This window comes from Microbacterium hanjuni (assembly GCF_043556395.1).
Lineage (GTDB): Bacteria > Actinomycetota > Actinomycetes > Actinomycetales > Microbacteriaceae > Microbacterium.
Genome location: NZ_JBIGIK010000001.1, coordinates 112,312 through 164,217 on the forward strand (window position 1 = coordinate 112,312; position 51,906 = coordinate 164,217).

General features: G+C 69.3%; 65 protein-coding genes and 1 pseudogene (2 of these 66 cut by a window edge). 25 read left to right on the top strand and 41 right to left on the bottom strand.

The window, feature by feature from the left end:
* Both ACFXP5_RS00560 and ACFXP5_RS00565 read right to left on the bottom strand, forming a co-directional pair.
* Positions 1 to 427 carry the start of an FUSC family protein gene (locus ACFXP5_RS00560; protein WP_394543067.1) on the bottom strand. The gene continues 641 nt to the left of window position 1, outside the view, so only the first 427 of its 1,068 coding nucleotides appear in the window; its start codon is at positions 425 to 427; the stop codon falls past the left edge of the window.
* Between the two features lie 49 nt (positions 428 to 476).
* Positions 477 to 692 (bottom strand): hypervirulence associated TUDOR domain-containing protein, encoded by a 216-nt coding sequence (locus ACFXP5_RS00565; RefSeq protein ID WP_394526094.1) that lies wholly within the window; start codon positions 690 to 692, stop codon positions 477 to 479.
* A gap of 198 nt (positions 693 to 890) precedes the next feature.
* Between ACFXP5_RS00565 and ACFXP5_RS00570 the strand changes: the two genes are divergently transcribed.
* From ACFXP5_RS00570 to ACFXP5_RS00580, 3 genes are read left to right on the top strand one after another with little or no spacing between them, the layout of a single operon-like run.
* Positions 891 to 1,229: a TraR/DksA family transcriptional regulator gene (locus ACFXP5_RS00570; protein WP_394526096.1), complete on the top strand. Its 339-nt coding sequence runs from the start codon at positions 891 to 893 to the stop codon at positions 1,227 to 1,229.
* Positions 1,230 to 1,252: 23 nt separating this feature from the next.
* Positions 1,253 to 1,468 carry an SCO4848 family membrane protein gene (locus tag ACFXP5_RS00575; RefSeq protein WP_394543068.1) on the top strand — a complete coding sequence of 72 codons (216 nt, stop codon included), beginning with the start codon at positions 1,253 to 1,255 and terminating at the stop codon, positions 1,466 to 1,468.
* 56 nt (positions 1,469 to 1,524) lie between these two features.
* Entirely contained in the window at positions 1,525 to 2,406 is an 882-nt protein-coding gene (locus ACFXP5_RS00580; RefSeq protein ID WP_394543069.1) for an MmyB family transcriptional regulator, read from the top strand.
* A gap of 54 nt (positions 2,407 to 2,460) precedes the next feature.
* Here ACFXP5_RS00580 and ACFXP5_RS00585 read toward each other — a convergent pair whose 3' ends face one another.
* Both ACFXP5_RS00585 and ACFXP5_RS00590 read right to left on the bottom strand, forming a co-directional pair.
* Positions 2,461 to 2,883 carry an organic hydroperoxide resistance protein gene (locus ACFXP5_RS00585; RefSeq protein WP_394543070.1) on the bottom strand — a complete coding sequence of 141 codons (423 nt, stop codon included), beginning with the start codon at positions 2,881 to 2,883 and terminating at the stop codon, positions 2,461 to 2,463.
* 14 nt (positions 2,884 to 2,897) lie between these two features.
* Positions 2,898 to 3,338 (bottom strand): MarR family winged helix-turn-helix transcriptional regulator, encoded by a 441-nt coding sequence (locus tag ACFXP5_RS00590; RefSeq protein ID WP_394543072.1) that lies wholly within the window; start codon positions 3,336 to 3,338, stop codon positions 2,898 to 2,900.
* 181 nt (positions 3,339 to 3,519) lie between these two features.
* On the opposite strand from ACFXP5_RS00590, the gene ACFXP5_RS00595 reads away from it, so the two are divergent.
* From ACFXP5_RS00595 to ACFXP5_RS00605, 3 genes and pseudogenes are all read left to right on the top strand, one after another.
* A complete protein-coding gene (locus tag ACFXP5_RS00595) occupies positions 3,520 to 4,449 on the top strand; it encodes a helix-turn-helix domain-containing protein (protein WP_394543073.1) in 930 nt (309 codons plus the stop codon).
* Positions 4,450 to 4,454: 5 nt separating this feature from the next.
* Positions 4,455 to 4,661 (top strand): annotated as a pseudogene (locus ACFXP5_RS00600) (helix-turn-helix domain-containing protein); the annotation flags it as partial.
* A 105-nt stretch (positions 4,662 to 4,766) separates the two neighbouring features.
* Positions 4,767 to 5,276 (top strand): MmyB family transcriptional regulator, encoded by a 510-nt coding sequence (locus ACFXP5_RS00605; protein WP_394544157.1) that lies wholly within the window; start codon positions 4,767 to 4,769, stop codon positions 5,274 to 5,276.
* A gap of 12 nt (positions 5,277 to 5,288) precedes the next feature.
* Here ACFXP5_RS00605 and ACFXP5_RS00610 read toward each other — a convergent pair whose 3' ends face one another.
* Genes ACFXP5_RS00610 through poxB form a run of 3 tightly spaced genes read right to left on the bottom strand, consistent with a single transcriptional unit; the run spans position 5,289 to position 8,174 of the window.
* Complete coding sequence (locus ACFXP5_RS00610) at positions 5,289 to 5,561, bottom strand: hypothetical protein (protein ID WP_394526103.1); 273 nt, start codon at positions 5,559 to 5,561, stop codon at positions 5,289 to 5,291.
* Between the two features lie 32 nt (positions 5,562 to 5,593).
* Positions 5,594 to 6,406, bottom strand: a complete 813-nt coding sequence (locus ACFXP5_RS00615) for an SDR family NAD(P)-dependent oxidoreductase (RefSeq protein ID WP_394526105.1) — start codon at positions 6,404 to 6,406, stop codon at positions 5,594 to 5,596.
* A 34-nt stretch (positions 6,407 to 6,440) separates the two neighbouring features.
* Complete coding sequence (gene poxB, locus ACFXP5_RS00620) at positions 6,441 to 8,174, bottom strand: ubiquinone-dependent pyruvate dehydrogenase (protein ID WP_394543074.1); 1,734 nt, start codon at positions 8,172 to 8,174, stop codon at positions 6,441 to 6,443.
* A gap of 192 nt (positions 8,175 to 8,366) precedes the next feature.
* Between poxB and ACFXP5_RS00625 the strand changes: the two genes are divergently transcribed.
* A complete protein-coding gene (locus ACFXP5_RS00625) occupies positions 8,367 to 8,750 on the top strand; it encodes a nuclear transport factor 2 family protein (RefSeq protein WP_394526109.1) in 384 nt (127 codons plus the stop codon).
* A gap of 32 nt (positions 8,751 to 8,782) precedes the next feature.
* Positions 8,783 to 9,373 carry a TetR/AcrR family transcriptional regulator gene (locus ACFXP5_RS00630; RefSeq protein ID WP_394543076.1) on the top strand — a complete coding sequence of 197 codons (591 nt, stop codon included), beginning with the start codon at positions 8,783 to 8,785 and terminating at the stop codon, positions 9,371 to 9,373.
* Here ACFXP5_RS00630 and ACFXP5_RS00635 read toward each other — a convergent pair whose 3' ends face one another.
* Together ACFXP5_RS00635 and ACFXP5_RS00640 are read right to left on the bottom strand one after the other, a co-directional pair.
* Positions 9,374 to 10,174, bottom strand: a complete 801-nt coding sequence (locus ACFXP5_RS00635) for a family 1 encapsulin nanocompartment shell protein (RefSeq protein ID WP_394543077.1) — start codon at positions 10,172 to 10,174, stop codon at positions 9,374 to 9,376.
* A 10-nt stretch (positions 10,175 to 10,184) separates the two neighbouring features.
* On the bottom strand, positions 10,185 to 11,261 hold the full coding sequence (locus tag ACFXP5_RS00640) for a Dyp-type peroxidase (protein ID WP_394543078.1): 1,077 nt from the start codon (positions 11,259 to 11,261) through the stop codon (positions 10,185 to 10,187).
* 180 nt (positions 11,262 to 11,441) lie between these two features.
* Between ACFXP5_RS00640 and ACFXP5_RS00645 the strand changes: the two genes are divergently transcribed.
* From ACFXP5_RS00645 to ACFXP5_RS00660, 4 genes are all read left to right on the top strand, one after another.
* Positions 11,442 to 12,308: a helix-turn-helix transcriptional regulator gene (locus tag ACFXP5_RS00645; RefSeq protein ID WP_394543079.1), complete on the top strand. Its 867-nt coding sequence runs from the start codon at positions 11,442 to 11,444 to the stop codon at positions 12,306 to 12,308.
* 63 nt (positions 12,309 to 12,371) lie between these two features.
* Entirely contained in the window at positions 12,372 to 13,532 is a 1,161-nt protein-coding gene (locus ACFXP5_RS00650) for a helix-turn-helix domain-containing protein (RefSeq protein WP_394543080.1), read from the top strand.
* A gap of 111 nt (positions 13,533 to 13,643) precedes the next feature.
* Positions 13,644 to 14,360: an alpha/beta fold hydrolase gene (locus tag ACFXP5_RS00655; protein ID WP_394526119.1), complete on the top strand. Its 717-nt coding sequence runs from the start codon at positions 13,644 to 13,646 to the stop codon at positions 14,358 to 14,360.
* A 17-nt stretch (positions 14,361 to 14,377) separates the two neighbouring features.
* Positions 14,378 to 16,039, top strand: a complete 1,662-nt coding sequence (locus ACFXP5_RS00660) for an MFS transporter (RefSeq protein WP_394543082.1) — start codon at positions 14,378 to 14,380, stop codon at positions 16,037 to 16,039.
* A gap of 35 nt (positions 16,040 to 16,074) precedes the next feature.
* On the opposite strand, the gene ACFXP5_RS00665 is transcribed toward ACFXP5_RS00660, so the two are convergent.
* Positions 16,075 to 16,428 (bottom strand): UBP-type zinc finger domain-containing protein, encoded by a 354-nt coding sequence (locus ACFXP5_RS00665; RefSeq protein WP_394543083.1) that lies wholly within the window; start codon positions 16,426 to 16,428, stop codon positions 16,075 to 16,077.
* Entirely contained in the window at positions 16,425 to 17,633 is a 1,209-nt protein-coding gene (locus tag ACFXP5_RS00670; protein ID WP_394543085.1) for an MFS transporter, read from the bottom strand. The genes ACFXP5_RS00665 and ACFXP5_RS00670 overlap by 4 nt, the downstream gene beginning before the upstream one ends.
* A gap of 170 nt (positions 17,634 to 17,803) precedes the next feature.
* On the opposite strand from ACFXP5_RS00670, the gene ACFXP5_RS00675 reads away from it, so the two are divergent.
* The 3 genes from ACFXP5_RS00675 to ACFXP5_RS00685 are packed head-to-tail and all read left to right on the top strand — an operon-like array spanning position 17,804 to position 20,115.
* Positions 17,804 to 18,451 carry an SGNH/GDSL hydrolase family protein gene (locus ACFXP5_RS00675; RefSeq protein WP_394543087.1) on the top strand — a complete coding sequence of 216 codons (648 nt, stop codon included), beginning with the start codon at positions 17,804 to 17,806 and terminating at the stop codon, positions 18,449 to 18,451.
* 54 nt (positions 18,452 to 18,505) lie between these two features.
* The gene (locus tag ACFXP5_RS00680; protein ID WP_394526127.1) at positions 18,506 to 18,661 is read left to right on the top strand and encodes a DUF2256 domain-containing protein; all 156 of its coding nucleotides are present in this window, start codon (positions 18,506 to 18,508) and stop codon (positions 18,659 to 18,661) included.
* Complete coding sequence (locus tag ACFXP5_RS00685; RefSeq protein WP_394543088.1) at positions 18,658 to 20,115, top strand: cryptochrome/photolyase family protein; 1,458 nt, start codon at positions 18,658 to 18,660, stop codon at positions 20,113 to 20,115. The genes ACFXP5_RS00680 and ACFXP5_RS00685 overlap by 4 nt, the downstream gene beginning before the upstream one ends.
* Here the strand turns inward: ACFXP5_RS00685 and ACFXP5_RS00690 are convergent, their stop codons facing one another.
* Together ACFXP5_RS00690 and ACFXP5_RS00695 are read right to left on the bottom strand one after the other, a co-directional pair.
* Entirely contained in the window at positions 20,116 to 20,250 is a 135-nt protein-coding gene (locus ACFXP5_RS00690) for a hypothetical protein (RefSeq protein ID WP_394543090.1), read from the bottom strand.
* Positions 20,251 to 20,264: 14 nt separating this feature from the next.
* Positions 20,265 to 20,486 carry a hypothetical protein gene (locus ACFXP5_RS00695; RefSeq protein WP_394526131.1) on the bottom strand — a complete coding sequence of 74 codons (222 nt, stop codon included), beginning with the start codon at positions 20,484 to 20,486 and terminating at the stop codon, positions 20,265 to 20,267.
* Positions 20,487 to 20,643: 157 nt separating this feature from the next.
* Between ACFXP5_RS00695 and ACFXP5_RS00700 the strand changes: the two genes are divergently transcribed.
* On the top strand, positions 20,644 to 20,952 hold the full coding sequence (locus ACFXP5_RS00700; protein WP_394543091.1) for a biopolymer transporter Tol: 309 nt from the start codon (positions 20,644 to 20,646) through the stop codon (positions 20,950 to 20,952).
* Here ACFXP5_RS00700 and ACFXP5_RS00705 read toward each other — a convergent pair.
* The 6 genes from ACFXP5_RS00705 to ACFXP5_RS00730 all read right to left on the bottom strand — a co-directional run bounded on the left by ACFXP5_RS00705 (position 20,865) and on the right by ACFXP5_RS00730 (position 25,085).
* Positions 20,865 to 21,557 (bottom strand): DUF2238 domain-containing protein, encoded by a 693-nt coding sequence (locus tag ACFXP5_RS00705; RefSeq protein ID WP_394543092.1) that lies wholly within the window; start codon positions 21,555 to 21,557, stop codon positions 20,865 to 20,867. The two genes, ACFXP5_RS00700 and ACFXP5_RS00705, sit on opposite strands and share 88 nt — an antisense overlap.
* Entirely contained in the window at positions 21,554 to 22,381 is an 828-nt protein-coding gene (locus ACFXP5_RS00710; RefSeq protein WP_394543094.1) for an endonuclease/exonuclease/phosphatase family protein, read from the bottom strand. The genes ACFXP5_RS00705 and ACFXP5_RS00710 overlap by 4 nt, the downstream gene beginning before the upstream one ends.
* Positions 22,378 to 23,187: a glycosyltransferase family 2 protein gene (locus ACFXP5_RS00715; RefSeq protein WP_394543095.1), complete on the bottom strand. Its 810-nt coding sequence runs from the start codon at positions 23,185 to 23,187 to the stop codon at positions 22,378 to 22,380. Before ACFXP5_RS00715 ends, ACFXP5_RS00710 begins: the two co-directional genes overlap by 4 nt.
* An 89-nt stretch (positions 23,188 to 23,276) precedes the next feature.
* Positions 23,277 to 23,813, bottom strand: coding sequence for a hypothetical protein (locus ACFXP5_RS00720; RefSeq protein WP_394543096.1), 537 nt, complete (start codon positions 23,811 to 23,813; stop codon positions 23,277 to 23,279).
* 16 nt (positions 23,814 to 23,829) lie between these two features.
* On the bottom strand, positions 23,830 to 24,615 hold the full coding sequence (locus ACFXP5_RS00725) for a cytochrome c oxidase assembly protein (RefSeq protein WP_394543097.1): 786 nt from the start codon (positions 24,613 to 24,615) through the stop codon (positions 23,830 to 23,832).
* An 8-nt stretch (positions 24,616 to 24,623) separates the two neighbouring features.
* Positions 24,624 to 25,085 carry a DUF2243 domain-containing protein gene (locus ACFXP5_RS00730; RefSeq protein ID WP_394543098.1) on the bottom strand — a complete coding sequence of 154 codons (462 nt, stop codon included), beginning with the start codon at positions 25,083 to 25,085 and terminating at the stop codon, positions 24,624 to 24,626.
* An 87-nt stretch (positions 25,086 to 25,172) separates the two neighbouring features.
* On the opposite strand from ACFXP5_RS00730, the gene ACFXP5_RS00735 reads away from it, so the two are divergent.
* Complete coding sequence (locus tag ACFXP5_RS00735) at positions 25,173 to 25,907, top strand: sulfurtransferase (RefSeq protein WP_394543099.1); 735 nt, start codon at positions 25,173 to 25,175, stop codon at positions 25,905 to 25,907.
* Positions 25,908 to 25,947: 40 nt separating this feature from the next.
* On the opposite strand, the gene ACFXP5_RS00740 is transcribed toward ACFXP5_RS00735, so the two are convergent.
* On the bottom strand, positions 25,948 to 27,438 hold the full coding sequence (locus tag ACFXP5_RS00740) for an MFS transporter (RefSeq protein WP_394526146.1): 1,491 nt from the start codon (positions 27,436 to 27,438) through the stop codon (positions 25,948 to 25,950).
* 115 nt (positions 27,439 to 27,553) lie between these two features.
* Between ACFXP5_RS00740 and ACFXP5_RS00745 the strand changes: the two genes are divergently transcribed.
* Positions 27,554 to 28,210: a TetR/AcrR family transcriptional regulator gene (locus tag ACFXP5_RS00745; RefSeq protein ID WP_394543100.1), complete on the top strand. Its 657-nt coding sequence runs from the start codon at positions 27,554 to 27,556 to the stop codon at positions 28,208 to 28,210.
* Positions 28,200 to 28,589, top strand: a complete 390-nt coding sequence (locus ACFXP5_RS00750; RefSeq protein ID WP_394543102.1) for a DUF3054 domain-containing protein — start codon at positions 28,200 to 28,202, stop codon at positions 28,587 to 28,589. Before ACFXP5_RS00745 ends, ACFXP5_RS00750 begins: the two co-directional genes overlap by 11 nt.
* Before the next feature lie 154 nt (positions 28,590 to 28,743).
* Here the strand turns inward: ACFXP5_RS00750 and ACFXP5_RS00755 are convergent, their stop codons facing one another.
* The 9 genes from ACFXP5_RS00755 to ACFXP5_RS00795 form a co-directional block, all read right to left on the bottom strand.
* Positions 28,744 to 28,947 (bottom strand): cold-shock protein, encoded by a 204-nt coding sequence (locus tag ACFXP5_RS00755; RefSeq protein WP_116648472.1) that lies wholly within the window; start codon positions 28,945 to 28,947, stop codon positions 28,744 to 28,746.
* A gap of 17 nt (positions 28,948 to 28,964) precedes the next feature.
* Entirely contained in the window at positions 28,965 to 29,465 is a 501-nt protein-coding gene (locus ACFXP5_RS00760; protein ID WP_394526151.1) for a hypothetical protein, read from the bottom strand.
* A 66-nt stretch (positions 29,466 to 29,531) separates the two neighbouring features.
* A complete protein-coding gene (locus ACFXP5_RS00765) occupies positions 29,532 to 30,779 on the bottom strand; it encodes an FAD-dependent oxidoreductase (protein ID WP_394543103.1) in 1,248 nt (415 codons plus the stop codon).
* A 30-nt stretch (positions 30,780 to 30,809) separates the two neighbouring features.
* Positions 30,810 to 31,889 (bottom strand): DNA polymerase IV, encoded by a 1,080-nt coding sequence (locus tag ACFXP5_RS00770; RefSeq protein ID WP_394543104.1) that lies wholly within the window; start codon positions 31,887 to 31,889, stop codon positions 30,810 to 30,812.
* Positions 31,882 to 32,967 (bottom strand): epoxide hydrolase family protein, encoded by a 1,086-nt coding sequence (locus ACFXP5_RS00775; protein ID WP_394543105.1) that lies wholly within the window; start codon positions 32,965 to 32,967, stop codon positions 31,882 to 31,884. The genes ACFXP5_RS00770 and ACFXP5_RS00775 overlap by 8 nt, the downstream gene beginning before the upstream one ends.
* 42 nt (positions 32,968 to 33,009) lie before the next feature.
* Positions 33,010 to 34,188, bottom strand: a complete 1,179-nt coding sequence (locus ACFXP5_RS00780; RefSeq protein WP_394543106.1) for a MalY/PatB family protein — start codon at positions 34,186 to 34,188, stop codon at positions 33,010 to 33,012.
* A 90-nt stretch (positions 34,189 to 34,278) separates the two neighbouring features.
* Positions 34,279 to 34,830, bottom strand: a complete 552-nt coding sequence (msrA, locus tag ACFXP5_RS00785; protein ID WP_394526159.1) for a peptide-methionine (S)-S-oxide reductase MsrA — start codon at positions 34,828 to 34,830, stop codon at positions 34,279 to 34,281.
* Complete coding sequence (gene msrB / locus ACFXP5_RS00790) at positions 34,827 to 35,288, bottom strand: peptide-methionine (R)-S-oxide reductase MsrB (RefSeq protein WP_394543107.1); 462 nt, start codon at positions 35,286 to 35,288, stop codon at positions 34,827 to 34,829. The genes msrA and msrB overlap by 4 nt, the downstream gene beginning before the upstream one ends.
* A gap of 103 nt (positions 35,289 to 35,391) precedes the next feature.
* Entirely contained in the window at positions 35,392 to 36,510 is a 1,119-nt protein-coding gene (locus tag ACFXP5_RS00795) for a zinc-binding alcohol dehydrogenase family protein (protein ID WP_394543108.1), read from the bottom strand.
* 101 nt (positions 36,511 to 36,611) lie between these two features.
* On the opposite strand from ACFXP5_RS00795, the gene ACFXP5_RS00800 reads away from it, so the two are divergent.
* Positions 36,612 to 37,196 carry a TetR/AcrR family transcriptional regulator gene (locus ACFXP5_RS00800; RefSeq protein ID WP_394543110.1) on the top strand — a complete coding sequence of 195 codons (585 nt, stop codon included), beginning with the start codon at positions 36,612 to 36,614 and terminating at the stop codon, positions 37,194 to 37,196.
* An 82-nt stretch (positions 37,197 to 37,278) separates the two neighbouring features.
* Here ACFXP5_RS00800 and ACFXP5_RS00805 read toward each other — a convergent pair whose 3' ends face one another.
* From ACFXP5_RS00805 to ACFXP5_RS00815, 3 genes are all read right to left on the bottom strand, one after another.
* Positions 37,279 to 38,178 carry an NmrA family NAD(P)-binding protein gene (locus ACFXP5_RS00805; RefSeq protein WP_394543111.1) on the bottom strand — a complete coding sequence of 300 codons (900 nt, stop codon included), beginning with the start codon at positions 38,176 to 38,178 and terminating at the stop codon, positions 37,279 to 37,281.
* The gene (locus ACFXP5_RS00810; protein WP_394543112.1) at positions 38,175 to 38,759 is read right to left on the bottom strand and encodes a MarR family winged helix-turn-helix transcriptional regulator; all 585 of its coding nucleotides are present in this window, start codon (positions 38,757 to 38,759) and stop codon (positions 38,175 to 38,177) included. The genes ACFXP5_RS00805 and ACFXP5_RS00810 overlap by 4 nt, the downstream gene beginning before the upstream one ends.
* 149 nt (positions 38,760 to 38,908) lie before the next feature.
* Positions 38,909 to 39,853, bottom strand: a complete 945-nt coding sequence (locus ACFXP5_RS00815) for an alpha/beta hydrolase family protein (RefSeq protein WP_394543113.1) — start codon at positions 39,851 to 39,853, stop codon at positions 38,909 to 38,911.
* A gap of 107 nt (positions 39,854 to 39,960) precedes the next feature.
* On the opposite strand from ACFXP5_RS00815, the gene ACFXP5_RS00820 reads away from it, so the two are divergent.
* Together ACFXP5_RS00820 and ACFXP5_RS00825 are read left to right on the top strand one after the other, a co-directional pair.
* Positions 39,961 to 40,548: a TetR/AcrR family transcriptional regulator gene (locus tag ACFXP5_RS00820; RefSeq protein ID WP_394543114.1), complete on the top strand. Its 588-nt coding sequence runs from the start codon at positions 39,961 to 39,963 to the stop codon at positions 40,546 to 40,548.
* Between the two features lie 116 nt (positions 40,549 to 40,664).
* Entirely contained in the window at positions 40,665 to 41,393 is a 729-nt protein-coding gene (locus tag ACFXP5_RS00825; protein WP_394543115.1) for a Type 1 glutamine amidotransferase-like domain-containing protein, read from the top strand.
* On the opposite strand, the gene efeB is transcribed toward ACFXP5_RS00825, so the two are convergent.
* The 3 genes from efeB to efeU are packed head-to-tail and all read right to left on the bottom strand — an operon-like array spanning position 41,390 to position 44,848.
* The gene (gene efeB, locus ACFXP5_RS00830; protein ID WP_394543116.1) at positions 41,390 to 42,676 is read right to left on the bottom strand and encodes an iron uptake transporter deferrochelatase/peroxidase subunit; all 1,287 of its coding nucleotides are present in this window, start codon (positions 42,674 to 42,676) and stop codon (positions 41,390 to 41,392) included. The two genes, ACFXP5_RS00825 and efeB, sit on opposite strands and share 4 nt — an antisense overlap.
* 1 nt (position 42,677) lies before the next feature.
* Entirely contained in the window at positions 42,678 to 43,907 is a 1,230-nt protein-coding gene (efeO, locus tag ACFXP5_RS00835) for an iron uptake system protein EfeO (RefSeq protein WP_394543118.1), read from the bottom strand.
* The gene (gene efeU / locus ACFXP5_RS00840; RefSeq protein WP_394543119.1) at positions 43,904 to 44,848 is read right to left on the bottom strand and encodes an iron uptake transporter permease EfeU; all 945 of its coding nucleotides are present in this window, start codon (positions 44,846 to 44,848) and stop codon (positions 43,904 to 43,906) included. Before efeU ends, efeO begins: the two co-directional genes overlap by 4 nt.
* Before the next feature lie 223 nt (positions 44,849 to 45,071).
* Here efeU and ACFXP5_RS00845 point away from each other — a divergent pair, with 223 nt between their 5' ends.
* Together ACFXP5_RS00845 and ACFXP5_RS00850 are read left to right on the top strand one after the other, a co-directional pair.
* On the top strand, positions 45,072 to 45,893 hold the full coding sequence (locus ACFXP5_RS00845) for an SDR family NAD(P)-dependent oxidoreductase (RefSeq protein ID WP_394526179.1): 822 nt from the start codon (positions 45,072 to 45,074) through the stop codon (positions 45,891 to 45,893).
* A 137-nt stretch (positions 45,894 to 46,030) separates the two neighbouring features.
* Complete coding sequence (locus ACFXP5_RS00850; protein WP_394543120.1) at positions 46,031 to 46,735, top strand: YoaK family protein; 705 nt, start codon at positions 46,031 to 46,033, stop codon at positions 46,733 to 46,735.
* A 65-nt stretch (positions 46,736 to 46,800) separates the two neighbouring features.
* Here the strand turns inward: ACFXP5_RS00850 and ACFXP5_RS00855 are convergent, their stop codons facing one another.
* The 6 genes from ACFXP5_RS00855 to ACFXP5_RS00880 all read right to left on the bottom strand — a co-directional run bounded on the left by ACFXP5_RS00855 (position 46,801) and on the right by ACFXP5_RS00880 (position 51,545).
* Positions 46,801 to 48,006, bottom strand: a complete 1,206-nt coding sequence (locus ACFXP5_RS00855; RefSeq protein ID WP_394526183.1) for a cupin domain-containing protein — start codon at positions 48,004 to 48,006, stop codon at positions 46,801 to 46,803.
* Positions 48,007 to 48,045: 39 nt separating this feature from the next.
* Complete coding sequence (locus ACFXP5_RS00860; protein WP_394543121.1) at positions 48,046 to 48,408, bottom strand: fluoride efflux transporter FluC; 363 nt, start codon at positions 48,406 to 48,408, stop codon at positions 48,046 to 48,048.
* Positions 48,405 to 48,905: a fluoride efflux transporter FluC gene (locus ACFXP5_RS00865; protein WP_394543122.1), complete on the bottom strand. Its 501-nt coding sequence runs from the start codon at positions 48,903 to 48,905 to the stop codon at positions 48,405 to 48,407. The genes ACFXP5_RS00860 and ACFXP5_RS00865 overlap by 4 nt, the downstream gene beginning before the upstream one ends.
* Before the next feature lie 121 nt (positions 48,906 to 49,026).
* Positions 49,027 to 49,389, bottom strand: coding sequence for a thioredoxin family protein (locus ACFXP5_RS00870; protein WP_394543123.1), 363 nt, complete (start codon positions 49,387 to 49,389; stop codon positions 49,027 to 49,029).
* Positions 49,390 to 49,581: 192 nt separating this feature from the next.
* Positions 49,582 to 50,295 (bottom strand): response regulator, encoded by a 714-nt coding sequence (locus ACFXP5_RS00875; RefSeq protein ID WP_394526190.1) that lies wholly within the window; start codon positions 50,293 to 50,295, stop codon positions 49,582 to 49,584.
* On the bottom strand, positions 50,292 to 51,545 hold the full coding sequence (locus ACFXP5_RS00880) for a sensor histidine kinase (protein WP_394526192.1): 1,254 nt from the start codon (positions 51,543 to 51,545) through the stop codon (positions 50,292 to 50,294). The genes ACFXP5_RS00875 and ACFXP5_RS00880 overlap by 4 nt, the downstream gene beginning before the upstream one ends.
* Before the next feature lie 125 nt (positions 51,546 to 51,670).
* On the opposite strand from ACFXP5_RS00880, the gene ACFXP5_RS00885 reads away from it, so the two are divergent.
* Positions 51,671 to 51,906 carry the 5' end (the start) of a Bug family tripartite tricarboxylate transporter substrate binding protein gene (locus tag ACFXP5_RS00885; RefSeq protein WP_394526194.1) on the top strand. Its footprint extends 748 nt past the window's final position, so the window shows 236 of its 984 coding nt (coding positions 1–236); it begins with the start codon at positions 51,671 to 51,673; the stop codon falls past the right edge of the window.

Below are 51,906 nucleotides of genomic sequence, written 5' to 3' on the forward strand. Positions count from 1 at the left end.
CGATGAGGGTCTCCAGCACCCGGTCGAAGGCGTAATCGGGTGTCGCGGTGCCGAGCGCCAGCACGAGGATGGCGCTGATGGCGACCTGGTTGGCCGTCGCCGAAGTGAGCTTGAGCGCCCAGGCGACCAGCAATGCGACGGCCGTGGCGAGCAGGATCACGAAGGTGTAGGAGCCGAGCAGGATGCCCAAGGCCGAGGCGACCACGACTCCGACGATCACGCCGATGCTGCGCTCGACCGCGCGGGTGAGCGACTGGTTCACGCTGGGCTGCACCACGAGCAGGGCGGCGACGGCGGCGAACACGGGCGCCGGCCCCGGAACGAGCCACCCCGCGACGAGCCACGCCGCGATCGACGCGATCGCCGATTTGGCCACCAGCAGGAACGGTGCTCGGCGCGGTGCCCGGAAGGCCGCGGTCATGCGCATGGTTCGAGCGTAGGCCCGGCGGCCCCGGACCCCGCGAGTGCAGACGAGGTCAGCCGGCGAGTTTGCGGAGGGCGGAGCCCTTGTGTGCGGCGCGGTTGCCACTCTTCTCGGACTCGACGATGAAGGCCGGTTCGTCTTCCGAGGCGGTGAAATGCTGGTCGGCGAACGAGAAGTCCGCGGTCTTGCGCTCGACGACCGTGCCGCGGGTGCGGCCCTGCGGGGTGTTCCAGCTGACGCGGTCTCCGCTGGACAGGTCCTTCGCCATGGGTGCTCCTCTTTGTACGAACCGGTGGTCCCATCGTCGAGCCGGGCGATGTGGTGCGCACGGGGTTGACTTCTTTCGCCCGACTTTGCTGCTCCCCTGTCACGAATTGCGGGTCGCACCCGCAGTTCGTGACAGGGGAGCAGCTGGTGGGGTGCGCCGGAGCCCGAGCCTGCTGGGCGGCGTACGCTCGATCGGGTCATGACATCCGACCACGCGGCCACTCTGGAGGCCCTTCTGCGCGATGCGGACGAGCGCCTCGCCCGTCTCGCTGCTGACGAGCGAACGCTGCTGCTCGATCGGGCCGACGCGACCGCGGACGACGAGCACGACCCCGAGGGCTCGACGCTGTCGGGGGAGTGGCAACGCGTCGACCAACTGCGCCGCGGCATCGAGGGGGAACGCGATGACATCGCGGCGGCACTGACCCGGGTCGCCGAGGGCACCTACGGCTTGTGCACGGTCTGCGGGCGTCCGATCGCCGCGGGCCGACTCGAGGTGCGTCCCACCGCGGCGACCTGCGTCGCCTGCGCGGTCTGATCGCCCCGGCTTAGGCTCGAGGGGTGGAAACCGTGCTCGTCGTCCTGCTGTTCGTCAACGCCGTGTTCAACGTCGTGGTCTGGCCGCGATTCTTCGCGCGCGTGGTCAAAGACCCCCGTGCGCGCACCGCTGAAGGGAAGCCGACGCCATTCCTGGTGGTGCACGCGGTGCTGATCGCGCTCGCGCTGGTCATCGCCCTGGCGTCGGTGATCGCTGCCGTCGTCGCGCTGCTCACCTAAGCCTCGCGCGTCGGATCCGGCCGCACGCTCGAGGGGCGAGGGGTGTAGTTTTCGTCTTGAGCGCAGGGAAGCATGGGGCCCCGCGCCCTCGGCGGCACACCGGGGAGGTAGACATCACTCGATTAGGGGAGTACCTCGCGGCTCGGCGTGCGCTGGTGTCGCCGGAGGACGTCGGTCTGGTGCGCGGCGCCTCGCGGCGCGTCGTGCCCGGACTGCGGCGCGAGGAGGTGGCGATCCTCGCCTCCATCAGCCCGGAGTATTACCGCCGCCTCGAGCGGGGCGTGGGCGGCCCACCGTCCGACGCGATCCTGGATTCCCTCGCCCGTGCGCTCGGTCTGAGCGAGCACGCCCGGCTGTACATGTACCGCCTGGCGCGCGGGCACGGCGCGCCGGCGTCGCCCTCCGCATCCGATGACACACACACGCGACGGATGTTGGACAGCTGGAGCGACCAGATCGCCTACGCGCTCGATCAGAATCAAGACGTCATCAGCGCGACCAGCATGGCTCGAGCCGTGCTGGGGGAATCGGTGGCGCCAGGCGCCAACCGGCTCATCGACACTCTGGCCGCAGCAGAGTCCGCAGGCCCGGAACACCGACCGATCTTCTTCGCTCAGGTCGCCAATTTCGCTGCCGCCATGCGGTACTACGCGGACCCCGAGGACGAGCGGTTTCGCCAGATCCTCGCGGCCGTCGGGACGAACGACGAATTCTCCGCCATCTGGGCCCGTCACGACGCCCATCCCCTCACCGTCGAACCGGGGTTGTTCTGGCTCGACCGAGAGGGCTGGATCCGCCACAAGTACGAGGTGTTCGAGGTCCCCCGGTCTCCGGGTCAGGTACTCATCGTCTGGTGGTTCCGGGCGGGCTGCCCGTCGGAGAAGATCCTGCAACCGCTGACCACCAACGCCCTGTGGCGGCGCGATGAGACGCGCTAGCCAACCGACAGCGAACGCCCCGCCCGAAGAGGGGCGGGGCGTTCGCTGTCGAGGTCAGTCTTCGGAGACGGTGACCGTCACCTCGATGTTGCCGCGCGTGGCGTTGGAGTAGGGGCACACGAGATGAGCGGCGTCGGCGAGAGCCTGCGCCTCGTCGTGCGCGAGGTGGGGGATGACGACCTCCAGCTGCACGGCGAGCTGGTAGCCGCCTTCGCCGTTGCTGCCGATCTGCACGCGTGAGCCGACGCTGGTGTCTTCGAGCTTGACCTTCTGGGTGCGTGCCACGGCCTGCAGAGCGCTGTGGAAGCAGGCCGCATAGCCCGCGGCGAACAGCTCCTCGGGGTTCAGACCGCCACCGGGGCCACCCATCTCTTTGGGAATCTGGAGGTCGACGTCGAGCAGACCGTCTTTGGTGGCGACGTGTCCGGCGCGCCCTGCTCCGGTGGCGAGGGCCTCGGCGGTGTAGATGGCTTCCATGGTGCTCCTTCGGGTTACGAGGCGGTCGCCTCGGTCGTGGCCTGTACGTGCCGGGTGAGCCCGTGCAGGGAGTCGAGCAGGTGACGGGCGGCCTCGAGGTCGACGCCCAAGCAGCGTCCGATCTCGACCGGGACGCCCTTCATCCGGTGGCGAAGAGCCGCGCCATCGTCGGTGAGGGAGACCTCGACGACGCGCTCGTCATCGAGGCGACGCGCGCGGGCGACGAGGCCCGAGCGTTCGAGGCGGCGGACGAGAGGGGACAGTGTGCCGGAGTCGAGCGCGAGGGTCTCACCGAGCTCACCGATCGTGCGAATGCCGTCGGACCACAGGGTGACCAGCACGAGGTACTGCGGATAGGTCAATCCCCACGGCTCGAGCACCCGGCGGTACGCCTGCGTCGTCGCGCGGCTCGCGGAGTAGAGGGCGAAGCACACCATGTCGTCAACCGCGGTCATGGATAAACCATTGCATGCAATCCAGTTGTGCACAACAGGAATCCTAGGAACCAGGGCGAAGCAACAGCATCCGGATACATCTCTTGCGCGAATACCCGACAAAGGGGGTTGACTTTCGACCGAACACCCGTCTGAAGGGGGGTGGGATCGGGTCACCCTCCAGCGCGCTGCAGCCGATAGCTTGCAAGAGAGCAAAGGGGTTCCCGAGGAACTTGCCTCTCGGGGGAGCACCGAGGAGGCCGCCATCAAACGCCTAGGAGAGTACCTCGCCGCGCGGCGCGCGCTCGTGTCCCCGGAAGAGGTGGGTCTCGCGAGCGACGTCTCTCGCCGGGTACAGGGGCTTCGCCGTGAAGAGGTGGCCGCACTGGCCTCGATCAGTCCTGAGTACTACCGGCGTCTGGAACGGGGCGTCGGAACGCAGCCCTCGGACGCGGTACTCGACTCCCTGGCGACGGCTCTCCGCCTCACCGAGCACGCACGTCGGCACATGTATCGCCTCGCGCACAAGCGCGGAGAATCGTGGCCCTCCTACCCGGTCGTCGATCTGCACACCCGGAGGATGCTCGAATCCTGGTCGGACACGATCGCCTTCGCTCTGGACCGTAATCAAGACTTGATCGCCGCAACGGAGATCGCGGTCGCGGCACTGGGTGACGCGGCGAAAGTGGGGACGAACCGGCTCATCGACGTCGCCCAGGCCGCGCTGGTCGCGCCGCAGGAGCTGCAGCCTTTGTATTACGAGCGGATGGCCCAGACCGCCGCCGCCCTGCGCTACTACGGTGATCCCGATGATTCCCGTTATCGGGACATCATCGCGACGTTGGCGGGCGACGCGGAGTTCGATCGAATCTGGGCCCGCCACGACGCGGAACCGTTCGCCGTCGAGCCGGGGCGAGTCTGGCTCGACGGCGAGGGCTGGGCCGAGTTCGACTACGAGATCCTCGAAGTGCCCCGAGCGCCGGGTCAGGTGATCATCTCGTTCTGGTTTCCGCCGGGCAGTTCGCAGGAGGCATTCCGGCGGTTCACCGACCGCCTCGCCCGCGAGAAGCACGAGTTGCACACAGGTTCGACGGTCGTCGAAGCGAGCCCGGTCTTGAGCCAGCTAGCCTGAACCGCATGTGCGGGGGGACGGCCAAGTCGAACGGGCGTATCGGGACCTATCTTGCGGCGCGGAGGTCGCTGATCTCACCCGATGAGCTCGGGCTGGCCGCGCGTGCATGGCGCGCATCTCGGGGTCTGACTCGCGAAGAGCTGGCGCGGGCAGCGGCCCTCGACCCCGAGCGCGTCCGTGCCATCGAGCGCGGTGAAGCGGCCGCGACGGACGCCGAGCTCGAGGCGCTTGCCGGCGCTCTCCGCCTCGACGCGCACGCGCGGGAGCACCTGCGCCGTCTTGCCCACAACGAACCACCGCCCTGGCCGGCGTCGCCCATGAGCAGACGGACCCGTCAGCTGCTGGACGCGTGGTCTCGTCGGGTCGCCTTCGTCGTGGACCGCAACCTCGACGTGCTGGACGCCACGGCTCTGGGGCGCCGCGTGCTGGGTGAGTTCGGCGAACCCGGCACGAACGAGCTCATCGCGACGTTCCGGCATGCGGCCGAGGCGACGGAGGACCGGGAGCGCTGGTACGCCGTCGCCAGCTACTTCGCGTCAGCGCTGCGCTATTACGGAGACCCGGAGGATCCGCGCTACGAGGAGATCAGAGCGGCCCTCCGCGCCGACCCGGAGTTCGAACGCATCTGGGGTCGGCACGACGCGGGACCGCTGTCGCAGCAGATTCCGCGCCCGAGACTGCTGCTCGAGGGGGTCGGCTGGCTGGAGTTCGACTACGAGGTGTTCGAGGTGCCACGGGTGCCGGGCCAGGCGATCATCGTGCTGTGGTTCGATGCCGATACAGGGGACGATCTGATCATCGAACGTCTGGCCGACACCCTCACCTGACCCGGCCGGGTATTACTTCTCCGCGGTGAAGTATCCGCCTTCGCGCAGCATCTTGCGGATGCTGGTCAGCATCTCCTCGTCGACGTCCTTGTGGCGCGGCCGGTTGAGGAAGAGCACGTTCTCGCCGAGCTGCACGCGCACCTTGCCGTCGTGCTCTTCGGTCACGTCGGCGACGGACTTCAGCAGGGAGAGCACATCGTGCCACTCGAGGTTGTGCGTGGTGGGGTGGCGCTCCAGGTGGTACAGCGTGTTGCGGTGTGCCTCGGTGAGGTGCGGGTCGGTCATGGGTGTTCCTTTCGTTGGGAGGGAAAACGGGGTCAGGGAAGGATGCTGTCGACGTAGCCGCCATCGGCGCGCAGGGCGCCCCCGGTGGTGGCGGACGCGAGCGGCGAGGCGAGGTAAACGACCATGTTCGCGATCTCGACGGGCTCCAGCAGGCGCTCCACGAGCGACTGCGGACGAGCGGTGCGCATGAATTCCTGCTGTGCCTCGTCCCAGGGCAGCGAGCGATCCACCATCTCGTAGACGAAGTCTTCGACACCGTCGGTGTGGGTGGGGCCGGCGATCACCGAGTTGACCGTCACGCCGGTGCCGCGAGCGGCCTTCGCGTAGCCGCGCGAGAGCGCGAGCATCGCGGCCTTCGTCGCGCCGTAGTGGATCATCTCCTCGGGGATCACGATCGCCGAATCGCTGGCGATGTTGATCACCCGTCCCCAGCCGCGCTCCATCATCGCGGGGAGGGCGAGGCGGGTCATTCGCGCGGCGGAGAAGACGTTCGCATCGAAGAACCGCTGCCACTCGGCGTCGTCGATCTCCAGCGCCGGCTTCGCGCCGAAGATGCCGAGGTTGTTGACGAGGATGTCGAGTCGCCCCACCTGATCGATCAGGTGCTGCGCGCCGTCCGCCGTGGTGACGTCGGCGGCGACGCCCCGAACGGGCGTGACGAGGTCGGCGTTGAGGTCGGCGGCTGCGGCCGCAACCTTCTCTTCGCTGCGCCCGTTGATGACGACGTCGGCGCCCGCCTCGCTCAACCGCCGGGCGATGGCAAGGCCGATCCCTTGGGTCGAGCCGGTGACCACGGCGGTGCGTCCGGTGAGATCGAGCCGGAGGGACGCGGTGCTTTCGCTCATGTCTGCTTCTTTCTTGTCGGCCGCGGGCGATTTCTCAGTGGAAGATCCGACGCCACACGTTCGTGTCGGCGAGGTCGAGCAATTCGTCACCGCGGCCCGACATGACCGTGCGCAGCGAATACAGCGCGAAGCCCTTGGCCTCGGCGAGGGTGATCGACGGCGGGATCGACAGCGCTTGGCGGGCGACCACCACGTCGATCAGCACCGCACCGGGATCTGCGAAAGCGCGCGTCAGCGCGGGCTCCAGATCCGCTCCGCGCTCGACGCGGATGCCCGTGATCCCCATCGACTCGGCCACCGCGGCGAAGTTCGGGTTGTCGAGATCGGTGGCGTAGTTGACGATCCCCGCGGCCTTCATCTCCACTTCGACAAACCCGAGACTCGAATTGTTGAACACGATGATCTTGATGGGGAGGTTGTTCTGACGGATCGACAAGAGGTCGCCGAGGAGCATCGAGATACCGCCGTCACCGGAGAGCGCGATCACTTGACGCCCGGGAGCGGCCGCCTGGGCGCCGAGCGCCTGCGGCATCGCGTTGGCCATCGACCCGTGGGTGAACGAGCCGATGAGTCGTCGTTCCCGGGTCATCGTCAGATAGCGGGCGGCCCAGATCACGGGCGTTCCCACATCGACCGTGAAGATCGCATCCTCCGCGGCCAGCTCGTTGACCATACGCGCCACGTATTCCGGGTGGAGTGGTTCCTTCCCGTCGTCGTCGGCGAGCTCGTCGAGCTCGTGACGGGTCTTGCGGTAGTGCTCGACGCTCTCGGTGAGGTGGCTGCTGTGCTTCCCGTCGCTGAGGAGGGGGAGGAGCGCCGACGCGGTCTCTCCGGCATCGCCGACCAGTCCGATATCGATGGGCGTGCGATGGCCGAGAATCTCCCCACGGATATCGACCTGGATCACTTTCGCGTGGTCGGGGTAGAACTGCCGGTAGGGGAAATCGCTGCCCAGGATGAGCAGCAGGTCGCACTTCTCCATGGCCCGGTATCCGCTCGCGAAACCGAGCAGCCCCGTCATCCCGACGTCGTAGGGGTTGTCGTGCTCGATGTGCTCCTTGCCGCGGTACGCGTGCACGATGGGCGCCTGCAGCTTCGCAGCGAGCGCGATGACTTCGTCGTGCGAGCCGGCGACACCCGCGCCGGCGAGGATCGTGACCTTCTCGGCCGCGTTCAGCATCGATGCCGCCGCCTGCAACTCGGCCGCGGCGGGAAGCACGCGCGGCTGCGTGGCACGGATCGGCGCGGTCGGACGGCGGTGAGGAGCGGGGGCGAAGAACACATCCCCGGGAACGATGACGACGGCGACGCCCTGCTTCTCGACGGCATTGCGCATCGCGGTCTCGAGCACCCAGGGCAGCTGCTCGGGGTCGCCCACCAGCTCGACGTAGACGCTGCACTCGCGGAACAGATCCTGCGGGTGCGTCTCCTGGAAGTAGCCGCTGCCGATCTCCGCGGATGGGATGTGCGACGCGATCGCCAGCACGGGCACGCGGCTGCGCTGCGCGTCGAACAGGCCGTTGATGAAATGCAGGTTGCCGGGGCCGCAGCTGCCGGCGACGACGGCGAGGTCCCCGGTCACCTGCGCGTCGCCGTTGGCCGCGAACGCCGCCGCTTCCTCGTGACGCATGTGCATCCAGCGGATACCGCCGTCGCGCCGGAGGGCGTCGGTGAAGGCGTTCAGCGAATCGCCGGGAAGTCCCCAGACCCGCGTCACTCCGGCCCGTTTGAGCGTGTCGACGAAGAGGTCCGCGACTGTTCGCGTCATGTGTTGTGCTCCTGTCGGCCGGCGCGTCCGCTGCCACCGGCCACGCCCACCCTACGACTGCCGATCGGCGCACGGTTCCGATCGGTGTCCATACGGCTTCCGACGCACGTCGGAGGCCCGCAGACGCGTCCGTCGGTACGTTCCTCAGTAAATCGGGACGTGTCGCGTCCCAGCGAAGCGCGGAGGATGCACATGGACGAGATCGGCCGCGAGGCGATGTCCGGCATCGAAAGGCTCGAGCTGGAGCTGATCGTGCGGGACTTCTTCACCATCCTGAACGACGGCTGCATCGAGGATCTCCTCGCCTTCCTCACCGAAGACGTCGTCTACAAACCTTCGCCGCGCCAGGCCGTCACCGGTCGGGCAGCCGTCATCGCCATGGTTTCGGACATCCGCACCACCTTCGACGAATGGAAGGCTTCGTTGATCGATGTCGCGGTGACCGGCGACGTGGTACTCGCCGAACTGGCGTTGCGCGTGAAGCTGCCGATCGGCCCGCCCGAGTGGCTGTTGAGCTTCGCCAGCTTCCGCCTCGACGGCTACCGCATCTCCTCGTGGCACCAGGTGCACGGCTGATCGACCCTCCGCTGACGGCTATCGTTTGACCTATGGCAAGAGCCCGCGAATTCGATGAGCAGGCCCTCCTCGATGCGGCGGTCGAACTGTTCTGGGTGAACGGTTATCGCGCGTCGTCGCTGATCGACCTGTCCGAGGTGACGCGGGTCAGTAACGGCAGCCTCTATCAGGCGTACGGCACCAAGTGGTCGCTGTTCCTGGCCGCTTTCCGGCGATACTGCGACGGTCGCGCGTCACTCGTCGAGAGTTTGATGGCAGGCCCGCACACCGACGCCGAGCAGACCGTCGCCGACTACTTCGACGCGATCATCGACGATTGCGCCTCGCGCGCCGACCGGCGGGGCTGCCTGCTGCTGAACACCATCTCCGAGTTGGGCGACGATCCCGAGGTGGCGGCGATCAGCACGGCCGCGATCGCCCGGATGGAGCACGCCCTGGCGGGCGCATTGGCCGAAACCGTCGGGGACATCGACGAGGCAGATCTGCCCACCGTTTCGGCCGAGGTCGTCGCCCTGTCGCAAGCGCTCATCCAGCTGTCCCGGGTGGGGCGGGATGCTGCAGAGCTCCGCCGAATCGGACGCCGGGCGGCGTCGCAGATCGGGCGGAGCCTGCAGCCCGCGTGATCAGCTGATGGCGATCGCCGCTTCGGGAGTGGCAATGCGGAAGCTGAACGACTCCTCGAGGTAGAGCTGCACATCATCGATCGTGTGTGCGGCGTAGCCGAGGGAGATGTCCTCACCGGATTCGAAGATGAAGTCGCCGCCGCGCAGGCTCACCACCACCGCTCCGTCGATGCCGGGCGTCCACACGACCGATCCGCCGAGCTCACGTTCGAGGTGATGGCGCAGAGACTGTCCGCCGGTGTCGTTGCCACCGATGACCTGTGCCCAGTTGGCCGAGTCCACTGCCATCCCGTAGGGGCCGCCGACGCCCGAGCGCGCCAGCGTTTCCACGGCAGTGCCCACCAGTTGTGCGAGGTGGGTGGGATCGTCATTCTGCGTCAGCGGCTCATGCGGCGAGGACGGAACGATACCGGCGATGCCGGCCGCATCCCATCCCAGGAAGATGGCCGAGTTCTCCATCGTGGCGAGTTTCGCTGCCGCGGTGTCGAGCGGCGACAGGTCGGTGTCCACCGCTCCGCGCGCGGTCGCGTCCAATTCGGAGCGCAGCAACGTGAAGTCCGCACGCACTTCCACGAGCGGGAGCACAACGCGTCTGCTCACGGAGATCCCGTCCATGGGTGCGTCCAGGCCCGCGGTCACTCGGCCGACGTTGCTCGCGGAATACTGCCACCCGAGCGGGCCGACGAAGTCCACCAGAGTCCGTCCGCCGAGAGGGGGTGCGAGGCGAGTGCGTGCCTCGTCATCGAGCGATTCCCAGGTGTCGGCGGTGATCGGAGCGAGGTGACGGTACAGATGGTTCATGAGAAGCCTTTCACGATGTGGAGGGTCGTCCGCCGAGCCCGAGCGAGTTGTCGGCCGGGGACGGGGAGGGAGATACCGGTGCGGGGTCAGGTGCTGCAGCCGCAGCGTCGGCGGTGCTCGACGGGGCGGGAAGTGAGCCCAGGACGTCAGCGCTCGGTGCGAAGAACGCGGTGCCGGTGATGGCCGTCGAGAAGTCCAGCAGGCGGTCGTACATCCCCACCGGGTCACCGATGAACATGCGCTCCAGCATCTGCTGGATCACCCAGCGGTGGCGGGAGTACCCGAGGAAGTACGTTCCGAACTGGTCGGAGCCGGGACTGCCGAAGGGCATGTTGTCCCGGAGGATGTCATGCTCGACACCCTCCGCATCGACGATGGTCGACAGTGTCTTGTGCGACTTCTGACCGGATGTCGCGTCGGGAAGCTCGACGTTGTCCGGCTTCGTGCGCCCGATGATCTGCTCCTGCATCTCCGTGGGGAGCGACTGCCAGGCGCGGATCGGGTGCAGGTACTTCTGGGCGACGATGTAGGTGCCCCCGGTGCCGGCCGGGTCTTCGTCGCCGACGATCAAGGCTTCGGCGATCGCCGACGCCACGCTCGGGTTCGCCGTACCGTCGACGAACCCGAGCAGATCACGGCGGTCGAAGTATCGGAAGCCCGCGGTCTCCTCCACGGTCTGGACGGAATCTCCGAGTGCATTGAGAAGGAGCCGCTCGAACTCGAAGCCGAAGTCCTCCCAGGCGCTGCGGATGTGGAAGAACAGATCCCCGGGAGTGGCGACCGCGGAATGGACGCCCCCGGTGATGGGGGTGAAGGGTCGCAGCTCCGCAGGCTTCGGGGCGCTGGTGAGTCGCGGCCAGAAGTCGCTGCCGATGCCCACGGTGCAGGACAGATGTGCGTGCGGGTCGCGGAATGCGACCGACTCCAGCGTTCCCGCGAGGTCGGCGAGCGTGTCCCGCACCTTGTCGACCGCGTCGCTGCTCGCTCCGACGCGCAACCCGAGAAAGATGGCGTGACGCGTGAGCGGGGCGGCGAAAGCCTGGAGCCCGGTGGTCGTGAGGGATGCCGTTGTTTCGACGTTGGTCATCGTGTCCACTCGTTAGTGCCTGTCCCCGCCGTTTCGACGAGTGACGTCAGTTTGGCAATGCGGCGCCCGCAAGGCATCCGACGTTTGACGAAGAGCAGTCCGACTGGTCGGGGTCGCGGCTGTCCCCCGGGGGGATATGGAGATCCGACTCCAGAATGTAACCTGGGAGTGGAGGTCAACATGGGGAGCGATCTTCGGGCCTTCGGCGAATACCTTCGGGCCCGACGCAATGTGACGCAGCCGGAGGACGTGGGGCTACGCCGCGACGCCGGCCGCCGCGTGCCCGGTCTCCGCCGGGACGAGACAGCGATGCTCGCCGGTATGAGCAACGAGTACTACCTGCGTCTCGAGCAGGGGCGCGGGGGTCGACCCTCCGATCAGGTGATCCTCTCGCTCGCGCGGGTGTTCGGGCTCGACGAGGAAGCGCGCATCTACATGTTCCGCATGGTCACCGGTGCGGTGGTCGACCCGGCGCCGCCCGCGCACAGTGCCGAGCAGATCGGGCGGGTGCTCGATCAGTGGCAGAACACGCCCGCCTACCTCTCGGACCGCCATCGGGACATCGTCGCGTCGAACGTTCTGGCCACTCACTTCGGCAACGGCGGACTGGCCGCGGGGTCGAATGTGGTGATCGACATGTTCGCGCCGCACATGCGTCGCGACGTCTTGAACTGGGAAGAGATGACGCTCGCCGCGCTCGCCAGCCTGCGCCGAGACGCCCCGCCGAATTCGCCCCGGCTGGCGCAGATCGTGGATCTGCTCTCCGCGGAGCCGGACTTCCCACGGATGTGGAGCCGTCACGACGTGTCCGGCCCGGGTGACGCGACCTTCCATCTCCGTGTCCCAGGAGTCGGGACGATCGACATCGAAGCCCAGAATTTCGGAGTGCACAGCCTCCCGGGCTATCAGATCACCGTGCTCGCCGCGCGCCCCGGGTCGACGGCCGCTCACGTCTTCGCCCACCTCGCTGCGAGCCTCGCCGATCGACAGGTGGAGTCCGCGCCGCCCGCGGTTTCAACCTCCTCGTCGCCCCCCGGGGGGTACTGAGCGGGACTGCCGCCGCATGTGAGCGCTCTCTAGCCTCGAGGTATACCCCGGAGAGAGGCGTAGATGAACCTCCAAGATGTGGTCGACGAGCTGGCGGAGACCTTGGACCGGTCCATCGTGATCAACGACCCTGGATACAAGCCGATCGTCGCGAGCGCCCAAGGCGACGACATCGACGAGGTGCGCGCGCGGTCGCTGTTACAGCGCCGCACCCCGCCGCGGGAACGCGACTATCTGGAAAGCATCCGCGTTCATCAGTCCCGTCGTCCGGTCACGGTGAACCTCGACCATCTCGGCCACCTCGAACGACTCGCCATCCCGATCTGGCACGAAGACGCCCTGCTCGGCGTGCTCTGGCTGATCATCGCGAACCGCCCGCCCCTCAACACCGATGACTTCCGCGCGCTGGATGCCGCAGTCGACATGGCCCGGGGCATGCTGGCGGATCGCGACGGTGGCGGCGTGGGTTCGGCGAGGGGCACCGTGCTCCGTGGCCTGCTGTCGGCCGACCCCATCGTGCGGCGGGACGCCCTGATCGCGGCGTCGCGCACGAGCGGACTCGAGCGGGGCCCCGCGACCGCGGTTCGTGCACTGGCGGTCGGACACGATACCGGGCCGGTGCAGCGGGCCACTCTGGGTCGCGCGATCGACGTCGGATCCGGCGGCAGGCTGTCGTTCCTGCGGGAAGAAGGATCTACCTTGCTGTTCCTGGGCCGAAGCGACGATGGCGCGGCCGACGACGAAAGGCTCGAGGCCGAGACCAAACGCCAAGGGGTGAAGCTGCGCTCGATCGGCTCCGCCCGGATGACCCGGGCCGACACCGATCTACGCCCCGTCGCCGATCGTGCCATCGCGGCCGCCGGGCTCGCGGAGGTGCTTCCGGAGCTCGCCGGCCGGGCCGACGCGGATGAGGTGGGTCCGTGGATGATGATCGCCGACGTCGTCGCTGATCCAGCTCGCCTACCGGCGTACTCGCCCGCCGCTCACGTGCTGCTCACCGATGCCGACCGCGTTCGCCGCCAGACCGTTGAGGCGTTCCTCGATGGGGCCGGTCACGTGCGCGACGTGTGTGAGAAGCTGCACATCCACCGGACGACTCTCTACTATCGCCTCGAGAACATGCCGCAGGTCGTGCGTGATGCGCTCGATACCGGGTTGTCCCGCAGCGTGCTGCACGTCACGCTCAAGCTCGCTTCGTACTGGGAGCACTCCGGCAGACTCTGACCCGGCGCGTTCGACAACTGTCCTACCAAGAGGGGACACGCTGTCGGGGCACCGATGCCACGGCGAACCGTAGCGTCGAAGACGTTCAGATGGTGGGGGAAGGCGGAGCGGATGAGCGACTTACCAACGGTGGTTCTCGTGCATGGCGCCTTCGCTGATGGCGCGAGCTGGAGCCCGGTCGCCCTGCGTCTGCAGGGTGCGAGCTTGGACGTGCGCGTGCCGGCCATCTCGAATCGCAGTCTCGCCGAGGACGCGGCCTACGTCCGGTCGTTCGTGGAGCACCTGGGCCGTCCTGTCATCCTGGTCGGGCACTCCTATGGGGCGACCGTTGTCGGTGTGGCGGGCGATGCTGACAACGTGATCGGCATCGTCTTCGTGTCGGGCTACGCCCTGGACAAGGGAGAGACAGCGAGCGAGCTGCACCGGCGCTTCCCGGATGCCGAGGCTGTGCCGTATTACGAGTACGAGCCGTTCGCGTCGCTCGACGGGGCGGCACGCGAAGAAGTGTCGATCTCGATCGACGAGTTCCCGTACATGTCGGCACTCGGATTGCCCGCCGACGAAGCAGCCGTTCTCGCCGTCAGCCAACGGCCGATTTCTGCGTCCGTGCTCACGGAGCCCGCCGAAGCGGCGGGGTGGTCCACCACTCCGTCATGGGGCATCGTGGCGAGCGCCGACCGCATGGTCAACCCCGATGCCGTCCGGTTCGGTTACGAGCGGGCTGGAGTGCGGCGCGTGGTGGAGGTCCGCGGACCGCACCTGCTCATGCACACCCACCCGGCAGAGGTAGCCGAGGTCATCTTCGACGTGATCGACGAACTGTCCTGAGTCCGTCGTCCCACGCCGTGTCGCACACTCCTGACTCCGCACCAGGCTCGCCCGCCGCACCTCCGCCCCGCATCTCCTCGCTGGCACCGTTCGCGGTACCGGCGTTCCGGATGCTGTGGATCGCCGGGCTCGTGAGCAATATCGGCAGCTGGATGCAGTCGGTCGGGGCGCAATGGTTCCTCGTCGAAGCGGATGCCTCACCCGTCATCGTGGCGCTCGTGCAGACAGCATCCGCAGCCCCCGTGCTGCTCTTCGCCATCCCGGGCGGGGTGATGGGGGAGTTCTTGAACCGTCGGCGCGTGCTGATCGGTGCGCAGTCGCTGCAGCTGGCCGCGGTCGGCGCCCTCACGGTGCTCACCTTCGCCGGTGAGACCACCCCGGTGCTCCTGCTGACGTTGACGTTCCTGCTCGGGATCGCCTCGGCGGCGCAGCTGCCCGCCTACCAGGCGATCGTGCCCGATGTCGTGCCGCCCAAGATGATCCGTCAAGCGGCTTCGCTGTCGTCGATCAACGTGAACGTCGCCCGGGCGATCGGTCCGGCCGCGGCGGGCTTGATCGTGAGCAGCTTCGGTGTCGGCGCGGTCTTCCTGGTCAACGCACTGTCGTTCGTGGTCTTTCTGGCGACCCTGCTGCTGTGGCGAGGGTACCGGCCGCCGGCGGTCCGGCCCGAGCCGTTCTTCGACGCAACGCGGGCCGGGCTGCGGTACCTCCAGCATTCCGACATCGTGCGGGCGATCTTCCTCCGGCTGGCGGTGTTCCTCGTTCCCGCCAACGCCCTGTGGGCGCTTCTGCCGGTCATCGCCGACGACGAGTTGAACATCGGGGCCGACGGCTACGGCCTGCTGCTCGGCGCCCTGGGAGTGGGGGCCGTCGCGGGCATCTTCGTGCTGCCGCCCACGCAGCGTCGCCTCGGTGTGAACGGGCTGGTGTCCCTTTCGGCGATCGTCTACGGCGCGGGACTCGCGGCGCTCGTGCTGTTCCCCTCGCTGCCGATCGCTCTCGCGGTGCTCGTCCTGACGGGGCTGGCGTGGATCGGGGTGATCGCGACGGTCAACGCGACGGTGCAGGCCTTCTTACCGACCTGGGTACGCACCCGCGGTCTATCGCTGTACCAGGTGGTGCTGTACGGCGGTACGGCGTTCGGAGCAGCGATCACCGGCGCGCTGGCCAACATCTTCGGCGCCACGCTCGTGATGTGGGTGTCCGGCGCTGCGATCGTGCTCATCGGGTTGAGCCTCGTGATCTGGCCCATTCCGTCGACCAAGGGCATCGGCCGGGCGATCGTACCGATGGGGGACCCGAAGGACCGTGACCCGCAGGACGACGACCGCCCGCTCCTCGTGCTCGTGCAGTACACCGTGGCGGAGGATCGGCGAGCGGAGTTCCTCGATGCGATGTCTCTCGTCGAGCAGAGTCGGTACCGCACCGGAGCGCGGACGTGGCGCCTCTACGCGCACCAGACGCAGCCCGGCGTGCTCATCGAGGCCTTCACCGTGGGCACTTGGCGCGAGCACGAGAGCGCGACGCAGGATCGTGTCACCGAGTACGACGCGCAGGTCCTCGACAAGGCGAAGGGGTTGAGCACCGTGACCCCCAGCCCGCAGTATCTTCTCGACGTGCCGGTGCACAAGCATCCGACCCGCCCGTTCACGGACGTGCCCCCGCCCGAGCCCCGCTGAGGATCGGCGACGGGGGACGGCCCGGCGCGAGGGGGTCAGCCCTCGAGCAGCTCCTGCCAGTTCGCGGGGACGCGGTCGGCCGGGCCGGGCACGGTCTGGCTGCGCGGGTGGCTGCGCGGCGGCGTGAGCAGCGGGCCGTCGAAGTACTGCTCGGTGCTGTAGCTCCAGAACCAGTCCTCGCCGGGCTCGTAGCTCTGGATCACCGGATGCCCGGTGCTGCGCGCGTGCGCGGTGCCGTGCTTGTTGAGCGACTCGTCGCAGCACCCGACGTGCCCGCACTCGGCGCAGCGCCGCAGGTGCAGCCACCAGCTGCCGATCTCGTCGCACTCGACGCAGCCGGGCCCGCTGGGCGGAACATCGGTTCGGATGCCGGTCTCGGAGATGCTCATGTGGTTGCCTTTCGTGATCGCATGACGAGCCCCGCGCTGACCGTTGCGATCAGCACGAGTGCGGAGAAGACGAGCAGCACGGTGGTCTGCTCGGCGAACGTGAGGAAGAACCCGACGGCCAGCACCGGGATGGCCAGGCCGCAGTAGCCGCTGAGGAACACCAGCGCGAGCGTCTCGCTGCGTCGACCGGGAGAAGCCACGGCCGCCGCGGTGGCGATCGCCGACTTGAACAGCAGTCCGACCCCCACGCCGGCGATGATTCCGCCGAGGATGAAGATCGCGAGCTGGGGGAGCACCGCACCGGACGCCACGGCGACGAGTCCGACGGCGCAGCAGCCGATCGCGACCGCGAGCTGGGTGCGGACGGCCACGCGGGCGAACACGAGCTGGCCCACCGCGGCCGCGGCGAACACGGCGAAGCTGGTGGCACCCGCCGCGAGGTGATCGCGATCGTCGAAGGTGCCGACGAGGAAGGTCGGCGCCAGCGAGGTGAACAGTCCGAACAGGGCGAAGCCGGAGAAGGCGCCGAACGCCGCCGCGATGACCGGCCGTCGCGCGGACGGCGGCGCGGAAAGCCGTTGCGGGCGGTAGGGCGGGCGCTCGTCGGCGGAGACGTTCACCGTCTCGGGCACGGACATCAGCACGATCGCGGCGATGATGAGCAGGACGAGGAACACCGCGTGGGGCAGGATCAGCGGATCGGGCAGGAACTCGGCGAACAGTCCGCCGATCAGGGGGCCGAGGGCGAGGCCGCCGAGGTTGGCCGCACCGGCGACGGATGCTGCCACGATGCCGTTCTCATCCGGGCGGGCTTTGGCCCGCAACTCGCCGAGGTGGGCGGTCGCCGTCGCGGTCAGGATCCCGATGCTCACGCCGTTGACGAGCCGCGCGACGATGAGGCCCGCGACGGAGCTCCACACCAGGAACAGCACCGCGGACAGGATCGACACGAGGACGGCGATCACCAGCATCCGTCGTCGTCCGGCCCAGTCGCTGATGTGGCCGACGAAGAAGAGGCTGAACACCACGCCGACCGCGTATGCGGCGAACACCACGGTGACCACCGAGACGGGGAAGCCGTCCTGCTCCTGGTACAGCGGGTAGAGCGGCGTCGGCACGGTGGAGTACGCCATCACCAGGAGGAAGCTCGTCGCGACGATCCAGAATCCGGCGGCGTGGGAGGTGCGCTGTCGCGTCGTGGTCACGGGGTCCTCTCGATGGGTGCGGGGAAGGCCCCTCCACGTTATTGCCTGCGCAAACCCGCTCGATGCGACGCCTGTCGAGGAAGCGCTCGACACCCCTGTCGCCTCGGTCGGACGGGTGAACCGATCAGCGCCCCGCTCCGAAGAGAGGGAGACTGGATCAGGAGGATGCGATGCGGCAATCGATCGTGATGGCGCTTGGTGCGGTGTGTCTGCTGCTGGGTGGATGCGCAGCCCCTGCCGCCGAGGTGCCGGCGGGCGACGGGCCGCTCGTGGCGTTCTACGGCGATTCGTACACCCTCGGCACGGGGGCGAGCGCCGCGGAGCATCGCTGGTCCACCCGGCTCGCCGCCGACCGCGGGTGGCGCGAGTTCAACCCCAGCGTCAACGGCCTGGGGTTCGTCAACAACCGCGCTGAGCTGCAGGCCGACCTTCCCGGCGAGATCATCGCCGCCGACCCCGACATGGTGGTGGTCACGATGGGGCTCAACGACGTCTTCAGCTACGACGCACGCGGCGACGGGATCCGTACCGCGATCGAGCAGGACTTCTCCCGGCTCAAGAAGGAGCTGCCCGACGCTCGGTTCGTCGTCGTCGAGCCGTTCTGGTACACCGCCGAGCGCCCGGAGGGGCTGGAGACCATCATCGGGTGGGTGGAGGATGCTGCCGGCACGATCAGCGCCGACTACATCTCCGGTGCCTCTTCCTGGATCCAGGGCAGGCCGGGCGAGATGGCCGCCGATGGCCTGCATCCCAACGACGCGGGCTACGACGCGATCTACCGGCACATGGATGCCGCGTTCGCGGAGCTCGGACTCTGATGCCGGCCGGCGCAATCCCCGGGTTTCCGCGGTCCCCCGTGCGAGCATGACGAGATGGCCCAGCCCGTTCGCGAATCCAAGCCGTGCGCGCAGTGCGGTCGGCCGTTCGACAACCGCAAACGGTGGAGCACCCGCGCGCAGTGGGACGAAGTGAAGTACTGCTCGAGCCGGTGCCGCGCGGCGGCGGCGCACGACAGGCGGACCGCGTGAGAGCCGCCCTCATTCTCGGCACGCAGCTGCTGGATCAGCATCCCGCCACCCTCGACGATGACATCGACGAGTTCTTCTTCGTCGAATCGGCGGCGCTGTTCGAGCGGCTGCCGTACCACCAGCACAAGATCGTGCTCATCCTGGCCGCAATGCGCTCGACGGCTCGTCGCTGGGAGCTCGAGGGTCGAACGGTGCGGTACGTGCGACTGGGGGACAGACTGTCGTTCTCGGCCGGCGTTGCCCGGCTGATCGGCGAGCACGGCGCCGAGGGCCTCGCGTGGATGCGAGCGACCGACCGCGGGGTCGACGACCGGCTCGAGCGGCTCTGCGCCCGCGAGGGGGTGCGCACCCGCACCTATCCCGACGAACTTTTCCTCACTCCGGAAGGAGAGGTGGACGAGTGGTTCGCCGCCCATCCGACTCCGGTGATGGAGGACTTCTACCGCTGGCAGCGGCGACGCACCGACACACTGATGGACGGTCGTCGCCCGACCGGCGGCCGCTGGAACTTCGACGAGGACAACCGGCGCCCCCTGCCGAAGGGTGGACTCGAGATTCCGGCGCTACCGACGGTGACCCACGACGAGATCACCCGGGAGGTCATCGCGGAGGTGAGGGAGCGCTTCGGCGACCACCCCGGTGACGCCCGTGATTTCTGGCTTCCGGTGACCCCCGCCGAGGCTCGCGGGTGGCTCGAGAGCTTCGTCCGCGAGCGTCTGCGGGATTTCGGCCCCTACGAAGACGCCATGACCGCGGACCAGCCGTTCCTCTTCCACTCGGTGCTGTCTCCGCTGATCAACCTCGGCCTGGTCACCGTGGCGGAGGTGATGGATGCTGCGCTCAACGCCGGCGACGACGTTCCGTTCGCGTCGCTCGAGGGGTTCCTGCGTCAGGTCATCGGGTGGCGGGAGTACATGCGCGGGATGTACCGCGCACACCCCGCGCTGGCGGACGTGAACTTCCTGGAGCTGCACCGCCCGCTGGAGGAGTGGTGGTACACCGGGCGCGACATTCCCGAGGACCTGCCGGTGCCGGTTCGCACGGTGCTCGAGCGGGTACACCGGTGGGGCTACGCCCACCACATCGAGCGGCTGATGGTGCTCGGCAACTGGTTCCTGCTGGAGGGTTACGCCCCCCGCGAGGTCAACCGGTGGTTCTTGACGCTGTTCGTCGACGCGTACGAATGGGTGATGGTGCCGAACGTGATGGGGATGAGCCAGTACGCCGACGGCGGGCTGGTCGCGACGAAGCCGTACGTGTCGGGCGGCGCCTACCTGCAGCGCATGGGGCGCTGGTGGCGCAACGCGGGCGAGGCGAAAGCGGCGGCCTACACCGACGGGTATTGGAGATTCCTCGAGCGACACGAAGATCGCCTGGCCGACAACCGGCGGCTGTCGCGTCCGCTCGCTCAGATGCGAGCGCGACGCGACAGCACCGGTGACGACGCCGAGTGATCAGCCGGCGGGGTTCTCGACGGGGGTGCCGTCGTCTTCGGTCGTGTCCGGCTGCTCGTCGGGGGTGACCTCGGGGGTGCTGTCCGGGGTGGCGGGGGTGTCGCCGGAGGTGGGGTTCTGGGTGTTCTCGCTCATGGTGTCTTCCGTTCTCAGTGGTGTTTGGCGGCCTTGGCAGCCGTCTTCTCGGCCGCCTTCATCGCTCGTCGCGCCTTCTTCACGGCGCGCTTGCGGAGCTTCTGCACCTGCGGGTCGTTCCAGACGGTGACGACCGCGGCGACGATCAGGCCGTACTTGATGATCAGGGCGCGGACGCCGAAGAACGCCCCCGCCGCGCTCGTGGCGATCAGCAGCCATTTTCCGAAACTTCTCATGGATGTCCTCCCCGGGTCCGGCCACGTTGTGCCTGGTCCCATGAGAGCAAGCAGGGCGGCTCGCTGTCATGGCCTTGCGTGGAGAGCACTTCCTGTGTGACGCGCGACGGAGCCTGACCCGACCTCGGGTGGGGTCGGAGGCATCTACGGTGAAGGGATGGATGACGAGAGCGACGAGCGGTGGATGATCATCGACGGCCGTCGGTGGCGCAAGACCGACCCGGTGCTACCCGACGAGACCGTCGCGGCGCTGCGCTCGCACCTCGGTCGAGGGCGCTCCGGGGTGCGGGTAGCTCGTCTGTCGGGGAACACCGAGCGCGAGGCGACGGCACGTCACCGCGTCGGACTGGCCAAGCGCGGGCTCGGTGAACGGGGTCCCTACTGGTGGGACGAACCGGAGGCCGCCCGTCTGGCCCGTGCGCGCGAAGCCCTCGACGAGTTGGACGACCTCGACGATCCCGACTGAACGTCGCCGGCGGATGCTGGCGGACGGAACGCGTCGATGCGAGTCAGGCGCGCTCGGGCGAGCACGGCGCCGGCGAGCAGAGCGCCGAGACCGCCCAGCGCCATGTCTCCGATCGTGTCGTCGTAGGTGACGAAGATCTTGTCGGATACGAAGGTGTACCCGATCCACTCGATCATCTCCCAGAGGGCGCTGACGGCGAGGCCGATCATGCCCGCGAGGGTGACCGCGATCCTCGGGGTGACGTCGGCGGCGGTGGGTCGCGGCACGATGTCGAGGTGGGCGAGGAGAAGGTAGACGACGAGCGCGATCACGCCGGTGCAGGCGAAATGCACGACGAGATCCCAGCCGTTCACCGACTCGTACAGACCCAGCACGTTGCTCCAGGCAGCGACGAGCACGACGAGTTGGTAGGTGATGTCGAATCCGGCGCGCGCGCCGACGAACCGCGGCACGAGAAGCGCGGGGAGCGCCAGAGCGAGGATCCCGCCGGCGGTCGGACCCCATCCGAGGGCGGCGACGACGATGCTCGCCAGCCCGGCCACGCGCAGGCCCGCCGCGATCAGTTCGGCGGGGGTGCCGGGGCGGCGGAGGAAGTTGTCGATCATCGAGATCCTCCGCCCAGCTGCACGACCGCCTGCACGGGGAGATGGTCGCTCGGCCAGCCGGCCGCCGTGCGGTTCGCGTTGATACCGATGCTCTGCACGACGACGTCATCGGAGACGAGGATGCCATCGATGCGCCCCTTGCCGATGCGGGGTCGGCGGTAGTTCGCGAACGTGCCCCACTCGGGGGTGAGCCGTTCTGCGGCCGCCGGCCACGCGTCTCGCAGGCGGTTGCCAGCGAGCAGCGTTCGCCAGGTGGCCGAGCCCGCGGGGGCGTTGAAGTCCCCGGTCACGATCAGCGGCACGTCCGCACCGCCGGCGTCTGCGGCCAGCATCGCCGCCGTGCGCTTGCGCGCTCGGGCGGAGAACGGGTCGAGGTGAGTGTTCCACACCGCGAACACGGTGGACGATGCGCGATCGCGGAAGAGGGCGCGCACCACCACCCGCGGGATGAGTCCGCCCCACGACGTCGATCCGGGCTCGTCGGGACGCTCGGACAGCGCCGTCTGCGACCACTCCTGCACCGCGAGACGGTCGGTGTCGAAGAACAGCGGACACGCCTCACCGCGTCGGCCGGCGTTTCGGCCGAACCCCACGAACCGGTACGAGGGTCCCAGCGCCTCGCCGATCGCGGCGGCCTGATCGGGAAGCGCTTCCTGTACGCCGACGACGGTCGGCCGCTCCTCGCGCAACACCTGCTGCAGGATCGGCAGACGCGTGCTCCAGCGGTCGGCCGAGCGTCCCGGCACCGTCTCGCTCATCCGGCGACGCACGTTGAACGTCATGACGTGAAGGGCGGGCGACGCGACCGCCCCGACGAGGGTCACCGCCGCACCCTCCCCGGCGGGGTCGCCGGAAGAGCGGCACCGTGGTGGCGCAGTCGTCGTCGCAGCAGCCGCTGCCAGCGCACGGGCGGAAGGTCGGCCGGCCAGTGCACCATCACGGTGCGCACCCCCCGCCACATGCGCCGCGCGAAGCCGCGTCCGCTGGTGAACGGCCGCATCGAGATGCCCATTCGGGCGGCGGGCAGTGCCCGGATGCGGTGGTGCTCGCCGAAGTGGTACGACAGATCGAGGTCGTCGTGCAGCTCGGCGTCTGAGCGGTGCGCGGTGGTCCGGATGCTTCGCCACGCGCTGCGTCGGAAGCCGAGGTTCGAGCCGAAGACGGGCAGATGCCCGAGGGCGGGAGCGCCGAACGCGGTGTAGGTCGCGAGGTACACCGCCGCGAGCGGGGTGCGCAGCGCCGAGGGGCCGTCGATGAAGCGGGCGCCTCCCGTGAAGACCGACACATCCGCCCGGGCCGCGAAAGCGGCGCGCATCTCCGCGATCCACGTGGCTTCGGGGATGCAGTCGGCATCCAGGCGGAGGATCAGGTCGCCGCTCGCTGCGTCATAGCCGGTGGCAGCGGCGGCCGGGATGCCGAGGTGCGCGCAGGGCACGACGACGGCGCCCGCCTCGAGCGCGACCGTGGCCGAAGCATCCGTCGAGCCGTTGTCGACGACGATGATCTCGTCGGCGGTCACGGTCTGCGCGGCGAGCGCGGCGAGGCAACGCGCGAGAAGTCGCGCGTCGTTCTTCACGGGGATGACCACCGATATCGTCGGGCGATCGGCGGCGGGGGCGGGGCGGTTCACGTCGTCTCCTGGGCGGCTAGAGGGTCACGCTAGCCGCCCCCGCCGAGGACGCTCGGGCGTTGACACCCGGCACCCCGACGGGTAGCGCGTCAGCCCCAGGGTGCGCACCGCCCGACGATGCGCAGATGCAGCAGGCCGTCGACGGGGGAGGTGTCGCGGAGGCTCATCCGCTCGATCGGCAGCGTCTCGCTGTAACGCACGTCTTCCTGGGGTCCGCGGCCGGCGGAGTACCCGGCCACGTCCCACACGGCGAGGATGTTCTGCACCGAGCCGGCGTTGTCGCTCGTGCGGAAATCGAGCGCGACGGTGAAACGGGTGCCGCCCTCGCAGGCGCGGGCGAGCGGCCTGGTCTGCGGGTCGACCAATCGCCCTCGGGGGTCGACGGCGGCGCTCACCGTGGCGTCGAGCGTGGCCGCCAGCATGCCCGCCACGCTCGCTCGGGCCTCGACGGTACCGAGCGGGGGCAGAGCGGATGTGGCGGGAGTCTCGGTCGCCTCAGCGGGAGCGGTGGCGGCGAGCTCGCCCGGGTCGGTCGAGCCTCGCACGGCGACGGTCAGCAGCACGACCGCGATCAGCGCGCCGCACCCCACGCCGAACCAGCGCCCTGGGCCCCATGGCTTCGCCATGCTGCGATTGTCCCCCTCAAACGGCCACCGCGGAGGGGGTGCGCGCGAGTCGCCGCCCGGCGGCGCGATACCACTGGGCGCAGAAGATCAGGATCACGACTCCCTCGATGGTGGCCCCCGCGTAGTACATGAGTTGGGCTCCCTCCGCCGCGGCCGATGCGCTCACCCCGACCGGCGGGTGGGCGAAGAGGTACTTGGCCAAGATGCTGTGCGACGCGGACCCGGCGACGATCGCCGCAGCGAGGAGGGGACGACCGGCGCGGTGCGGGTGAGGGTCGATGCCGATGACGGCGGCCGTGAAGAGGGCGCCGGCAGCGAGGAGATGCGCATGGACGATGAGGTGCATCAGCGGGTCGGTGCGCATCGCCGCGAAAACGGGCGTGAGGTAGATCAGCCAGAGTCCTCCCGCACTCAGCAGAAGGGCCGTCACCGGGTGCGAGATCAGGCGTGCCGGGCGGCTGCGCAGGATGCGGGACACCCGCCGCGCGGGAACGATGGCGAGGGTGCGCAGCGCCAGGGTCACGGGCGCTGCGAGCACCAGCAGCAGCGGCGCGATCATGCCGCCGAGCAGGTGCGTTGCCATGTGGGCGACGAAGTCCTCGTGCGCGGCGTCGGCGAGAGGACCGACGACGGATGCTGTGGCCGCCGCGGTTCCCGCCAGCCACAGCACGCTGCGCTGCACCGGCCACGAGCGGCGGCCGCGCGAGATGAGGACGCCGCCGAGGTAGAGCGCGACTGCCAGGCCGGCCAGTGCGAGGATCACGCCGTCCAGCGATGCGGTCGCGCTGTGGGGATGGGTCATGGGAGGGCTCAGGCGACGACGGCGCGCTTCGATGTCACGACGAGCCCGATTCCGACCGCGAGCAGGAGGGCGGCGGTGAGGTTCCAGACCACGTCGTACGCGAACAGGTTCTCGACGTAGCGGATCTCGTGCAAGCCGAGCACCTTGTGCTGGACGAGGCCGTCGTACAGCTGGAACGCGCCGGCGCCCGCCAGCACCCCACCGAGCCATCGGCGCCGGTTGACCGCCCGACGGCGGCGGAGGTCGGCGAACAGGAAGAGGCCCGCGATCGTGGCGAACCAGCTGAGTGCGTGGAAGATCCCGTCCGAAACGAGCCCCAGCTCGCTCGTACCCCGGTCGTAGAAGTGATGCCAGTGCAGCAACTGATGAAAGACCGTCTCGTCGACGAAGGCGATCACTCCGACGCCGAAGAGCACGCCCGACCACAGGTTCTGCGCAGACCGCGCGTCGGCGCCCGACTCCGTCTTCATCGCGTCATCAGAGCACCGATCGGCGCGGCGCTCTCCGGCCTTGCGCGGGCGCTCCCGATGTGGGTGAAGGGTCCGTAGGCTGGTCGGATGCCCGACACGCTCAACATCTCGGCGTATCTGTTCACGCCGATCGACGATGCGCCGGCCCTGCGCCCGGTGCTGCGCGAGCGCGCTGTGCACGCCGGCCTCCTCGGCACCGTGATCCTGGCCGCCGAGGGCATCAACCTGTTCCTCGCCGGAGCTCCGGATGCCGTCCGTGGCTTCATCGACGAGCTGCGGCGCGACCCCCGGTTCGCCGAGCTGCGGGCGAAGGAGAGCTGGTCGGCCCAGCAGCCGTTCCAGAAAATGCTGGTGAAGGTGAAGCGGGAGATCATCCGCATGGATCATCCGACGATCCGCCCCGACGCGGGTCGGGCTCCGGCGGTCTCGCCGACGACCCTCCGCCGCTGGTTGGACCAGGGCGCTGACGACGAGGGCCGCGAAATCGTGCTGCTCGATACCCGCAATGCCTTCGAGGTCGCCTACGGCTCGTTCGAGGGTGCCGCCGACTGGCGCATCGAGAGATTCACCCAGTTCCCGGATGCTGCCGCCGCCCATCGTTCGGAACTGGACGGCAAGACGGTCGTGAGCTTCTGCACCGGCGGCATCCGCTGCGAAAAGGCGGCCCTTCATCTGCGCGAAAGCGGCGTCGAGGCGTATCAACTCGATGGCGGCATCCTCGGCTACTTCGAGCACGAGGGTCGCGCCCACTGGAGCGGCGAGTGCTTCGTCTTCGATGAGCGCGAGGCGCTGACGCCTGAACTGGCTCCCGCGACACACTGAAGGGGCCGCCGCACGAAGCGACGACCCCCTCAGAGTCCGGTCAGTGAGCGATGACCGGTTCGGCGTTCTCGGCCGGAGCCTCGGCCGTCGCGCCATCGCCCGAGGGGCGCCGGCGGAACAGCAACGCGGCGATGACCGCGCCCACCGCGAAGAACGCGGCGCCCCAGCCATACGCGGCGGCGTATCCCGCCACCGCACCCGACGCGACCGTCGTGGCATCGGGCGGCATGTGGGCGGCGATGTAATCCGTCGTCGCGGTGGCCGCGATCGTGTTGAGCAGAGCCGTGCCGATCGAGCCGCCGACCTGCTGGCTGGTGTTCACCATGGCCGAAGCGACACCGGCGAACTCTCGGTCGACGCCCAGCGTCGCGGTCTGCATTGAGGCCGGCATGATCGTGCCCATCGCGAAACCGAGCACCATCAGCGCCGGCAAGACGCTCGTCGCGTAGACGCTGTCCAGGTCCAGGCGGGTGAGCAGCAGCATCCCGATCGCACCCAGCGTCATTCCGGCGGGCACCATGATCTTCGGTCCGAGTCGGGGCAGCAGCAGGTTCGTCGACAGCTGAGCGGCGAGGACGAGCATGATCACCATCGGGAGGAACGCGAGGCCCGTCTGCATGGGGCTGAATCCGAGCGACGCCTGCAGGAAGTAGGTGACAAAAAGGAAGATGCCGAACATGCCGGCACCCGCGATCAGGATCGAGATGTACGACGCAGCGCGGTTGCGGTCGCGGACGATCGCCAGCGGCAGCAGCGGGTGAGTGGCGCGCCGCTGCCAGAGCACGAAGCCCACGAGCAGCACGACGGCCGCCGCGAGGACGCCCCACGCGAGCGGGGAGTCCCAGCCCTCGGTCTCGGCGTTCGCGAAACCGTACACGATGCCGAACAGTCCGGCCGAGACGAGGACCGTGCCGGGGATGTCGAGCTTCGGCCGGGGACCGGAACGCTCGATGTGGCCGACGAAGAGCACCGCGCCGATGATGGCGATGACGGCGATGAACACGTTGATGTAGAGGTTCCACCGCCAGTCGAACTGCTCGGTGAGGAACCCTCCGAGCAGCAGGCCGACGGCGCCACCGGCGCCCGCGATCGCTCCGAAGACACCGAACGCGCGAGCGCGCTCCTTCGGGATCGTGAACGTCGTCGTCAACACCGCAAGGGCGGTGGGGGCGAGGAGCGCGCCGAACACGCCCTGCAGGGCGCGGGCCGCGACGAGCACCCCGAAGTCAGGGGCGGCGCCACCGAGCGCTGAGGCGGCGGCGAAACCGATGAGCCCGATGATGAAGGTGCGTTTGCGCCCCATCAGATCGGACAGGCGACCACCGAGCAGGAGCAGGGCGCCGAACGCGAGGGAGTACGCGGTGACCACCCATTGACGGTCGCCGTCGGAGAATCCGAGGTCGGCCTGGGCGGAGGGAAGGGCGATGTTCACGACCGTGGCGTCGAGAACCACCATGAGTTGGGCGAGGCCGACCGTGATGAGGGTCAGCCACCGGCGACGGGACACCGGGGTGGGCGAAAGTGCAGACATGACCTAAAGCATATACGGAACCCAGCAGTTCCAGATATGTCTAGTTCCTGAACTCTTGCGTCTTGGATGAGGTTAGGATGGGGGCACGCCTTCTTCAGAAAGGGATGAGTTCGCGATGACGCCGCTCGACCTGACCATCGATACCGCCCCCGAGGCTCCGCGCTTGGGCCGGAAACGTGACCTCACGCGCGACCCCGAGATCCTCGAGGCGACTCTGGATGTGCTCGCTGAAGAGGGCTACGACGGAATGACGATCGACATGGTCGCGACCCGGGCCCGCGCCGGCAAGGCGACGCTCTATCGCCGCTGGTCCTCGAAAGCCGAGCTGGTGATCGACGCGGTCGCGTGCTTGAAGTCGGCGGACCTCGATACCGACAGTCTCCCCGATACGGGAACGCTGCGCGGCGATCTGGTCGCGATGATCAAGCCGCCGAGCATGAAGGACGCCTCGCGCAAGTTGAAGATCATGGCGGGCGTGGCGTCGATGCTCTCGCGAGCCCCTGAGCTCGCGGAAACGGCACGTGAGGCGCTCGTCGAACCGCGAGCTGCGGCGAATCGGTTCCTCATGCGCCGAGCCGTCGAGCGGGGCGAGATCGCAGCGGATCGCGACATCGACACGATCGCTCTCGTGAGCCCGTCGATGGTCGCGCATCGCGTTCTCATGCAGGGCGAACCGGTCACGCGCGAGTTCTTGATCTCGCTGGTCGACAGCGTCATCCTGCCGGCGCTCGGGGCGCCCGCGCACCACCCCGTCGCCACAGATGGCGACTGAAGCCACCGGCCGGGCCCGCGTCGCGGGCGCTTTCGTTCTCGACGCCGGCCTGGTGGTGGCGTTCGCGGTGATCGGGCGGGCGAGTCATGACGACGATCTGTGGGCGGGTCTTGGTCAGACGGCATGGCCGTTCCTCGTCGCACTCGTGATCGGGTGGGCGCTCACCCGCGGGTGGAAAGCGCCCGCCGCCGTCGTGCGCACCGGAATCGGGGTCTGGCTCGCCACGGTCGGGGGAGGGATGCTGCTGCGCGTACTCTCCGGTCAGGGAACCGCGCTCGCGTTCATCATCGTCGCCACGCTGTCGCTTCTGGTGCTGCTCGTCGGATGGCGCCTCGTGGCGCAGTTCGTCGCACGCCGCGCTTCACGCTCTTCCGCCTGAAGGACAGGCGCGGGGGAAAACGGCGCAAGGAAAAGGGCACCGGGGTACAGACAACGGGCCCGCCGAAGAATCGACGAGCCCGTTGGCTTGACTCCTCAAGAGGAGTCGGTGAACCATCCGGCTGGGCAGCTAGCGCTACCCTGCGGGAGAAGTCTCAGAGGGGCCGAATGTTCGCGGCCTGCATACCCTTGGGTCCGCGCTCAGCGTCGAACTCCACCTTCTGGTTTTCCTGAAGCTCCTTGAAGCCCGAACCGGCGATCGCGCTGAAGTGCGCGAACAGGTCGGCGGAGCCGTCATCGGGGGCAATGAAGCCGAAGCCCTTTTCGGAGTTGAACCATTTCACGGTGCCAGTGGCCATCGTGTCTATCCTTATTCTTATTCGGGCCGCGATGTGCGACCGTGTGTGCCGCTCCGACGTGTGCGGAGCGGACGGGTGGGACGGAACGAGCGGAAACCGCGCGGGGTGACCGCACGCGACCGCGGCGAACCGCAGGCATCTTCAACGGCGAGCATGGCGAGGCCGGCGGACGCGTGGCGTCCGAGGTCTTCGCCCAGCGGGCCGCGGGCATCGTAGCCGTCGGCGACGTGCGCGACGAAGCCGGCATACTCGCCACTGGAAGTGGCGACGAAAATACCGTCTTCCGCCTGGCGCCACTGCGATGTGGTCGAGGCGGGTGGTGCGGTGGTGACAACAGTCAAAACAAAGCTTTCAGGATCCGTCTGAGACGGGGGTAAAACGTCGTGCAGGCTGCTTCTCCACAATGAGGCAGAGGTTTTCGACGTGCTCGTTCCGGTGAGGAACTCCTCAACGTTAGCACGAGCGGGCGGTGTGACGCGAGGGAAAGCCGAAAGCGCGCTGTTCGAACGGTGCTGCACGTGCTCTCCTTCCCCCGGTGTCTCGAACTCTAGCGGGGGAGGGGTGTCGCGCGGAAGGAGCTGAGGTCATCCGGCGCGCAGCACGGCACGTGCCACCCGCTCGCCCGATACCAGCGCGCCTTGGATCGATGCCGTGTCACGGTGGTCGCCGGCCAGATAGACACCGGCCGCCACCCGCGCCGGGCTCGTGGTCCGGAGCGGGGAACCCTGAGCGGGGAGCGCGTCGTGCACGTCGTCGCGGCGCAGAATTTCCCAGGCGCTGGCATCGGCACCCCAGATCTCGCCCACTTGCCGGCGCACCTCCGCCTCGGTCGCGCCGGAGCCCGGAGCCGGAAGCAGGCACGTCGCGTGCACCAGGTGCCGGCCGGCCGGTGCATACGAGGGCGCGGCGTTCGAGAGCACCGAGGTGTTCACGATCGGCCCCCGCCGCCGGCCGTCGACGGAGAGCATGGCGGATGCTGAGGGCGCAGCGTCCGTGGCGAACCACCACGTCTGCAAGCCCCGGGTGACGGGGCGAGGCACGTCCACGAGCGAGGACACGGCGCCCGGACCCACCGCCACCACGACCGTGCGGGCGCGCATCGTGTCGGCGCCTTCGATGTCGACTTCGACGCGGCCGCCGGTCCGGGCGAGCTTCGCCACCCGGTGCTGCAGTCGGATGGCGGCTCCCGCCGCCGTCGCGGTGTCGGCCAATTGCGCCGGAAGCGCCCCGATGCCACGCTCGGGCAATCCCGGCGCTCCGAGCACGAACATCCGCACGAGGAGGCGCACGAAGGTGTCGGAGGTGGCGCCGGTGTCATCGGCGATCACGCCGGCCAGGAACGGCGCGAGCACCTCGGTGCGAAGCGGCCCGAAGAGCCCGACCCGATCCCACCCCGCCCTCAGCGACTGGTCGGGGCCGTCGATGAGGGTGCGCGGGCCGATGAGTGCGGGGCCGATCCATCGCGCGAGGGCGACAGCATCCGCCACCGTGATGAGACCGCTCCGCAGGGTGGCAGGGATGAGCGCGGGGAGGCGGAGGGGGTGGGCGAGTTCGACGACGGTGCGCTCGCGCCGTACGCGCACGCCGACGGGGAAGCGCTGCAGGCGCAGGGCGGGCACATCCACTCCGCGGTGCATCGCCGGGTAGGCGGGATTGAGCACGTGGAAGCCCCGGTCGACCAAGAAGCCGTCCACCTCGTCGGTGCGCTCGCGACCCCCCACGACCTCGGCGGCTTCGAGCACGACGACGGTGCGTCCGGCGTCAGCCAGGTGGGCGGCGGCGCGCAGGCCCGCAAGCCCCGCGCCGATGACGATCACATCGGGGGTCTCCACGCTGCGAGCCTAGGTGCCTGCTCCAGCGCCTCACCACCCGCCGCGCGTGGGCGTGTGCCCTTCCCGAGCGTCGTCGGGCATCGCCATCTCCGCCCTCATGCCGAGCAGCCGGATCGGGCGGTCGGGGTCGATCTTGTCGACGAGCACCATCGCTGCGGCGATGACGGCGTCGCGGTCGGAGGTTTCGGCCACCTTGCGCGTGAAGGTCTTGGTGACGAACGGGGCGTAGCGCACCTTGACCCCCACCCCGACGACGGGGCGTCCCTCGGCGGCGACGTCGTCGAGCACCTGGCCGAGCTGATCGAGGGCGGCCTGCTCGATCTCGGCCCGCTCGGTGAGATCCTGCTGGAAGGTGACTTCGCGACTGTGTCCGCGGGCCACCCAGGGGGTGTCATCCACCACGGCGGAGCCGTCGCCCCGGCCCAGCTGGGCATACCACGGGCCCATCTTCGGGCCGAACTCCGCCGCGAGCACGCTGACATCCGCCGTCGCGAGGTCGGTGACCGTGGCGATGCCGTGGGCAGCAAGGCGCCGCGAGACCTTGGTGCCCACGCCCCAAAGTTCGATCGTGGGGCGAGCGCCCATGACGTCGAGCCAGTTCGCCGCGGTCAGGCGGAACACCCCGCGGGGCTTGCCGAAACCGGTGGCGACCTTGGCGCGCACGAGGGTGTCGCCGATTCCGACGCTGCAATGCAGCCGCGTGTTCTCGAGGACCGCGCTCTGCAGGTCTCGGGCGTAGCGCTCGGGATCGATGGTGTGGACACCGACGAACGCCTCGTCCCAACCGAGCACCTGCACCACTGCGCCCGGCTGCGCACGCAGGGTGGCCATGACCGCCTCGGAAGCCGCCGTGTAGGCGGGGAAGTCGACGGGGAGGATCACCGCGTCGGGCACCTTTCGCGCGGCGATCCGCAGCGGCATCCCCGAGCCCACGCCGAACGCGCGTGCTTCGTACGAGGCGGTCGAGACGACGGCGCGCTCGGTCGGGTCTCCCCGCCCGCCCACGATCACCGGCAGTCCTGCCAGCTCGGGGCGCCGCAGTACCTCGACGGCCGCGATGAACTGATCGAGGTCGACGTGCAGCACCCACGCCGTCGCGTCTTCAGTCATCTGCGCCCGACGCTGCGAGGGCAGCTCGCAGCCCTTCGACGAACCACTCGGGGTGCTCCCACGCGCCGAAGTGCCCACCCGCGGGGTACTCCGTCCAGTGGACGACGGTGAAGAACCGCTCGCCGAAGGCCCGCGGGGCGGAGATGAGGTCCTTCGGAAAGAGGGAGAACGCGGTCGGCACGGTGATGCGCTCGGTGAGGGGCTTCGTGCGCGCGGCGTAGGGGGCGAACGACGTGCCGATGGTGCCGGTGACCCAGTACGCGCTCAGCCAGGTGAGCAGATCGTCGCGCGGGAACACCGACTCGACGTCGCCCCCGCTGTCGCTCCACGCGGTGAGTTTCTCCACCAACCACGCCGCGAGTCCGGCGGGGGAGTCGCCGAGACCGACCGCGAGGGTGTTCGGCTTCGTGGATTGCTCGAGCGCGTAGGCGCCCTCGGTCGAGCGCCAGGCGGCGGCCTCGTCGAGGTAACGCCGTTCCTCGTCACCCAGATCCGCCGGGTTCACCGCGAAAGCGTGCGAGTACGGCACATCGGTGAGGTGCAGGGCCGCGACGCGATCGGGATGCCTCGACGCCCAGCGCTCTGCGATGCCGCTGCCGATGTCACCGCCCGAGACGACGAAACGGTCGTAGCCGAGCTCGCTCATCATGGCGTCGAGCTGGTCGGCGACATCGTCGGAGGTGCCCCGCATCGGTCCGGCCGAGAACGGGTAACCGGGAAGCGCCGGTACGACGACGTTCACACCGGCGAGGAGCGGAACGACACGGTCGAAGCGGAGGAGGGAATCGGGCCAGCCGTGCAGCAGCACGACGGTCGGAGCCGCCTCCCCGGCGCGGTGATGGACCGCATTGATGGGCGTGTCGCCGCCGGTACTGACCCACGGGCGCGCCAGGATCGCGCGCTCGGACGAGCGCCAGTCGTAATCGCGGCCCCACGCCTCGATGAGGGTGCGGAGATAGGAGCGATCCACCCCGAGCCCGCCGGCATCGTCGGGCAGGGCCGCCACCCAGCGAGTCCGTTCCAGGCGGTCGCGGAGGTCGTCGAGAACGCTCTGGTCGGCGCGGGTGGGAATGCTCACGCTGTCAGGCTGGCATCCCGACCCGGCTCCGGCAAGCGGGCGCTACGCGGCCGAGGCCGCCTGACGGGTGAGGGCGGCGGCGATCCGCTCGATCGCTTCGCGGACGAGCGGGCGCGGCATCGCGAACACGAAGCGCATGTGGCCGACGCCGGCGACGCCGCACGCGGCGCCGTCGGTCATCGCCACGCGGGCATTATCGCGGAACCACTCGGCGGGGTTGCCTTCGATGCCATAGGCGCGGAAGTCGATCAGGGCGATGTAGGTGCCCTCGGGCATCGTGACGCGGGCGTCGGGAAGCAGCTCGGCCACGAGGTCGGCGAGCAGGCGGCGATTGCCGTCGAGGTAGTCGACGGCGTCATCGAGCCACGGCCCGCCGTCGGTGTACGCCGCGACGGCGGCCACGACGCCCAGCGTGGACGTGCCGTGGCCGGCCCAGAATCCGAACTCCGCCCAGGCGGCGGCATCCGACTCGTTCGACAGGATGACCTGCGCGCACTTGAGCCCGGCGAGGTTCCACGCTTTGGAGGCCGAGGCGGCGGTGATCGTGTGCGAGGCGGCCGCCTCCGAGATCGACGCGTACGGGATGTGGCGTGCGGGGGAGTAGACGATCGGGGCGTGGATCTCGTCGGAGAACACGCGGCCGTTCTTCGCCGCGACCACCTCCGACACGGCCTCGAGCTCGTCGCGGGTGAAGACGGTGCCGAGCGGGTTGTGCGGGTTGCACAGCACCAGCAGGCCGGCGCCCTCGTCGAACGCCCGGGCGATGCCGTCGAGGTCCATCGTCATGCGCCCATCGACCTCGATGCTGGGCACCTCGATGACCTCACGGCCGTGCATGGGCGGCACGATGAGGAACGGCATATAAGCCGGGGTCGGCACGATGACTGCTGAGCCGGGCGCGGTGAATCGCTCGATCGCGAGCTCGAAGGCGGCGATGACGTCGGGCACGTGGTGCACGCGATCGGCGGGCACCTCCCAGCCGTACGCGTCGCGGTACCAGGCGGCCGTCGCCGCGCTGAGCGCATCGGCGAGGTGCTTCGGCAGGTAGCCGGTGAGGCCGCGGTCGAGCGCGCCGGTCAGCGCGGCCGTGATCGGCGGGGCGACGCCGAAGTCCATCTCGGCGACGAACGCGCCGATGACGTCGGGGAACATCGTCCACTTGACGCTGCCGTTCGCTCGAAGGTCGGCTTCGGTGAGGGCGTCGAATCCGGAGGAGGTCATCCCTCCATCCTTCCAGTCCTCCGAGACACCGGTGGCACGACGAAGGCCGTGGTCCCGCTCGCGCGGGACCACGGCCTTCGAGAGAAGCGGTCAGGCGGTGGCGCCGGCCTCGGCGCGCTTGGGCAGCACCCAGCCCGGACGCACGAAGTGGCACGTGTAGCCGTGGGGGATGCGGATCAGGTAGTCCTGGTGCTCGGGCTCTGCCTCCCAGAACGGGCCCTCGGGCTCGATCGTGGTGACGACCTTCGCCGGCCAGAGACCGGAAGCATCCACGTCGGCGATCGTCTCGCGGGCGACCCGCTCCTGCTCGGGGGAGAGCGGGAAGATGGCAGAGCGGTAACTCGTGCCGACGTCGTTGCCCTGGCGGTTCAAGGTCGAAGGGTCGTGGATCTGGAAGAAGAACGCCAGGATGTCGCGGTACGTGGTCTGGGTGGGATCGAAGACGATCTCCACCGCCTCGGCGTGACCCGGGTGGTTGCGGTAGGTCGCGTGGGCGTTCGTTCCGCCGGTGTAGCCGACGCGGGTGTCGAGCACGCCGGGCTGGCGGCGGATCAAGTCCTCGGCGCCCCAGAAACAACCGCCGGCGAGCACGGCCGTCTCGGTTCCGGGGGTGCGGGTGATGGTTCCCGTGGTGTCGGTCATGCTGCACTCTCCTCAGTGGTGAACTGTGTCTTGTAGGCGCCGTAGCCCTGCTCCTCGAGCTCGGCGACGGGAACGAAGCGAAGCGCGGCGGAGTTCATGCAATACCGCAATCCTCCCGCATCCCGGGGGCCGTCGTCGAAGACGTGACCCAGGTGGCTGTCGGCTCCGGCCGAGCGCACCTCGGTGCGCTTCATCCAGAGCGTGCGGTCGGTCTTCTCGGTGACGGCGATGTCGTCGATCGGCTTGGTGAAGCTCGGCCATCCCGATCCGCTCTCGAACTTGTCGCGCGACGAGAACAGGGGCTGGCCCGACACGACGTCGACGTAGATACCGTCGTCGTGGTTGTCCCAGTACCGGTTGCGGAACGCGGGCTCGGTCGCGTCCTCCTGCGTGACGCGGTACTCGTTCGGGGTGAGGCGGCTCAGCGCCTCGGGAGTCTTGCGGTAGTCGTTGCTCACGATTCCTCCTGTTCGACGGCGCTGGCTGCGGCGTCACTAAAGGGAACGGATGCTGCGCCGGTTTTGGTCCCTCGAACCTGGGAGCGCGGTGTGAGTTTGGGGGTCAATTCAGGGTGACGACGAGCTTCTCGGCCGACACTCCGCGGCGCAGTTCATCGAGCGCGGGCTGGATGGCGCTCAGCTGCGTGCCCACGACGCGAGCCGGGGGGAACGCCTGGTGTCGCCCGTCGGCGAGAGCGTCGGGAAGGTAGTCAGCCCACAGCATCGGGCCCACCTCGTTGTTCATGAGAGAGCTTCCCCACACGAAGCGCGCGCGCACGCCGCTCAGTGCGCAGCGGACCTGCAGGGTTGCGTTGCTCGCGACGAGCCGCGCCAGCATCCGGAGCCGTTGGCGGGACAGGCCGCCCCGCCGGGGCTGATCGTAGAACGACACCGAGGGGCTCGCGAGCACCACGCGCTTCGCGCCCGTGGCGCGGGCGACGGCGACGCTCGGTTCGGCCGACCCCACGGCAACCGCGAGCACGCCGCGCACCGTCGTGCCGGACGCCGCGGCCGCGATCTTCGCCACGGCCTCCGGATCGCGGTAATCGAACACGTGGGTGGCGCCCAACAAGCGGAGCGCGTCGTGGTTCTTCGGCGAGGCGGTCGCGATCACGGTGTACCCCGCCGCCCGGGCCAGCTGGATCGCGTTGCTGCCGACACTCGTGGTGCCGCCCCAGACCACGACGCTCTCTCGGCGCTCGGTCGGGTTCGCGCTCGGATGCGCCAGCCCGAGCTGGTCGGTCTGAAACAGCGCGCTGGCAGCGGTGGAGACCGCGAGCGGCAGCACGACGGCCTGCTCGAACCCCAGATCGGCGGGCACGGGGGCGGTGAGGCGTTCCTCGACGGCGGCGTACGACTGGAAGCCGCCCTCGGCGATGTCGTCGCGGCCGCGTTCCATCCCGACGGCGAACGCGAAGACGCGGTCGCCGGGCTGGAAGCGGGTCACCGCCGATCCGACGGAGACGACCTCGCCCGCGATGTCGGTGCCCAGGATCGCGGGAGAGGGGAGCCAGCCGTACATCAGGCGCCCGTTCGACTGGATGGTCGCGTCGAGCGGGTTGACCGCGATGGCGCGGACGCGCACGACCAGCTGGCTCGGCCGGGCGGTCGGGAACGGTGCCTCCCGGACGGTGAGGTCGGCATACGGCGCGTCGATCCACGCGGCGGTGTTGGTCGGCATGAGGGCGCCCCTTCGTATGGAAGCATCCGCTCGCCGATCGACGCTCGTGATGACATTCCGTGTCATAGACATGATGACACGGAATGTCATAGCCTGGGACCATGACGCGATGGGCACCCGATGCCGCACTGAGGCTGGAGCAGGCCGCCATCGAGCTCTTCGAGCAGCAGGGTTACGCCGCGACCACGGTGCCGCAGATCGCCGAGCGGGCCGGGTTGACGACGCGCACCTTCTTCCGTCACTTCGTCGACAAGCGCGAGGTGCTGTTCCTCCGCGACCGCGAGTTTCCCGAGGTGGTCGCGAACGCGCTCGCAGGCCTGCCCGACGACCTCGATCCGCTCTCGATGGTCGAGCAGGGACTGACCGCAGCGACGGCGCCCTTGCAGCAGTGGCGCGCGTCGATCCTGCGACGTCGGGCTTTGATCCGCTCCGAGAGCGCGCTGCACGAACGGGAGCTGCTCAAGTCGGCGAACCTGTCCGACGCGGTGGCCGCTTCGCTGCGATCGCGGGACGTGCCGCCCCGCGAAGCCCGTCTGCTCGCCGCGCTCTCGGTGATCGTCTTCGACGAGGCGCTCGAGGCGTGGCTCGACGCAGACCCCGGCGCCGACCTCGCCGCCGTGCTCAGCACGACGTGGCAGGCCCTGCGCGCGCTGAGCGGCGGCGGCGCCGCGCGAATCCACCCCTGAGCGCTCCAATCCATGCTGCGATGCCGCACGGAAGGGTGGATTCGAGCGCGATCGTGTTGATTCGCGCCCGTTGCGGGTGCGGTCAGGCGGCGAGGTGGGTGCGGAGGACGTCGCGGACGGTGGTCCAGGTGTGGGCGCCGTATCGGTCGTTGTCGACGTGGCGCAGCTGCGCCTGACCGCTGAACATGCTCACGAAGTACTGCATGCCCTGCCACGCCGGGAACGTCTCTTCCGGGTTCTTCGACAGCCGCTTACCGACCGAGCTCATCGCCGAGAGGGTGCCCGTCGTTCCCGCCCACAGCAGCTTGAACGGCGTTCCGGTGAGATCGGTCATGATCCTCGCGACGTCGCGGGCTGAGACCTGCGAGCCCGCGACCTCGATCACGCGCGGAGCGTCGTCGTCGAGGGCGGCGAGCGCGGTGACGCGGGCAGCGTCGTCCTTCGTCGTGAAGTCCAGAATCTGATCGGCCGAGGACCAGAACAGCACGCGGCGCCGTTCGAACAGGATCATGGGCGCTTGGTCCGTCAGGAGGTCGGTGAACATGCCGTTGAGGATCGACGTCGCCTGCACGGGCGCGGCGTCGACGTCGGCGGCGAACTCGCGCCGCAGTTCGAAGTTGCGGTTGGTGCCCGGCGCGATGGAGCGGTAATCGGCCGAGTAGTCCGACGGGATGAAGCGGGCCACCCCGGCCTCGACCGTGGCTTCCAAGAGTGCGCGCTGGGCGTCGACGATCACGGGACGCGTACCGCTGACGGCGGACACGACCACATCGACCCCCGAAGCGGCTGCGGTGAGAGCAGCGTGGTCGGAGTACGAAGCGGTGACGATGCGGATGCGATCGTCGTCGCCGAAGAGCGACGCAGCCGTGGCGCTCCCGGGGCGGGTGAGGACGCGGAGGTTCACATCGTGCTGCAGCAGCTCGCGAACGATGCGCTGGCCGAGGTCGCCGGTAGCTCCGGCGATGAGGATGGTGCGGGTCATGGGGTGTCTCCATCTGTCGGGGAAGAAGCGGTGGCGCGCCGGGAGCGATCCGGCGAGGCGAGGGGGAGTTGGATGTCTGCTCGAGCATCGGAGCTGGGGGGTCCGACCTCGCCGGCGCCGAGCGCGACCCGGGCCAGCAGCAGGCGCAGCTGGGTCTGCTCCCCGGTGGTGAGGTGTCGCATCAGCATGCCTTCGGCCTCGCGCAGGGCGGCGCGGGCGGAGTGGAGCAAAGCCCGGCCAGCCTCCGTCGGGAGGACGTGGCGAATTCGCCGGTCACGGGGGTCGGGGCGACGCTCCGCGAATCCCCCGGCCTCGAGGGCATCGATCACGTACGTCATCTGGGTCTTGTCGATGCCGAGGCGATGGGCGAGGGCCAGTTGTGAGGAAGGTTCCTCCGTCGTGATCGCCACGAGCACCTGGTACCCGCGCGGTCCGCCCGGAACCTCCGCCACGGCGCCCACCCCCGACCGGGTGTAGCCCTGGTAGATCGTCGGGAGCGCCCAGCCGAGCTCGGTCTCGATCCCTGCAGCGCCCCAGTCGATCTCCGGGAGGTCTCCCTCGCCGTCGGCCCGTGTTCCCATGGGAATATCGTATCCCGAAAAGATCATCCCGCCTAAAGACGATCGGTGGCGCCGCGCGAGTCCACCCTTCGGCGCATCACTCCATCCCGTGATGTCGCGCCGAAGGGTGGACTCGCGCGCAATCGTGTTGATTCGCGCTCGCCGTGGCGTTACTTGCTGTCGAGCTGGCCGATCGGGCCGGCGCCGTCGCGGAACGCGGCGCGAGCGGCGGGCCAGCTGGTGTCGTCGATGTGGAGAGCGCTCCGCAGGTAGGCGGTGGTCATCCGCTGGATGACGGCCACGCGCTCCGGGTCCTCATCGGTGGTCTCCGCCACCTCGTAGCCGACGATCCCGCCCAGTGAGTGCTCGGCGCCGGCGAGGGTCAGCAGATCGGTTGCGCCGGGACTGTAGGTGTAGGCGTCGGTGAACCAGTCGGGTCCTCGGCTCGACATCCTCGACTGATCGCGGTCTCCGGCGACGACGAGCGTGGGCGTGCTCAGTTCGTCGAACGAGGGGCGCATGAAGGGGAAGTTGGCTCGCGCGAACGGATGCAGGTCATCGCCGCCGAGACCGGTCGCTGCGAGCAGGATGCCTGCGCTGACGCGGGTGTCGGATACATCCTCGCCGGGGTGCCCGGCCTCGTCGAGAATGCGGGCGCCGAGAAGCGACTGAGCGGTCTGTCCACCCCACGAATGCCCCGCGACGGCGACTCGGGTGCGATCGATGCGGCCGGCGAGGCCGGGCACCGCTGCCTCGACGGTATCGAGCTGGTCGAGGATGCGTTTCAGGTCTGCGATCCGCTCCGTCCAAATGATGGGGAAGACCGGGTGATCGAACCCGAAGCCGTTGCGGCGCGAGTCGAGGTGTGTGGGCTGGATGACCACGAACCCGCGGGACGCCCAGAACGCCGTCAGGGGTGCGTAGCCGTCGAGGTTCCACCCGTTGCCGTGCGAGAAGACGACGACCGGGAGGTTGGCGCCGCTCGTCGGCGCCGATACGCGCACCTCGAGGGGAACGGGTCGGTCGGGCGCGGCCAATGCCACGGGGGCGACGGAGACGACGGGCACGCCGACGCCGATGATGCCGTCGAGCGTTTCGACGAGCGATGAGGTCATGGGAGGTTCCTTTCCAGAGCTGCGCTCTGCGATACTGGTATCGGAGCGGCGCTCCGCAATGTTACGGAACAAGGTTCCGAAATGCAAGTCCAGACGAGGAGGCGCACATGGCCGAGAGCGAGCAACCGCGCACGGTGCAGGCGAAACCGGTAGGTCGACCGCGCCAGAGTCGGCAGGCCCTGCTCGACGCGGCCGCTGCGGTGTTCGCGACGTCCGGTGTCGACGCCCCGGTCCGCGACATCGCCGCGAAAGCGGGTGTCGGGATGGGCACGATCTACCGTCACTTCCCGACGCGCCCCGAGCTCGTGGTCGCGGTGTACCAGCACCAGGTCGAGGCCTGCGCCGAAGCGGGGCCACGCCTGCTCGAGGAGAGCGCGACGCCCGAAGTCGCCCTGCGCGCGTGGGTGGCGATGTTCGTCGACTTCCTGGTCACCAAGCACGGGCTCGCCGGCGCCCTCCAGGGGGACAGCGCGGGGTCGGACGCCCTGCACGCCTCCTTCGTCGATCGCCTCGTGCCGGTGTGCGCCACGCTCCTCGATCATGCGCTCGCATCCGTCGACGCGCCCCCGCCCACCGACGCGTACAACGTGCTGAAAGGCATCGGAAACCTCTGCATCGGCGCCGCAGCCGACCCCCGGTACGACACCGACGTGCTCGTGCAGCTGTTCATCTCGGGCGTGCTCGCCGGTCGCTAAGGCGAAGCGCCAATCCACCCCTGACTGCATGAATCCACACGGCGATGTCGCGCCGGAGGGTGGATTCGAGCGCGGTCGTGTTGATTCGCGCTCGCCGTGCGCGGCATGCTGAGGGGATGAGCGTCGTGCACCTCGTCGGCGGCGGGCGCGACGATCAGCTGCTGGCGCCACTATTCGAGAGGTTTGTGGCGGATGCTGCGACCGCAGCATCCGCGGATCGTCCTCGCGTGCACGCGCTGCTCGTGCTCGAAGAAGGCGAGGACGCCGCCGACGACCGGTTCTGCTCGGCCCTGCACCGCGCGGGTGCCGACGTCGTGGTGCACGCGATCGTCGAGGGCGAGACCTTCACCCCCGCCGCGATCGACGGAGCCGCAGCGCTCGCCGTCGGTGGCGGGTTGACGCCGGCCTATGCGGCCGCGGTGGCGCCGATCGCGGCGCTGATCCGGGAGCGCGTCGAGGCGGGAGCGCCCTACCTGGGGTTCTCGGCGGGGGCCGCGATCGCCGCCGAGCACGCCCTCGTCGGCGGCTACCTCCTCGATGGTGTCGAGGTGTGCGACGCGGCGGCGGGGGAGGAACTCGGCGAGCTCACGATGATCGACGGACTGGGCCTCGTGCCCTTCACCGTCGACGTGCACGCCGCGCAGTGGGGCACGGTGTCGCGCCTGGTCGCCGCGGTGCAGGCCGGTCTCGCCCTCGACGGGTTCGCGATCGACGAGCACACCGCCGTCGTGCAGCGGCAGTGGGGTGAGCCGGAGATCGGCGGCGCGGGAGCAGCGTGGTACGTCGGTGGCGGGGGTTTCACCGTGGCCGATCTCACCGTCCGCCGGTTGCTGCCGCCGGCTTAGGTGAACAGCCCGGCGCCGACGAACGACCCGGGCTGGGCCCCCGGCGGCACCGCCCACAGGCCCGAGCCGACGTGGCGGATGTACTCGCCGAGGGCGTCGGTCGACAGGGCGCGCTGCAGCGTGATGTATTGCGCGGGGTCGCGTTGGAACGACAGGAAGAACAGCCCCGCGTCGAGGCGTCCGAGCTCGGTGTTGCCGTCGACGTAGTTGTACCCGCGGCGGAGGATCCGCGTGCCGTCGTTCATGTCGGGGTGCGCGAGGCGCACGTGGCTCGCCCGATCGATGCGCGGCTTGCCGGCAGCATCCGTCGCCGACAGGTCGGGCGCCGTGAACTCCTCGCCGCCCGACAGGGGCGCGCCCTGTCCTTTGTCGCGGCCGACGATGCGGTTCTGTTCGCTGAGACGCACGCGGTCCCACGTCTCGATGAGCATCGCGATCTTGCGGGCCACGAGATAGGAGCCGCCCGTCATCCAGGCGGGTTCGTCGCCGGCACCGACCCACACGTGCGCGTCGAGAGCGGCCGTGTCGTCGGCGAGGATGTTCGCGGTGCCGTCCTTGAAGCCGAAGAGGTTGCGCGGGGTCGCCTGGCCCGCCGTGGTACGGGAGGTGCGTCCGTAGCCGAGTTGCGACCAGCGGATGCGGGCGCGTCCGAACGCGATGCGGCTGAGGTTGCGGATCGCGTGCACGGCCACCTGCGGGTCGTCCGCGCACACCTGCAGGCACAGATCGCCGTCGGATGCTGCGGGGTCGAGGTCGTCGCCGAGGAACGCGGGCAGGCGCTCGAGCGCGGCGGGCCGCGCGGCGGCGAGGCCGAACCGCTCGTCGAACAGGGTGGGGCCGAAGCCGACGGTGACCGTGAGGCCGCTGGTCGGCAGCCCCAGAGCCTCGCCGGTGTCGTCGGGCGGAGCCTCGGGCGAGCCGCCGACGGCCCCGGTGGCGCTGACTTCGAGCCCCTGCGTCATGCGGGAGGCGGCGTAGCTCCAGTCCTGCAGGAGCGACACGAGGTCCTCGCGCGTGGTGCGCGCCATCATGTCGAACGCCGCGAAATGCAGGTGCTCCTGCACCGGGGTGGTGATGCCGGCCTGGTGGGCGCCCGAGAACGCGTACGCGCTGGTGGCCGCGTCGCCCGCGCTCGCGTGGGCGACGGCGGTAGCGGTCGCAGCTCCTCCGGCGGCGCCCGCGGCGAGGCCCACGGCGCCTGCGCCGATAGCCCACCCGAACAGGCCGCGCCGGGAGACCCCGGTCTCGGCCGGGGTCTCTTCGGGGGCGGACGGGTCGGTCACGTCAGTCCAGCACCGTGACGGTGAGCTGCGACAGCGGCTCGGCCAGGGCGTTGATCAGGTCGGTGAACTGCCGCTTGTCGGCCTCGGTGAGCGTGCTGTACGGGGCGAATCCGTCGGCGAGCGAACCGTGCACGGCGAGGGAGGCTTCGAGGTCGGCGTAGCCCGCATCGATCTCGTCGACGAGCTGTTGGCCCTCCTCGCCCTTCGAGGCGGCGAAATCGGAGACCAGCGAGAACGCCATCTTCGAGCCCTCGACGTTCGCGGCGAAGTCCGAGAGGTCGGTGCCCGACCACCAGTCCTCCTCGCCGCTGATCTTGCCGGTCGCCACTTCGTCGAGCAGCGCGATCGCCCCGTTCGAGATGCCGGCCACGCCCTGCTCGTCAAGGGCGGTCTGGAAGTCGTCGGAGTGCACGTAGTCGTACAGCTCCTGCGTGTCGGCGATGAGCTGGTCGCCGAAGGCGGCCCGCTCCTCCGGCGTCGACGGTGCCCAGTTCTGCCAGGCCGGTGTCACGCCGTCCGCGTTGAGGGCGTCGGAGGCGGGAACCCAGAGGTCCTTCTCGATCCGGTGGAAACCGGTCCAATCGAGGCCCTCGGCCACAGCATCCACTTCGCGGTAATCGATGCGCGGGTCGAGATCCCCCAAGGCCTCCGCGACGGGCTCGATGCGCTCGTAGTAAGCGCGCACCTGCGCGAACTGCGCTTGCGCTGCCGCGTCATCGCCGGACTCGTACGCCGAGACGAACGTGTCCACGGCGGGTACGAGCTGCCCGACCTGGTCCTTCACGAACGCCGCGTAGAGGTCGACCGCCTGCTGTTTCTGCTCGGCGTCGGGTCCGTCGATCGCGACCGCGTCGCCGGTGACCGAGAAGCTCGCCCGTCCGACGCCGTCGCCGATCATCCCCGGCTTGCACAGCGTGTAGTAGTCGCCGGGCTGTGCGACGACGGTCAGCGTGCGCGAGGCGCCGGGGGCGATGTTCTCGACCTCCCCGACGATGCGCAGACCGTCGTCGGCGAGCAGATAGAACTCCGTGACCTGATCGCCGCTGTTCGTCACATCGAACGCGAGCGTTCCACTGGTGGCCGACGTCGTCGACACGCTGCAGCCGTCGTCCGACGACGATACGGCGAGGGCGTCGGAGGCGGCGACGTCGGCTTTCGCGACGCAGCCCGACAGGACCAGTGCGGCGAGCCCGGTCAGCGCGGCTGCGCCGAGGAGGCGGGAGGTGGTCATAGTGCTCCTTGGTGGGAAGGGATGCTGGTCGCCGAACCCGCTGTCGTGGGGTCGGGCGAAGGGGTGCGCGGGCGCCCGAGGGCTCCGCGTACGAAGAAGAAGCCGACGACGGCCAGGTAGATCACCCAGGCGCCCACCTGCAACCACGACATCCGCGGCATGAAGCCGACGGTGGCCTGCAGGATCGCGGCGAGGGGTCCGCTGGGAGGGATGGCCGCCGAGACGTCGAACGCCCAGCCCCAGGGGAAGCCCGCGGCCCCGGTGGCGACGGCCCCGGTGACAGCGTCGAGCGGTGCTGCTGCGGTGAAGGGCCCGGGCAGGGCGCCCGCCTCCTGCAGGTCGTGGATCGCGTAGGCGAGCACGCCGGCGGCGACGATCACGAGGAAGGCGCCCGTCCACGTGAAGAACACGCGCAGGTTGAGTCGCAGCATCCCTCGGGCGACACCCCAGCCGAGAACGACGGCGACCGCGAGACCCAGCAGGGCGCCGAGGAGGGCCGCGGGGGCATCGCCGAACGACTGCACCATCGACCACAGCAGCAGTGTCGTCTCGATGCCCTCGCGCGCGACGGAGACGAAACCGATCGCCACGAGGGCCCAGACGCTCTGCGCGACGAGGGCGCGCTGCACGCCGGATTCGAGATCGTGCTTCAGAGTGCGCGCGGTGCGCTGCATCCAGAAGATCATCCAGGTGACCATCGCCACCGCGACGAGCGAGAGCAGCCCGCCGATGAGCTCTTGGGCTTCGAAGGTGAGCGTGTACGCGCCGAAGGTGAGGACCGCGCCGATGCCGAGCGCGAGGGCGGCGGCGAGCCCGACGCCGATCCAGAGCCGGGGGAGCGCGTCACGCCGGCCGGCACGGGTCAGGTAGGCGACCAGGATGCCGACGACGAGCGCCGCCTCGAGGCCTTCACGCAGGCCGATGAGGAAGGTCGCGAACACGGGCGGGAGTCCTTGCGTCGTGAGGGGCGGGGGCACCCCGGCAGGGGTTCGAGTAAGGACAGCCTTACCAAACCGAAACAGTACGCCCTCCTCGGCTGCTTCGTCCACTCGGCCGGCTGGGCGGCGGGGAAAGGGGTGCCCGAGACGGCACCGCGCAACCCTCGGCAACGTCGAAGAAAGGCCACGTACGCTGAGCCCACCGCCCCCTCGAGAAGGAGTCTTCATGTCGCGAACGATCGTCATCACCGGAGCAAGCGACGGAATCGGCGCAGCATCCGCTCGGCAGTTGCACGACGCCGGCGAAGAGGTGGTGGTCGTCGGACGCAACCCCGAGAAGACCGCTCGCATCGCCCGCCAGCTCGGTGTCGACTCGTTCACGGCGGACTACAGCGATCTCTCGCAGGTGCGCGATCTGGCGGCCACGTTGCTGGCGACCTACCCGCGCATCGACGTGCTCGCGAACAACGCGGGAGGGATCTTCGGTGACCGCGCCGTCACCAAGGACGGATACGAACTCACATTCCAGGTGAACCACCTCGGCGGCTTCCTTCTCACCAACCTGCTGCTGCCGCGCCTGATCGAGAGCGAGGCGTCGGTGATCCAGACGTCGAGCTTCGCCGCCCGCGGCTTCGCGCGGTTCGACATCGACGACCTGCAGGCCGAGAACCGGTACTCCCCGACGACCGCGTACGGCAACGGCAAGCTCGCGAACGTGCTGTTCACGAAGGAGCTAAACCGTCGCTTCGGCGACGCCGGCATCAGCACCGCAGCGTTCCACCCCGGCGCGATCGCGAGCAGCTTCGGCGGCTCCTCAACGGGCCCGTGGCGCTTCATGTACTCCAACCCGATCACCTCGCGCCTGCTGACCTCGGTCGAGGTCGGCGGCTCGCGCCTCACGTGGCTCGCGCTCGGCAAGCCGGGCGTCGACTGGGAGTCGGGGGAGTTCTACTCGAACAACCGTCCCGCCCGCACGAACCGCCTCGCCGACGACCCGCTGGTCGCGAAGCGGCTCTGGGACGAGAGCGTCGAGCTCGTCGGCCTCTGAGCGCGGAACGCCCCGGCATCGACAATCGCCGCAGGGTCTTTCGACAGGTGCCGAGAGGTGACTCCGGCCTGCCGTCCTAGGGTGCCGTGAGAGGAGACGCCCGACCCGGGGGTCCTTTCGGCAGGAGGACACCCAGGATGGCGCAATCATCGGCTCCGAGCAGCGCACCGCAGGCCCACCCCCGCGAGAAGGTCGTGCACACGGCGTTGGTGCTGCTGGCCTTCAGCGCGGGGGCGACGGATGCTTTCGCGTTCCTCGCGCTCGGGGGCATCTTCACCGGCATGATGACCGGCAACCTGGTGCTGTCGGGCATCTTCACCCGACCCGAGTACTGGCACACGGTCGTGGGCGCGGCCACAGCGGTGCTGTCCTTCGCCGGAGGGGCGTACTTCGGATTCCGCATGTTCGGCACCGGCGGCGCAGTGACGCCGACGCCGGCGTCCGTCGCGCGCCGCCTGCTGCTGCCCTCGATCGTCGCGCAGGCGCTCGGTGCTGTCGTGTGGGCGCTCACCCCGGCGCCGGCCGGACTGCTGCCCCAGTGCATCATCGTCGCTCTGCTGGCCATCGCCCTGTCGCTGCAGACGGTCGCAGCGAAGATGGTCTCGGACGTGACCGGAATCACCACGACCTACGTCACGGGAACGATCACGACGACCATGCAGCAACTCGCGGATCGAAAGGTCGGCGGCACCCTCATCCGCATCCTGACTCTGCTGACCCTTCCGCTCGGCGCGATCTGCGCGACCGCCCTGCTGACGAACCTGCCGTGGTCGGCGCCGCTCCTGCCGCTCGCCTGCTCCGCCATCGCCGCCCTCCTGCTGCATCGAGCGTTGGCGCGCTGAACCGCGGTGACACAAGAAAGAGGTCGGGCCGCCCGGGTGAGGGCGGCCCGACCTTTTCGGCTGGCTCAGCGCAGGGGCGTGATGCCCTGCGTCCCCTGGGGGAAGGTCTTGAGCACGTCGGCCGAGATGTTGAGGTGCGCGCTCACCAGCTCGGGCGGAACGTGGCTCAGCCAGTTCGCGAGGGACACCTCTTCGTAGCGGGCGCTCTTGAACGTCTCGAGGAAGACGAGCTGCTCGTCACCGGTGTTCTCGATGTAGTGACCGAAGTTGCGGCGCACGACCCCGACATCGCCCGGGTGGAAGTCGGTGGTGTTCGCGTGCGGACCCGTGTTGAACACCGTCATGCGGCCCGACCCCCTGAGCCAGTACTGCCACTCGTCGGCGTTCGGATGCCAGTGCAGCTCCCGCATCGACCCCGGCTCCAGGCTGACGAGCGCTGCCGCGATCGTCAGCGAGCCCGGGAAGTTCGAGGTGTCGGCGATCTGGATCTTGCCGCCGCTGTTCTGGTGCACGGGTGCCGACTGCGAGAGGCGGAAGATCACCGCTCCGGTGTCGGGCTGCACGCGGGCGGCCGTCCGGTCGGCCTCGAGGTCGCCGGGCACGTCGCCCGGGAAGATCCAGAGGTTGTGCAGCGGAATGTCCTTGAAGACCTCCTGCGTGACGCCGAAGTTCTTCGCGAGTACCTCGGGCGGGGTGTGGGCGAACCAGTCGGTGAGCAGCAGTGTGTTGCTCTCGGATTGGTTGCCGTCATCGAAAGCGAGCACGAACTCCGCGCCCTCGGGTCCGAGGCCTTGCAGCGAGTGGGGGAGGCCCGCGGGGAAGTACCACAGGTCGCCCGCGTGCACGTCGTCGACGGTGGCTCGACCGTCGCGGGTGATGGAGGTGACGCGGCAGCTGCCGCGCGTCATGATCGCCCACTCTGCGGTCTGGTGCCAGTGCAGCTCACGGATGCCACCCGGCTCGAGGTACATGTTGACCCCGGCGATCTCGTCCGAGATGGCGAAGTCCGGCTGGGTCAGCTCGCGCGCCCACCCGCCGCGCTGCACGCGTCGGGGCGAGATGTTGAACGACGACCAGAAGAACGCCTGCGTGCTGATGTCGGTGGCGGGCGCATCGATCTGGTTGGGGAACTGACGCTCGAGTTCGGGGTTCTGCGGCCCCGTCATGCGGGTGGCGGCCTGGTCGTCGGTGGCCGTGTTCACCTCGCCCTCGGGTGGCAGGTCGGGGTCGCCGAACGTCGGGATCTCGTGCTGAGGGACGTTGTCTTCCATCGTGGTTCCTACTTTCTGGAGATGCGGAGCGAGGTTGAGTCAGAGGGAGTAACCGAGGGCGGCCGCACCGATGGCGAGCGCTCCGACGCCGAGGGCGTTGAGCACAGCGCGCCCCCAGAGCTTGCCGCGCACCAGGTCGGCGGTGTCGACGCTGGCGGTGCTGAAGGTCGTGAAGCCGCCGAGCAATCCCGTGCCGATGACGGCGAGCCAGGCCGGGCCCGCGTTCACGAGCGCGTGGCTCATGACGAGGCCGAGCACGAACGAGCCGACCACGTTGATCACGGCCGTACCGAGCGGGAACTTCCACGGGGATGCCTTCTGGATCACACCGCCGACCACGAGGCGGAGCACGGCTCCGACCCCGCCGGCCACCGCGATCCCCAGCACCACCCAGGGGCTCATCCGGCGGTACCCGCGGTGGTCGAGCGTCGGCGATGCACCCGCTCGACGACCCAGCGTCCGAGCAGGGCCGCGGCCACGCCGACGACGATGCTGGCCGCCGCGTAGAGAGCTGCGTGGAAGTACGAGCTGCGGGATGCCGCGACCGCGACCGCGACGGTGAACGAACCGTAGGTGGTGAACCCGCCGAGCAACCCCGTGCCGACGAAGAGGCGCACCGCCCGCGCGATCGACGGAGTGGTGCTGCGGACGACGAGCACGGTGTAGACGACGGCGAGGGTGAAGGAGCCGACGATGTTGATCGCGAAGGTCGTGTAGGGCAGCTGCGGGGTGGGCGTAAGCAGGTCGAGGGATTCGCGCGTCACGGTGCCGAGCGCTCCGCCCAGGAAGACGGCGAGAATGGCCCACCACGATCGGTAGTCGGGAACATCTTTCGACGAAACGGTCGACATCGTCCCGACCGGCTGAGCCGGGGGAGTGGTCGCCGACGCGTCTGCCACGAGGATCCTCTCGATGTCCGTTCGAGCGAGAGTACGCGCGCGGCAACCGCGTCGGGAGGGACGTCTGTCGATGAACGATGCGACGTCCGTCGGAACTTCGCACTCGCGCCCGAGGCCGCCGTCAGCCTTGCCCGCGAGCACGCTCCTGGGGGCAGATCGGCGACGCAGCGCTCGTTGTCAGCGGTCGGCGCTCTGCGGGCACGGAGTCGAGCGCGTGGGCGGCCGCGGTGAGCACCTGATCGAGGGTCGGGACCCCGCTGGCCCGCAGGATCTCCTCGCCGTTCGCCGACCGCACGAGCACCGTGGGGGTCGCTGCGATATCGCGCTCCTCGGCGAGGTCGGGCTCGAACGCGACGTCGTGCTCGGTGACCGTCAGCGTCGGCAGCAGCTGTTGTGCCCGCGCGAGCACAGACCGCGTCTGGTGGCACGCGCCACAGAACGAGCTCGTGAACAGCTCGAAGTGGATCTCCGGCTCAGCAGCCATGCGGCACCTCCGTCGTCAGGGCCAACCGGGGCGAGCGTCCCGGTATTTCCTCGAGCGCCAGCATCCGCTCTCCCGGGCTCTCGGCGGTGACGATTTTCGAGGAGATACCGAGAATCGAGGATGCTTTCGGCCGAATCGTCCTCAAACGTCGGAATCTCCTCGATTCTCGTCGCTCGGCGCTGCTCAGCCCGGTCAGCCGGGGGAGGCGGAGACCACCACGCGGCGGTAGAGCACCTCGGGCCGCCCGCGTGCGCCGTAGCGGTGCGACACGGCGACGTACCCGTGGTCTGCGAGATAGGCGAGGTAGCGCCGCACGGTCGCGCGCGAAGCGCCCGAGGCCTCGGCGACGGCATGGGCGGTCACCGGCGTCGTCGGGTGCAGGGCCTCGAGGATCGTCTGCAGCGTGGTCTCGGCGATCCCCTTGGGCAGTGCCCCATCCTGCGCGCTCAGGGCCCCCGGCGTCGGGTCCACGAGCCGGTCTATCTCGCCCTGGGCGAGGCCGACCGGCGTCTCGGGAAGCCGCTCACCGCGCTCACGGCGGTACTGGGTCAGCCGCGCCACGAACGCCTCCTTCGTGAACGGCTTGACGAGGTAGCCCACAACGTTCGCGGCGAGCGCCTGGCGCACGGTGAATCCGTCGCGCGCCGAGCTGATCACCATCACGTCGACGCCCCATTCCCGCACGAGCCGCAGCCGGTGCAGCACCTCGATGCCGCTGAAATCCGGCAGGTTCATGTCGAGCAGCACGAGGTCGACGCTCGTGTCGGCGGCCAGGCGCGCGCCCTCGGCGCCGGTGCGTACGGCGGCGACGAGTTCGAAGCCGGCCGCATCGCGCAGGTACGCGGTGTGCAGGCGCAGCACGGCGGGGTCGTCGTCGACGAGAAGAGTGCGGATGCTGTCGGTCACGGCACGAGTCTTCCTGCGGCCAGCGGCATCTCGATCGTGAACCTCGCGCCGCCCCAGGGGGAGCGGCCCACCGTGATCGTGCCGCCCCGCCCGGTGACTTCGCGCCGCACCAGGTCAAGGCCGACGCCCCGCGCGTCGGGGCCGCCCTTCGACGACACGCCGCGTTCGAACAGGCGGTCGGCGAGCTCGGGCGCGATACCGGGGCCGTCGTCGCTCACGTCGATATGCACCTCGGTCGTGTCGGCGACGACGAGCACGCGAACGCGCTGGGTTGCCGCCTCGACGGCGTTCCGGCAGAGGTTGCCGATGACGAGGAGGTCGGCGTCGTCGAGCGCGCCCGCCTCGACGGTCGTGAGGGCGTCCACCTCGAGGGCGCCGCCGCGCTCGGCGAGTTCGGCCGCGGAGGCCTCGAGCAACGCGCGGAGGGCAGGGTCGCCCACGGCGGCCGCGGCATCCGAGGCGGTGGTCAGCGGCACCAGCCGGTCGACGTAGTCCAGCGCCGCGCCCGATTCGCCCTCGGCCACGAGGCCGCGGATCACATGCAGTCGGGTACGGAACTCGTGGGTCTGGTCGCGCAGCGCCTCGGCGACCTGCCGCTGGGTCTCCGCGTCGCGGGCGCGTTCTTCGAGGCGGCGGATGCTTCGACGCAGGGCCCCGGTCAGCAAGGCGCTGACGAAGCATCCGATCACCACCGAACCGAGCACCCACGGCAGGAGCCCGGCGACCGCGGCGTTGAGGTCGCCGGCGATGCTGCTCTCGAGGATGCCGACGGAGGCGGTGCCCACCACGCTGTCGCCGTCGGTGACGGGCACTTTCGCGCGGAGAGTGGGGCCCAGGGTTCCGGTCTCGGTGCCGACGAAGGTCTCCCCGGCCAGTACGTCCGAGGCGTCGGTCGACACCGGCAGCCCGCGCTGGGCGGGGGTCGGATGCGTGAGGCGGATGCCGTCGGCGTCGGTGATCACGACGTAGTCGACACCGGAGGCCTCTTCGATGATGTCGGCGAGAGGCTGCAGCTCGCGCATCGCGGCCTCGTGGTCGAGTTGCACGGCCGCGCGCACCTGCTCGAGCGCGGCGAGGCTCTGCGACACGTCGAGCACGCGTTCGGTGGTGGCGACGCGGATGCTGCGTTCCTGCACCGCGAGGGCGACCACCGTGGTGACCGCAACGCACGCGAGCACGACGACGCACTGCAGGACGAGCACCAGCAGCATGCGGGTTCTCGTCGTCGGCATCGGCGTGTACGAGGTCATCAGCGACTCCTCCGCGGCGTGAGCATCAAAGAGCGCAACTCCTGTCGGAGGCATCGCGATGATCGCGCGGTGTCAGTCTACTCAGCAGGTCTGCAGCAACGACGAAGCAGCCGTGGGAGGTCGAGATGCGCCGACGCATCACCGGAACCATCGTGGGAGTGCTCGCGGGCGCCTTGTTCGTGGGGGCAGCCGTTCATGCCAGCGCGACCGGCGGCGGCGCGGCGAGTCCGCGCACCAAGATCACCCTGGTCGCGCCTGCCGCACCCGGCGGCGGCTGGGACGCCTTCGCCCGCGAGGGCCAGCAGGTCATGCGCGCCGAAGGCATCGCCGGGGGAGTGCAGGTCGTCAACGTGCCGGGCGC

What these genes read in the sequence shown, in the direction of transcription:
- ACFXP5_RS00795 (WP_394543108.1), bottom strand. Translation starts at nt 36,510, where the DNA reads ATGCCGACCAACACCGCCGCGTGGATCGACGCGCCGTATGCCGACCTC.
- ACFXP5_RS00820 (WP_394543114.1), top strand. Translation starts at nt 39,961, where the DNA reads ATGGCCGAGAGCGAGCAACCGCGCACGGTGCAGGCGAAACCGGTAGGT.
- ACFXP5_RS00650 (WP_394543080.1), top strand. Translation starts at nt 12,372, where the DNA reads ATGAACCTCCAAGATGTGGTCGACGAGCTGGCGGAGACCTTGGACCGG.
- ACFXP5_RS00680 (WP_394526127.1), top strand. Translation starts at nt 18,506, where the DNA reads ATGGCCCAGCCCGTTCGCGAATCCAAGCCGTGCGCGCAGTGCGGTCGG.
- ACFXP5_RS00565 (WP_394526094.1), bottom strand. Translation starts at nt 692, where the DNA reads ATGGCGAAGGACCTGTCCAGCGGAGACCGCGTCAGCTGGAACACCCCG.
- ACFXP5_RS00640 (WP_394543078.1), bottom strand. Translation starts at nt 11,261, where the DNA reads ATGACCAACGTCGAAACAACGGCATCCCTCACGACCACCGGGCTCCAG.
- efeO (WP_394543118.1), bottom strand. Translation starts at nt 43,907, where the DNA reads ATGACCACCTCCCGCCTCCTCGGCGCAGCCGCGCTGACCGGGCTCGCC.
- ACFXP5_RS00730 (WP_394543098.1), bottom strand. Translation starts at nt 25,085, where the DNA reads ATGAAGACGGAGTCGGGCGCCGACGCGCGGTCTGCGCAGAACCTGTGG.
- ACFXP5_RS00825 (WP_394543115.1), top strand. Translation starts at nt 40,665, where the DNA reads ATGAGCGTCGTGCACCTCGTCGGCGGCGGGCGCGACGATCAGCTGCTG.
- ACFXP5_RS00860 (WP_394543121.1), bottom strand. Translation starts at nt 48,408, where the DNA reads ATGAGCCCCTGGGTGGTGCTGGGGATCGCGGTGGCCGGCGGGGTCGGA.
- ACFXP5_RS00605 (WP_394544157.1), top strand. Translation starts at nt 4,767, where the DNA reads ATGAGCAGACGGACCCGTCAGCTGCTGGACGCGTGGTCTCGTCGGGTC.
- ACFXP5_RS00665 (WP_394543083.1), bottom strand. Translation starts at nt 16,428, where the DNA reads ATGAGCATCTCCGAGACCGGCATCCGAACCGATGTTCCGCCCAGCGGG.
- ACFXP5_RS00720 (WP_394543096.1), bottom strand. Translation starts at nt 23,813, where the DNA reads ATGGCGAAGCCATGGGGCCCAGGGCGCTGGTTCGGCGTGGGGTGCGGC.
- ACFXP5_RS00855 (WP_394526183.1), bottom strand. Translation starts at nt 48,006, where the DNA reads ATGGAAGACAACGTCCCTCAGCACGAGATCCCGACGTTCGGCGACCCC.
- ACFXP5_RS00845 (WP_394526179.1), top strand. Translation starts at nt 45,072, where the DNA reads ATGTCGCGAACGATCGTCATCACCGGAGCAAGCGACGGAATCGGCGCA.
- ACFXP5_RS00590 (WP_394543072.1), bottom strand. Translation starts at nt 3,338, where the DNA reads ATGACCGCGGTTGACGACATGGTGTGCTTCGCCCTCTACTCCGCGAGC.
- ACFXP5_RS00615 (WP_394526105.1), bottom strand. Translation starts at nt 6,406, where the DNA reads ATGAGCGAAAGCACCGCGTCCCTCCGGCTCGATCTCACCGGACGCACC.
- ACFXP5_RS00740 (WP_394526146.1), bottom strand. Translation starts at nt 27,438, where the DNA reads ATGTCTGCACTTTCGCCCACCCCGGTGTCCCGTCGCCGGTGGCTGACC.
- ACFXP5_RS00780 (WP_394543106.1), bottom strand. Translation starts at nt 34,188, where the DNA reads ATGACCTCCTCCGGATTCGACGCCCTCACCGAAGCCGACCTTCGAGCG.
- ACFXP5_RS00655 (WP_394526119.1), top strand. Translation starts at nt 13,644, where the DNA reads ATGAGCGACTTACCAACGGTGGTTCTCGTGCATGGCGCCTTCGCTGAT.
- ACFXP5_RS00570 (WP_394526096.1), top strand. Translation starts at nt 891, where the DNA reads ATGACATCCGACCACGCGGCCACTCTGGAGGCCCTTCTGCGCGATGCG.
- ACFXP5_RS00695 (WP_394526131.1), bottom strand. Translation starts at nt 20,486, where the DNA reads ATGAGAAGTTTCGGAAAATGGCTGCTGATCGCCACGAGCGCGGCGGGG.
- ACFXP5_RS00690 (WP_394543090.1), bottom strand. Translation starts at nt 20,250, where the DNA reads ATGAGCGAGAACACCCAGAACCCCACCTCCGGCGACACCCCCGCCACC.
- ACFXP5_RS00725 (WP_394543097.1), bottom strand. Translation starts at nt 24,615, where the DNA reads ATGACCCATCCCCACAGCGCGACCGCATCGCTGGACGGCGTGATCCTC.
- ACFXP5_RS00880 (WP_394526192.1), bottom strand. Translation starts at nt 51,545, where the DNA reads ATGACCTCGTACACGCCGATGCCGACGACGAGAACCCGCATGCTGCTG.
- ACFXP5_RS00815 (WP_394543113.1), bottom strand. Translation starts at nt 39,853, where the DNA reads ATGACCTCATCGCTCGTCGAAACGCTCGACGGCATCATCGGCGTCGGC.
- ACFXP5_RS00635 (WP_394543077.1), bottom strand. Translation starts at nt 10,174, where the DNA reads ATGAACCATCTGTACCGTCACCTCGCTCCGATCACCGCCGACACCTGG.
- ACFXP5_RS00805 (WP_394543111.1), bottom strand. Translation starts at nt 38,178, where the DNA reads ATGACCCGCACCATCCTCATCGCCGGAGCTACCGGCGACCTCGGCCAG.
- ACFXP5_RS00870 (WP_394543123.1), bottom strand. Translation starts at nt 49,389, where the DNA reads ATGGCTGCTGAGCCGGAGATCCACTTCGAGCTGTTCACGAGCTCGTTC.
- ACFXP5_RS00800 (WP_394543110.1), top strand. Translation starts at nt 36,612, where the DNA reads ATGACGCGATGGGCACCCGATGCCGCACTGAGGCTGGAGCAGGCCGCC.
- ACFXP5_RS00645 (WP_394543079.1), top strand. Translation starts at nt 11,442, where the DNA reads ATGGGGAGCGATCTTCGGGCCTTCGGCGAATACCTTCGGGCCCGACGC.
- ACFXP5_RS00750 (WP_394543102.1), top strand. Translation starts at nt 28,200, where the DNA reads ATGGCGACTGAAGCCACCGGCCGGGCCCGCGTCGCGGGCGCTTTCGTT.
- ACFXP5_RS00705 (WP_394543092.1), bottom strand. Translation starts at nt 21,557, where the DNA reads ATGATCGACAACTTCCTCCGCCGCCCCGGCACCCCCGCCGAACTGATC.
- ACFXP5_RS00770 (WP_394543104.1), bottom strand. Translation starts at nt 31,889, where the DNA reads ATGACTGAAGACGCGACGGCGTGGGTGCTGCACGTCGACCTCGATCAG.
- ACFXP5_RS00810 (WP_394543112.1), bottom strand. Translation starts at nt 38,759, where the DNA reads ATGGGAACACGGGCCGACGGCGAGGGAGACCTCCCGGAGATCGACTGG.
- msrA (WP_394526159.1), bottom strand. Translation starts at nt 34,830, where the DNA reads ATGACCGACACCACGGGAACCATCACCCGCACCCCCGGAACCGAGACG.
- ACFXP5_RS00700 (WP_394543091.1), top strand. Translation starts at nt 20,644, where the DNA reads ATGGATGACGAGAGCGACGAGCGGTGGATGATCATCGACGGCCGTCGG.
- ACFXP5_RS00610 (WP_394526103.1), bottom strand. Translation starts at nt 5,561, where the DNA reads ATGACCGACCCGCACCTCACCGAGGCACACCGCAACACGCTGTACCAC.
- ACFXP5_RS00745 (WP_394543100.1), top strand. Translation starts at nt 27,554, where the DNA reads ATGACGCCGCTCGACCTGACCATCGATACCGCCCCCGAGGCTCCGCGC.
- ACFXP5_RS00850 (WP_394543120.1), top strand. Translation starts at nt 46,031, where the DNA reads ATGGCGCAATCATCGGCTCCGAGCAGCGCACCGCAGGCCCACCCCCGC.
- ACFXP5_RS00625 (WP_394526109.1), top strand. Translation starts at nt 8,367, where the DNA reads ATGGACGAGATCGGCCGCGAGGCGATGTCCGGCATCGAAAGGCTCGAG.
- ACFXP5_RS00675 (WP_394543087.1), top strand. Translation starts at nt 17,804, where the DNA reads ATGCGGCAATCGATCGTGATGGCGCTTGGTGCGGTGTGTCTGCTGCTG.
- ACFXP5_RS00755 (WP_116648472.1), bottom strand. Translation starts at nt 28,947, where the DNA reads ATGGCCACTGGCACCGTGAAATGGTTCAACTCCGAAAAGGGCTTCGGC.
- ACFXP5_RS00735 (WP_394543099.1), top strand. Translation starts at nt 25,173, where the DNA reads ATGCCCGACACGCTCAACATCTCGGCGTATCTGTTCACGCCGATCGAC.
- ACFXP5_RS00585 (WP_394543070.1), bottom strand. Translation starts at nt 2,883, where the DNA reads ATGGAAGCCATCTACACCGCCGAGGCCCTCGCCACCGGAGCAGGGCGC.
- ACFXP5_RS00630 (WP_394543076.1), top strand. Translation starts at nt 8,783, where the DNA reads ATGGCAAGAGCCCGCGAATTCGATGAGCAGGCCCTCCTCGATGCGGCG.
- poxB (WP_394543074.1), bottom strand. Translation starts at nt 8,174, where the DNA reads ATGACGCGAACAGTCGCGGACCTCTTCGTCGACACGCTCAAACGGGCC.